This window comes from Aureibacillus halotolerans (assembly GCF_004363045.1).
In the GTDB taxonomy this organism is placed as follows: domain Bacteria; phylum Bacillota; class Bacilli; order Bacillales; family DSM-28697; genus Aureibacillus; species Aureibacillus halotolerans.
The window spans coordinates 28,099-85,769 of sequence record NZ_SNYJ01000013.1 but is presented as its reverse complement, the minus strand read 5'-3'; the positions used below and the strand labels follow the sequence as shown (position 1 = coordinate 85,769).

At 45.1% G+C, this 57,671-nt stretch carries 57 protein-coding genes and 2 riboswitches (1 of these 59 running past the window's edge); of the genes, 46 read left to right on the top strand and 11 right to left on the bottom strand.

Going from position 1 to position 57,671, the window contains the following annotated elements; genetic code table 11:
• Nucleotides 1-393, bottom strand: the 5' portion of a protein-coding gene (locus tag EV213_RS14620; RefSeq protein WP_133581296.1) for an IclR family transcriptional regulator. The gene continues 372 nt to the left of window position 1, outside the view; the window shows 393 of its 765 coding nt (coding positions 1-393); its start codon is at nucleotides 391-393; the stop codon falls past the left edge of the window.
• A 278-nt stretch (nucleotides 394-671) separates the two neighbouring features.
• Here EV213_RS14620 and EV213_RS14615 point away from each other — a divergent pair, with 278 nt between their 5' ends.
• From EV213_RS14615 to EV213_RS21225, 21 genes are all read left to right on the top strand, one after another.
• On the top strand, nucleotides 672-1,154 hold the full coding sequence (locus EV213_RS14615) for a PTS sugar transporter subunit IIA (RefSeq protein WP_133581295.1): 483 nt from the start codon (nucleotides 672-674) through the stop codon (nucleotides 1,152-1,154).
• A 48-nt stretch (nucleotides 1,155-1,202) separates the two neighbouring features.
• On the top strand, nucleotides 1,203-2,627 hold the full coding sequence (treP, locus tag EV213_RS14610) for a PTS system trehalose-specific EIIBC component (RefSeq protein ID WP_133581294.1): 1,425 nt from the start codon (nucleotides 1,203-1,205) through the stop codon (nucleotides 2,625-2,627).
• 89 nt (nucleotides 2,628-2,716) lie between these two features.
• Nucleotides 2,717-4,372 carry an alpha,alpha-phosphotrehalase gene (gene treC, locus EV213_RS14605; RefSeq protein ID WP_133581293.1) on the top strand — a complete coding sequence of 552 codons (1,656 nt, stop codon included), beginning with the start codon at nucleotides 2,717-2,719 and terminating at the stop codon, nucleotides 4,370-4,372.
• 8 nt (nucleotides 4,373-4,380) lie between these two features.
• Complete coding sequence (gene treR, locus EV213_RS14600; protein WP_133581292.1) at nucleotides 4,381-5,106, top strand: trehalose operon repressor; 726 nt, start codon at nucleotides 4,381-4,383, stop codon at nucleotides 5,104-5,106.
• 17 nt (nucleotides 5,107-5,123) lie between these two features.
• Complete coding sequence (locus tag EV213_RS14595) at nucleotides 5,124-5,630, top strand: acyl-CoA thioesterase (RefSeq protein WP_133581291.1); 507 nt, start codon at nucleotides 5,124-5,126, stop codon at nucleotides 5,628-5,630.
• A 425-nt stretch (nucleotides 5,631-6,055) separates the two neighbouring features.
• Nucleotides 6,056-6,286 (top strand): hypothetical protein, encoded by a 231-nt coding sequence (locus EV213_RS14590; RefSeq protein ID WP_133581290.1) that lies wholly within the window; start codon nucleotides 6,056-6,058, stop codon nucleotides 6,284-6,286.
• 100 nt (nucleotides 6,287-6,386) lie between these two features.
• Complete coding sequence (locus EV213_RS14585) at nucleotides 6,387-7,925, top strand: FAD-dependent oxidoreductase (protein ID WP_133581289.1); 1,539 nt, start codon at nucleotides 6,387-6,389, stop codon at nucleotides 7,923-7,925.
• 74 nt (nucleotides 7,926-7,999) lie between these two features.
• A riboswitch (ZMP/ZTP riboswitch) is annotated at nucleotides 8,000-8,100 on the top strand.
• Between the two features lie 32 nt (nucleotides 8,101-8,132).
• Nucleotides 8,133-8,984, top strand: a complete 852-nt coding sequence (locus tag EV213_RS14580) for a bifunctional 5,10-methylenetetrahydrofolate dehydrogenase/5,10-methenyltetrahydrofolate cyclohydrolase (RefSeq protein WP_133581288.1) — start codon at nucleotides 8,133-8,135, stop codon at nucleotides 8,982-8,984.
• Nucleotides 8,985-9,273: 289 nt separating this feature from the next.
• The gene (gene motA, locus EV213_RS14575; RefSeq protein ID WP_133581287.1) at nucleotides 9,274-10,077 is read left to right on the top strand and encodes a flagellar motor stator protein MotA; all 804 of its coding nucleotides are present in this window, start codon (nucleotides 9,274-9,276) and stop codon (nucleotides 10,075-10,077) included.
• Entirely contained in the window at nucleotides 10,064-10,849 is a 786-nt protein-coding gene (gene motB, locus EV213_RS14570; protein WP_133581286.1) for a flagellar motor protein MotB, read from the top strand. The genes motA and motB overlap by 14 nt, the downstream gene beginning before the upstream one ends.
• Nucleotides 10,850-11,135: 286 nt before the next feature.
• The gene (locus EV213_RS14565; protein ID WP_133581285.1) at nucleotides 11,136-11,345 is read left to right on the top strand and encodes a helix-turn-helix transcriptional regulator; all 210 of its coding nucleotides are present in this window, start codon (nucleotides 11,136-11,138) and stop codon (nucleotides 11,343-11,345) included.
• The gene (locus tag EV213_RS14560; protein ID WP_133581284.1) at nucleotides 11,338-11,763 is read left to right on the top strand and encodes a hypothetical protein; all 426 of its coding nucleotides are present in this window, start codon (nucleotides 11,338-11,340) and stop codon (nucleotides 11,761-11,763) included. Before EV213_RS14565 ends, EV213_RS14560 begins: the two co-directional genes overlap by 8 nt.
• A 22-nt stretch (nucleotides 11,764-11,785) precedes the next feature.
• Entirely contained in the window at nucleotides 11,786-12,292 is a 507-nt protein-coding gene (locus EV213_RS14555; protein WP_166639335.1) for a small multi-drug export protein, read from the top strand.
• A gap of 1 nt (nucleotide 12,293) precedes the next feature.
• A complete protein-coding gene (locus EV213_RS14550) occupies nucleotides 12,294-13,475 on the top strand; it encodes a DUF418 domain-containing protein (protein WP_133581282.1) in 1,182 nt (393 codons plus the stop codon).
• 109 nt (nucleotides 13,476-13,584) lie between these two features.
• Nucleotides 13,585-14,937 (top strand): 3-phosphoshikimate 1-carboxyvinyltransferase, encoded by a 1,353-nt coding sequence (aroA, locus tag EV213_RS14545; RefSeq protein WP_208112765.1) that lies wholly within the window; start codon nucleotides 13,585-13,587, stop codon nucleotides 14,935-14,937.
• A gap of 390 nt (nucleotides 14,938-15,327) precedes the next feature.
• Nucleotides 15,328-16,314 carry a LacI family DNA-binding transcriptional regulator gene (locus EV213_RS14540; RefSeq protein ID WP_166639334.1) on the top strand — a complete coding sequence of 329 codons (987 nt, stop codon included), beginning with the start codon at nucleotides 15,328-15,330 and terminating at the stop codon, nucleotides 16,312-16,314.
• Between the two features lie 102 nt (nucleotides 16,315-16,416).
• A complete protein-coding gene (gene arfA, locus EV213_RS14535) occupies nucleotides 16,417-17,928 on the top strand; it encodes an arabinosylfuranosidase ArfA (RefSeq protein WP_133581279.1) in 1,512 nt (503 codons plus the stop codon).
• A 140-nt stretch (nucleotides 17,929-18,068) separates the two neighbouring features.
• Entirely contained in the window at nucleotides 18,069-18,491 is a 423-nt protein-coding gene (locus EV213_RS14530) for a MarR family winged helix-turn-helix transcriptional regulator (RefSeq protein WP_133581278.1), read from the top strand.
• An 18-nt stretch (nucleotides 18,492-18,509) separates the two neighbouring features.
• A complete protein-coding gene (locus EV213_RS14525; protein WP_133581277.1) occupies nucleotides 18,510-19,487 on the top strand; it encodes a ring-cleaving dioxygenase in 978 nt (325 codons plus the stop codon).
• Nucleotides 19,484-20,092 carry an alpha/beta hydrolase gene (locus EV213_RS14520; RefSeq protein WP_133581276.1) on the top strand — a complete coding sequence of 203 codons (609 nt, stop codon included), beginning with the start codon at nucleotides 19,484-19,486 and terminating at the stop codon, nucleotides 20,090-20,092. Before EV213_RS14525 ends, EV213_RS14520 begins: the two co-directional genes overlap by 4 nt.
• A gap of 65 nt (nucleotides 20,093-20,157) precedes the next feature.
• Nucleotides 20,158-20,283, top strand: coding sequence for a hypothetical protein (locus tag EV213_RS21225; RefSeq protein WP_279512767.1), 126 nt, complete (start codon nucleotides 20,158-20,160; stop codon nucleotides 20,281-20,283).
• Nucleotides 20,284-20,311: 28 nt separating this feature from the next.
• Here EV213_RS21225 and EV213_RS14515 read toward each other — a convergent pair whose 3' ends face one another.
• A complete protein-coding gene (locus EV213_RS14515; RefSeq protein WP_133581275.1) occupies nucleotides 20,312-20,854 on the bottom strand; it encodes a LemA family protein in 543 nt (180 codons plus the stop codon).
• A 381-nt stretch (nucleotides 20,855-21,235) separates the two neighbouring features.
• On the opposite strand from EV213_RS14515, the gene EV213_RS14510 reads away from it, so the two are divergent.
• The 7 genes from EV213_RS14510 (at nucleotide 21,236) to EV213_RS14480 (ending at nucleotide 27,888) form a co-directional block, all read left to right on the top strand.
• The gene (locus tag EV213_RS14510; RefSeq protein WP_133581274.1) at nucleotides 21,236-21,547 is read left to right on the top strand and encodes an ArsR/SmtB family transcription factor; all 312 of its coding nucleotides are present in this window, start codon (nucleotides 21,236-21,238) and stop codon (nucleotides 21,545-21,547) included.
• A gap of 293 nt (nucleotides 21,548-21,840) precedes the next feature.
• Nucleotides 21,841-22,533 (top strand): response regulator transcription factor, encoded by a 693-nt coding sequence (locus tag EV213_RS14505; protein WP_133581273.1) that lies wholly within the window; start codon nucleotides 21,841-21,843, stop codon nucleotides 22,531-22,533.
• Nucleotides 22,530-23,876 (top strand): sensor histidine kinase, encoded by a 1,347-nt coding sequence (locus EV213_RS14500; RefSeq protein ID WP_133581272.1) that lies wholly within the window; start codon nucleotides 22,530-22,532, stop codon nucleotides 23,874-23,876. The genes EV213_RS14505 and EV213_RS14500 overlap by 4 nt, the downstream gene beginning before the upstream one ends.
• A 68-nt stretch (nucleotides 23,877-23,944) precedes the next feature.
• Nucleotides 23,945-24,757, top strand: a complete 813-nt coding sequence (locus tag EV213_RS14495) for a PepSY domain-containing protein (protein WP_166639333.1) — start codon at nucleotides 23,945-23,947, stop codon at nucleotides 24,755-24,757.
• A gap of 370 nt (nucleotides 24,758-25,127) precedes the next feature.
• Complete coding sequence (locus tag EV213_RS14490) at nucleotides 25,128-25,904, top strand: PepSY domain-containing protein (protein WP_133581270.1); 777 nt, start codon at nucleotides 25,128-25,130, stop codon at nucleotides 25,902-25,904.
• A gap of 174 nt (nucleotides 25,905-26,078) precedes the next feature.
• Nucleotides 26,079-26,777 (top strand): response regulator transcription factor, encoded by a 699-nt coding sequence (locus EV213_RS14485; RefSeq protein WP_133581269.1) that lies wholly within the window; start codon nucleotides 26,079-26,081, stop codon nucleotides 26,775-26,777.
• A complete protein-coding gene (locus EV213_RS14480) occupies nucleotides 26,767-27,888 on the top strand; it encodes a sensor histidine kinase (RefSeq protein ID WP_133581268.1) in 1,122 nt (373 codons plus the stop codon). Before EV213_RS14485 ends, EV213_RS14480 begins: the two co-directional genes overlap by 11 nt.
• Nucleotides 27,889-27,903: 15 nt before the next feature.
• On the opposite strand, the gene EV213_RS14475 is transcribed toward EV213_RS14480, so the two are convergent.
• Together EV213_RS14475 and thiD are read right to left on the bottom strand one after the other, a co-directional pair.
• Nucleotides 27,904-28,449 carry a GNAT family N-acetyltransferase gene (locus tag EV213_RS14475; protein WP_166639332.1) on the bottom strand — a complete coding sequence of 182 codons (546 nt, stop codon included), beginning with the start codon at nucleotides 28,447-28,449 and terminating at the stop codon, nucleotides 27,904-27,906.
• A 389-nt stretch (nucleotides 28,450-28,838) separates the two neighbouring features.
• Nucleotides 28,839-29,651, bottom strand: a complete 813-nt coding sequence (gene thiD / locus EV213_RS14470) for a bifunctional hydroxymethylpyrimidine kinase/phosphomethylpyrimidine kinase (protein WP_133581266.1) — start codon at nucleotides 29,649-29,651, stop codon at nucleotides 28,839-28,841.
• A gap of 83 nt (nucleotides 29,652-29,734) precedes the next feature.
• Nucleotides 29,735-29,837, bottom strand: a riboswitch (TPP riboswitch).
• A 130-nt stretch (nucleotides 29,838-29,967) separates the two neighbouring features.
• Between thiD and EV213_RS14465 the strand changes: the two genes are divergently transcribed.
• From EV213_RS14465 to EV213_RS14440, 7 genes are all read left to right on the top strand, one after another.
• The gene (locus EV213_RS14465) at nucleotides 29,968-30,519 is read left to right on the top strand and encodes a GNAT family N-acetyltransferase (protein ID WP_166639331.1); all 552 of its coding nucleotides are present in this window, start codon (nucleotides 29,968-29,970) and stop codon (nucleotides 30,517-30,519) included.
• Between the two features lie 126 nt (nucleotides 30,520-30,645).
• On the top strand, nucleotides 30,646-31,545 hold the full coding sequence (locus tag EV213_RS14460) for an ABC transporter ATP-binding protein (protein WP_133581264.1): 900 nt from the start codon (nucleotides 30,646-30,648) through the stop codon (nucleotides 31,543-31,545).
• Nucleotides 31,538-32,797, top strand: coding sequence for an ABC transporter permease (locus tag EV213_RS14455; protein ID WP_133581263.1), 1,260 nt, complete (start codon nucleotides 31,538-31,540; stop codon nucleotides 32,795-32,797). Before EV213_RS14460 ends, EV213_RS14455 begins: the two co-directional genes overlap by 8 nt.
• A gap of 32 nt (nucleotides 32,798-32,829) precedes the next feature.
• Nucleotides 32,830-32,961 carry a hypothetical protein gene (locus EV213_RS21220; protein ID WP_279512766.1) on the top strand — a complete coding sequence of 44 codons (132 nt, stop codon included), beginning with the start codon at nucleotides 32,830-32,832 and terminating at the stop codon, nucleotides 32,959-32,961.
• Between the two features lie 256 nt (nucleotides 32,962-33,217).
• Nucleotides 33,218-34,036: a D-alanyl-D-alanine carboxypeptidase family protein gene (locus EV213_RS14450; protein WP_133581262.1), complete on the top strand. Its 819-nt coding sequence runs from the start codon at nucleotides 33,218-33,220 to the stop codon at nucleotides 34,034-34,036.
• 1,024 nt (nucleotides 34,037-35,060) lie between these two features.
• Complete coding sequence (locus EV213_RS14445; protein WP_133581261.1) at nucleotides 35,061-36,806, top strand: ABC transporter ATP-binding protein; 1,746 nt, start codon at nucleotides 35,061-35,063, stop codon at nucleotides 36,804-36,806.
• Between the two features lie 338 nt (nucleotides 36,807-37,144).
• Nucleotides 37,145-38,665, top strand: a complete 1,521-nt coding sequence (locus EV213_RS14440; RefSeq protein ID WP_243740180.1) for a UDP-N-acetylmuramoyl-L-alanyl-D-glutamate--2,6-diaminopimelate ligase — start codon at nucleotides 37,145-37,147, stop codon at nucleotides 38,663-38,665.
• A 52-nt stretch (nucleotides 38,666-38,717) separates the two neighbouring features.
• Here EV213_RS14440 and ddlA read toward each other — a convergent pair whose 3' ends face one another.
• The 4 genes from ddlA to EV213_RS14425 all read right to left on the bottom strand — a co-directional run bounded on the left by ddlA (nucleotide 38,718) and on the right by EV213_RS14425 (nucleotide 41,160).
• Complete coding sequence (gene ddlA, locus EV213_RS14435; RefSeq protein WP_133581260.1) at nucleotides 38,718-39,815, bottom strand: D-alanine--D-alanine ligase; 1,098 nt, start codon at nucleotides 39,813-39,815, stop codon at nucleotides 38,718-38,720.
• A gap of 79 nt (nucleotides 39,816-39,894) precedes the next feature.
• Nucleotides 39,895-40,068: a hypothetical protein gene (locus EV213_RS20810; RefSeq protein WP_166639330.1), complete on the bottom strand. Its 174-nt coding sequence runs from the start codon at nucleotides 40,066-40,068 to the stop codon at nucleotides 39,895-39,897.
• A gap of 84 nt (nucleotides 40,069-40,152) precedes the next feature.
• Nucleotides 40,153-40,344 (bottom strand): hypothetical protein, encoded by a 192-nt coding sequence (locus EV213_RS14430; protein WP_133581259.1) that lies wholly within the window; start codon nucleotides 40,342-40,344, stop codon nucleotides 40,153-40,155.
• A 33-nt stretch (nucleotides 40,345-40,377) separates the two neighbouring features.
• On the bottom strand, nucleotides 40,378-41,160 hold the full coding sequence (locus tag EV213_RS14425) for a GAF domain-containing protein (RefSeq protein WP_166639329.1): 783 nt from the start codon (nucleotides 41,158-41,160) through the stop codon (nucleotides 40,378-40,380).
• 173 nt (nucleotides 41,161-41,333) lie between these two features.
• On the opposite strand from EV213_RS14425, the gene ilvA reads away from it, so the two are divergent.
• From ilvA to EV213_RS14385, 8 genes are all read left to right on the top strand, one after another.
• Nucleotides 41,334-42,563, top strand: a complete 1,230-nt coding sequence (gene ilvA, locus EV213_RS14420) for a threonine ammonia-lyase (protein WP_243740179.1) — start codon at nucleotides 41,334-41,336, stop codon at nucleotides 42,561-42,563.
• Nucleotides 42,564-42,942: 379 nt separating this feature from the next.
• Complete coding sequence (locus EV213_RS14415; RefSeq protein WP_133581256.1) at nucleotides 42,943-43,536, top strand: histidine phosphatase family protein; 594 nt, start codon at nucleotides 42,943-42,945, stop codon at nucleotides 43,534-43,536.
• Between the two features lie 5 nt (nucleotides 43,537-43,541).
• Nucleotides 43,542-44,591, top strand: coding sequence for a M42 family metallopeptidase (locus tag EV213_RS14410; RefSeq protein WP_133581255.1), 1,050 nt, complete (start codon nucleotides 43,542-43,544; stop codon nucleotides 44,589-44,591).
• A 228-nt stretch (nucleotides 44,592-44,819) separates the two neighbouring features.
• Nucleotides 44,820-46,115, top strand: coding sequence for an ABC transporter substrate-binding protein (locus tag EV213_RS14405; RefSeq protein ID WP_133581254.1), 1,296 nt, complete (start codon nucleotides 44,820-44,822; stop codon nucleotides 46,113-46,115).
• A complete protein-coding gene (locus EV213_RS14400) occupies nucleotides 46,112-47,044 on the top strand; it encodes a carbohydrate ABC transporter permease (protein WP_133581253.1) in 933 nt (310 codons plus the stop codon). The genes EV213_RS14405 and EV213_RS14400 overlap by 4 nt, the downstream gene beginning before the upstream one ends.
• A 13-nt stretch (nucleotides 47,045-47,057) precedes the next feature.
• On the top strand, nucleotides 47,058-47,879 hold the full coding sequence (locus EV213_RS14395; RefSeq protein WP_133581252.1) for a carbohydrate ABC transporter permease: 822 nt from the start codon (nucleotides 47,058-47,060) through the stop codon (nucleotides 47,877-47,879).
• 224 nt (nucleotides 47,880-48,103) lie between these two features.
• Nucleotides 48,104-50,701 (top strand): exo-rhamnogalacturonan lyase family protein, encoded by a 2,598-nt coding sequence (locus EV213_RS14390; RefSeq protein WP_133581251.1) that lies wholly within the window; start codon nucleotides 48,104-48,106, stop codon nucleotides 50,699-50,701.
• A complete protein-coding gene (locus tag EV213_RS14385; RefSeq protein WP_208112764.1) occupies nucleotides 50,698-51,372 on the top strand; it encodes a DUF1961 family protein in 675 nt (224 codons plus the stop codon). Before EV213_RS14390 ends, EV213_RS14385 begins: the two co-directional genes overlap by 4 nt.
• Nucleotides 51,373-51,473: 101 nt before the next feature.
• On the opposite strand, the gene EV213_RS14380 is transcribed toward EV213_RS14385, so the two are convergent.
• Nucleotides 51,474-53,066, bottom strand: coding sequence for an ABC-F family ATP-binding cassette domain-containing protein (locus EV213_RS14380; protein WP_133581250.1), 1,593 nt, complete (start codon nucleotides 53,064-53,066; stop codon nucleotides 51,474-51,476).
• A 188-nt stretch (nucleotides 53,067-53,254) separates the two neighbouring features.
• A complete protein-coding gene (locus tag EV213_RS14375; protein WP_133581249.1) occupies nucleotides 53,255-54,043 on the bottom strand; it encodes an STAS domain-containing protein in 789 nt (262 codons plus the stop codon).
• 332 nt (nucleotides 54,044-54,375) lie between these two features.
• Between EV213_RS14375 and EV213_RS14370 the strand changes: the two genes are divergently transcribed.
• The gene (locus EV213_RS14370; RefSeq protein WP_133581248.1) at nucleotides 54,376-54,702 is read left to right on the top strand and encodes a winged helix-turn-helix transcriptional regulator; all 327 of its coding nucleotides are present in this window, start codon (nucleotides 54,376-54,378) and stop codon (nucleotides 54,700-54,702) included.
• Nucleotides 54,703-54,782: 80 nt separating this feature from the next.
• Here EV213_RS14370 and EV213_RS14365 read toward each other — a convergent pair whose 3' ends face one another.
• Complete coding sequence (locus EV213_RS14365; RefSeq protein WP_166639328.1) at nucleotides 54,783-55,361, bottom strand: DUF4309 domain-containing protein; 579 nt, start codon at nucleotides 55,359-55,361, stop codon at nucleotides 54,783-54,785.
• Nucleotides 55,362-55,825: 464 nt separating this feature from the next.
• Between EV213_RS14365 and EV213_RS14360 the strand changes: the two genes are divergently transcribed.
• Nucleotides 55,826-56,380 (top strand): phosphoribosyltransferase family protein, encoded by a 555-nt coding sequence (locus EV213_RS14360; protein ID WP_243740177.1) that lies wholly within the window; start codon nucleotides 55,826-55,828, stop codon nucleotides 56,378-56,380.
• Nucleotides 56,381-56,478: 98 nt separating this feature from the next.
• Nucleotides 56,479-57,369 (top strand): DUF1002 domain-containing protein, encoded by an 891-nt coding sequence (locus EV213_RS14355; protein WP_133581325.1) that lies wholly within the window; start codon nucleotides 56,479-56,481, stop codon nucleotides 57,367-57,369.
• The last annotated feature ends 302 nt before the right edge of the window (nucleotides 57,370-57,671 follow it).

Below are 57,671 nucleotides of genomic sequence, written 5' to 3'. Positions count from 1 at the left end.
GACTTTTACCCACAAGCGGATCTCGTTTTGTCCTTCAAAGCGTTCAAGGCACATGCGCTCCACTCCGTCCAATACGTACAAATGAATGGTTTCTTTAGTGAGGTTGCGTAGCTCTTCCATCCATGGTTTAGCGGCTTCTCTCAACGTCAAAGATTCACCAGCTGCGACCCCCATGACATACATTTCCTTACTTAAGCAGTACATGCTGTGACTTTCTTGATAATAAAGCAATTGCTTTTTTAGAAGCATTGCTACGGTATGTTGAACGTCTTTTTCGTTTAATCCAGTTTTTTGTGCAATGCTCTGCACCGTATGTTCAAAGTCATTTGGCTCAAATGCTCGCAAAACGGTAATTACAGCGTCAATTGAGGCCTCATGCAAAAAATTGTTCATGTCATGCCAAATCCTTTCTTGTTTCTCGCTTCAAGGAGGTTGTCCTCTGAAGGTATGTTCTTGAGGGAAACGATATACTTTTCCTTTTTTTCGGTATTCTAAAACCTTCTCCTAAAACATTCATTCGTAGCTTTGAGGATTGTAAGTATCTAATCAGGGGAATATATAACTAGAAAATTTTATCGGTTGACGAATTTGTATATACAAATTATCATATCTATAGAAAACGTATACACAAATTTTATAAATCGATCACATATCCTTAGGAGGTTGTGTTCATGTTTAAAAAGTTATTTGGTCAAAAATCTACATCTGATAAGGTCGTTTCACCAATGTCAGGACAGGTTGTCGGGCTAGAGGAAGTGCCAGATCCTACATTCTCTGAAAAGATGATGGGGGATGGGGTCGCCATCAAGCCAGACAGCGGAGAAGTTGTATCGCCAGTGGATGGTGAAATTTTGCAATTGTTCCCAACAAAGCACGCCATTGGTATTCAATCTGTTTCAGGTATTGAATACTTGATACACATTGGGCTAGAAACCGTTGCTCTTGAAGGCGAAGGGTTTGAGGCGCACGTGAAGCAAGGCGATAAAGTATCCGCTGGGGATTTGCTGATTACCGTCGATCTTGACATTGTTGCACAAAAAGCCAATTCAACCATTACGCCAATTGTGATTACAAATGAAGTGTCTTCGCTTGATAAGAAGCTTGGCCAAACGGCAAGCAAAGGCGAAACAGAAATTATGTACGTAGAAAAATAGGCATACGAACGCTAGGTAAGCGTTTTTAAAAAAGAGGGGGTCAAGGACATGGCAAAGATTAACGAGTCGAACGTCATGGATATTGTTGAAGGTGTCGGGGGAAAAGACAATATCTCAGCGGCGACACATTGTGTAACACGCTTACGTTTTGCCTTAAAGGATGAAAGCAAAGTAGATAAGGAGAAGCTCGAGGCGAATCCGCTCGTAAAAGGGGCTTTTTCTGCCAATGGACAGTACCAGGTCGTCATCGGCGCAGGCACTGTTGATAAAGTGTACCAAAAGATGACAGAAGTTGCGGGGATTGGTGAGTCGTCAAAGCAAGATGTGAAGGACGCTGCCGCAGACCAGCAAAATTGGCTAAAACGCTTAATTAAAACGCTTGCGGATATTTTTATCCCAATCGTGCCCGTCATCGTTATGGCCGGTTTGCTGCTTGGGATTAACAATATGTTAACAGGGAACGATATTTTCTTTGACGGCTCGAATATCGTCACAGAATACCCTCAATGGGCCGGTATTGCCGATATGATTAATGTTATCGCCAACACGGCGTTTACATTTTTGCCCGCATTGATTGGTTGGTCGGCTATGACTCGCTTTGGTGGAAGCCCACTGCTAGGGGTCGTGCTTGGTCTAATTCTTGTCCATCCAAGCCTATTAAGCGCTTGGGCGTATGCCAGTACGCCTGCTGATGAGATTCCTGTTTGGGACATTTTTGGTATGGATGTTCAAAAGTTAGGCTATCAGGGGCAAGTTTTGCCGATGCTTTTTGCCTCTTACATTTTGGCAAAGTTAGAAGCGCTGTTAAAGCGGGTCATTCCAGACTCCATACAGCTGCTCGTCGTCGTACCGGTTTCTCTCCTCGTTGTAGGCTTCCTGTCCTTTGTGTTTATCGGACCGGTCGCATTCACGCTTGGCGGTTATATTACGGACGGGTTTACATGGTTGTTTGACAACTATGCCGTTGTTGCTGGTTTGTTGTACGGCGCATTATATGCACCACTTGTGATGACAGGAATGCACCATACGTTCCTCGCTGTTGATTTACAGTTGTCTGCAGCAGGAGGCACACCGTTGTGGCCAATTCTAGCACTTTCTAACGTCGCGCAAGGGGCAGCAGCCATTGCCATTATTTTCGTGACAACAAATAAAAATTTAAAGTCTTTGTCTGGAACATCGGCGCTTTCGGCTTTCCTTGGTGTCACTGAACCAGCAATGTTCGGGATTAATCTCCGCTTTATGTATCCGTTTATTATGGCGCTTGTCGGCTCTTCCATTGCAGGCATGTTTATAGCCGTGAACGGTGTTGTTGCATCAAGTGTCGGAGTTGGTGGTATCCCGGCCTTCTTCTCGATTCCGCAAAATTTCTGGGCGATCTATGCGATTGCGATGGCGATCTGTCTCATCGTTCCATTTATACTGACCTTCTTATACGGTCGGATTGCAACAAGATTTACAAAGTCAAAAGCATAATATCTTCTGTGTGGGTGTAATGGACAATATGTCCGAACCCACACTTTTTTCTATAAACCACTAAGAGATTGGGCAAAGGATGTGGCAGCATGATTGAACCATGGTGGAAACGGGCAACCGTCTATCAAATTTATCCGAAGAGCTTTAAAGACACGACCGGGAATGGCCTTGGGGATTTGCAAGGCATTATTCAGAAGCTGGACTACCTAAAGGAACTGGGCATTGATATGATTTGGCTGACGCCAATTTATGCCTCTCCACAAAATGATAACGGCTATGATATTTCTAATTACGAGGAAATTTTTTCGGACTACGGCACGATGGCTGATTTTGAGCAGCTATTGGAGGAGACCCATGGCCGTGGCATGAAGCTGATGATGGATATCGTTATTAATCATACGTCAACTGCACACGATTGGTTTCGGCAGTCTCGGTCGTCTGTAGACAACCCGTATCGCTCCTATTACATTTGGAAGGACACGCCAGAGGACGAGCTGCCGAACAATTGGCAGTCCAAATTTGGTGGATCAGCTTGGGCCTATGATTCTGAAACGAAGGCGCATTATCTGCACCTCTTTGATGTTTCGCAAGCAGATTTGAATTGGGAAAACAGCGTGATGCGTGCTGAGGTCTATGAAATGATGAGACGTTGGCTGGACAAAGGCGTGGACGGCTTTCGCTTGGATGTCATTAACTTGATATCCAAAAACCAAACTTTCCCGTCGGATGACAAGGGAGATGGCAGGCGTTTTTACACCGATGGACCACGTATCCACGAATATCTGCATGAAATGAATCAAGCTGTGTTTAAGCCATACAACGCGATAACCGTTGGTGAGATGTCGTCAACAAATGTCGAGGATTGCGTTCAATATACACATCCTTCCTCTGAAGAATTGGATATGGTGTTTAATTTTCATCATTTAAAGGTTGATTATAAGGATGGGGAAAAGTGGACCAATTATCCGTTCGACTTGGTTGAGTTGAAGCGTATTCTCTCGCACTGGCAAACGCATATGCATGAAGGCGGTGGCTGGAATGCGTTATTTTGGTGCAACCATGACCAGCCAAGAGTCGTCTCACGGTACGGGGATGATGGAGAGTATCGTGACACTGCTGCAAAGATGCTCGCCACGACCATTCATCTTTTGAAAGGGACCCCTTATGTGTATCAGGGTGAGGAATTTGGCATGACCAACCCGGGCTTCACGTCCATCACGCAGTACCGAGATGTAGAAACGAAAAACGCCTATAACTCCCTGAAGGAGAAAGGTGTGTCAGAAGAAGACATCATGGCCATCCTCGCGCAAAAATCGCGGGATAATGCACGAACACCGATGCAGTGGAATGAGGATGCAAATGCTGGCTTTACTGAGGGAGAACCTTGGATTCCGATGGCGAAAAACGCCGACAGCATTCATGCCAAGGCAGCACTTGAGAAACCAACGTCAGTGTTTTATCATTATCAAAAGCTGATAAAGTTGCGAAAGACCGATGATCTTATTACAGAGGGACGTTTTCATTTGGTCGACGCCGCCCATCCCGATGTGTTTGCGTATGTACGCGAGCATGGTCAGCGACGTTGGCTTATTGTCAGCAATTTTCGTGCCAAACCACTCACTTTCCAAACATCGTTCACGGACGTCGATGCACGGATTGTCGTATCTACACATGAGGATTCGGCGACTGCGATTGAAAGCATTGCGTTACGTCCATATGAATCCATCGTCTATGAGCTTTCATAATTGAGGAGATGCGAATGAACATTAGCCAGACGATTTATCAGGACATCGCTAGTCAAATTAAAGAAGGGCAATGGTCTCCAGGGGAGCGCCTTGCGACAGAACATGATCTTTCTGCGACCTACGCGACCTCAAGAAGCACCGTCCACAAAGCGTTGGATCGCCTGTCACAAGACGGCTATATTCAAAAAGTCCAAGGCAAAGGATCCATCGTACTGGATGTTCATCGCTTAGACGTACCGATGTCCGGACTCGTCAGTTTTAAAGAGCTCGTGTCCAGCCTGCCCCCGTCACAACGACCCGTTACCCGAGTCCATGAGTTAACGTTGATTGAACCGCCAGCTTGGCTGATGGAAAAGTTAGCGTGCGGAGCTGAGGAGCTTGTGTGGAAACTTGTGAGAACAAGAACATTTGACAATGAAGCCGTCATTCTGGACACTGACTTTATTCGGCAATCGTTTGTACCTACACTCACAAAATCCATTGCAGAAGACTCCGTGTTTGCTTATTTTGAGCAGCAGCTGGGGCTTTCGATTGCCTTCTCACAAAGAGAAATGGTTGCTGAAGAAACGACAGCTGAGGACGAATCCTTCCTTGATATGCATGGAGCGTCCCATCTTGTGGTTGTCCGTTCGACGGTCTATGTAAAGGATGCAGTCCCGCTCCAGTACACAGAATCCCGACATCGCCTCGATCGCTTTCGCTTTGTTGATTTCGCACGCCGAACGAATGGGTAAGAAAAAGGAGACCGTTCATGAAAAAACCTTGCGCCGCTTCAAGAACAGTGAAAACGAATCGCATTTTTCCCATAGATACGAATAGCCACGGCACAATGTTTGGCGGAAAATTGTTGAGTTATATGGATGAGATTGCCTCCATTTCGGCGTCTCGACATAGCCGTGCCAACGTCGTCACCGCTTCGATGGATTCTGTGGATTTTTTGACACCAATTCGCTTGGATGAAGCCGTCACGCTCGAATCGTATGTGACCTGGGTAGGCACCTCCTCTATGGAAGTGTTTGTGAAGGTCATCGCTGAAGATTTGAGCACAGGCAAAAGGCGACTGGCGAACACAGCGTTTTTGACCTTCGTGGCTTTTGATAATGATGGCCAAAAGCAAGCGGTGCCAGGCGTTTTGCCAGAAAGCGAAGAAGAACGAATGCTGCATAAAACAGCTGAAGAGAGAGCATCAAGACGTGTCGAACGGAGAAAACAAAGCAAGTTGCTTGCCGACGCCGTGTCGATGGAAACCCCGTCATGATGAATTCACAGTAAAGCGCGGAGTTGCTTTGCCGGCAATGAGCACCTGAGAAGGCAAAGCAACAAAGAAAGCGATCGTTACTAAAAGTCCCCGCAATCAGGCGCATTGAAAACGCTTGTCTTTCGAGGCGCAAAGTCTTGGGAGGAGCGGAGTTGCCATACGGGCAATGAGCACCGGAGAAGGCAAAGCAACGAAGAAAACGATCGTTACTAAAAGTCCCCGCAATCAGGCGCATTGAAAACGCTTGTCTTTCGAGGCGCGAAGGCTTGGGAGGCGCGGAGTTGCCATAAGGGCAATGAGCACCGGACAAGGCAAAGCAACGAAGAAAGCGAGCGTTTCTCAAAAGCCTGAAGCATAAAACGTTCATCTCCTGCATAATAGTAAAAAACAGGACGAGACAAGCATGCACTAAAGGAGATGGGCTTTTGAACCAACCAATTAATACATTTGCTTTCGGAAGTGCGTGTTGCCTCATAGTGAGCTTTTTATTAGCCATGAGAGCAATTCTTTATTTGGAAACCGATACCTTATTAAGCGTTTGTTTGTTTACCCTCGCGGCTGTCCAATTTTGGCTAGGACGAGCACTTTTTCTATACGATCGAAACAATGAATCGAAACGAAACAACATGAATAAGAAGGATTTATCCACAAGCTGAGGTTTGTGGATTTTTTCTATGCTTTTTTACAAAAAAGGCTGTGATTAAACGAATGAGCGAGCAGTTGCCAGGTCATGCTATGAAAAAGGAGTTGGATGACATGACCAATGATGGTAAAGAGCTGCTTCCGCAAAATATACAATCATTATGGCAAGAGCATGCTGTGGAAAAGTCGTTTCCAGTTTTGGAGGACCGAGTGTCCGCGGATGTCGTTGTCGTGGGGGGCGGTCTGACGGGGTTAACAACAGCTTATTTGCTGGCAAAGGAAGGCAAGGAGGTTGTCCTCCTTGAGGCAGGTAATCTCATGACCGGAACGAGTGGGCATACTACTGCTAAGGTTTCCGTGCAGCATGATGTGATATACGATGAATTTCTCCAACGTTTTGGTCTTGAAAAAACGAAGGCTTATTATAAAGCAAACGATGAAGCGTTTCGTTGGATGAAGGGAATGGTAGAGCAGCACCAGATTGACTGTGATTGGGAGGAGCAACCGTCCTACTTGTACACAACACAGGATCTTTCGGTAGATAAGCTTGAACGCGAAGCCCGGGCGTATGAGCAGTTACACATTCCTGGCGGGGTGTATGAAGGGCAGCTTCCTGAATACTTAAACGCACAAAAGGCGATTGTCGTCCCTAGTCAAGCGCAGTTCCATCCTGTAAGGTACGCGCGTTTTTTATTGTCAGAGTGTGAACGTTTGGGCGTACGTTTATTCGAGCATTCCCCTGCCATAAAGGTGAATTTCGGGACGCTTCCAGTGGTGCATTGCCGCAATGGCGCTGAAGCACAGGGGGATCATGTGTTGATTTGTACACATTTCCCGTTTGTTGATACGCATGGCTTTTATTTTGCCCGCATGCATGTAAGTCGATCGTACGTTCTTGCTGTGGAAAGTGATGTGGATAAACCGGATGGCATGTTTTTAGAAATCGATCCTCCGCAGCATTCCCTTCGTACGGCTAAAGCAGAGGATGGCACACCATTGCTTCTTGTTGGGGGAGAGGGACACAAAACCGGACAAGGCATCAATACGCATAAGCCATATGAGCATTTGCTTTCGTATGCGTCACGCGCCTTTGGTGTTAAAAGCGTCCACTATCGCTGGTCAGCACAAGATTTAGTGACAAACGACAAGCTGCCTTTCATCGGTCCAATGACGGAGCAACATAGAAATGTACTCGTCGCTACAGGCTTTCGAAAATGGGGGATGACGACAAGTGCAGCGGCAGCTCACATCCTCGCTCGCTATGTTGAAGGCAAAGAAGAAGAATCTATGTTTTCGCCAGCGCGCTTTGGATCGATGAAGCAGCTCATTCGAGACAATATGGATGTGGCCAAGCACCTTGTGCGTGGGAAGTTTGGACTCTTGCAGAAGCATGTTGACGATATCAAACCTGGCGAAGGCGATGTTGTTTTGCATCAAGGCGAACGTGTTGGGATATATCGTGAGCCAGAAGGAAAAGTGCATGCTGTTGACACAACCTGCACGCATGTGGGGTGTGAAGTCAATTGGAATGCCAGCGACTTAGCATGGGAATGCCCTTGCCACGGTTCACGATTTGACATTGATGGTCTTGTCCTTAATGGACCTGCAGAAAAGCCGCTCCGAGTGATTGATGTCGACGAACGTATCGAATAATCTGAGGTTGTGATTGGGATCTTGCACAATGGGACTTTTCGAAGCATCAAATGTGATTTATACTTAAGGTGACGAACATTTTCGGTAACTGGCGATGAACGTGGAGGCCACCACGAGGGAGCCGGAAAACAAACGCTTTGCATAAAATCGCATGCCGTTCGCCTGGGCATCCGCGACCTGCTTTTGATCCCATAAGGAGGTTTTACGATGAGTGACCCATTGTTGCTTGACGGTCGAATTGTTTCTCAGGCTATGAGAGACGAGGTAAAAGAACGTACGGATGAACTGAAACGTCAAGGACACGACACGTGCTTGGCAACGATTTTGGTAGGAGACGACCCTTCCTCTGCAACGTATGTGAAAATGAAGGGGAAAGCATGCGAAAAGGTTGGCATTGAGTCCAAAGCCGTTGTACTGCCAGCGGATACAACGCAAGACACATTGATGCAAACGATTAAAGAGTTGAATGAAGATCCAAAAGTGAATGGCATCCTGCTTCAGCACCCGATTCCTTCCCATTTGGATGAGCGGGCGGCGTTTGAAGCCATTCACCCAGATAAAGATGTTGATGGTGTCACAAGTGCGTCATTTGGTCGGACGGGCCTTGATTTTGGACGCTTTCCATCCTGTACTCCAGGCGCCATTATTTCCATTCTTGATTATTTTAATATCGAGCTTGAAGGCAAAGATGTGGTCGTTGTTGGACGAAGCCCTATTCTCGGAAAACCCGTATCATTGCTACTGCTGAACCGCAATGCGACTGTGACGATTTGTCACTCTAAGACCCAGGCGCTGGCAGAGAAAGTGTCGCGCGCTGACATTGTCGTTGCAGCTGTTGGGAAACCCGAATTTGTTAAAGGCGATTGGATTAAAGAGGGGGCCATCATTGTTGACGCAGGATACAACCCTGGAAATGTCGGTGATGTCGAATACGACGCCTGTTATAAAAAAGCGAGTGCTATCACCCCAGTCCCTGGTGGCGTTGGTCCCGTCACGATAGCCACCTTATTAAAGCAAACCGTCGAGTCTGCAGAGAAGTCAGCAGGTCTCCTCGTCTAAGAAATAAGCAAAAACACGGAAGAGCCTCTACTAAAAGGTCTTTCGTGTTTTTTTGTCTATCTCGCTAGCATGATCAAAGCGAGAATGCATGAAATTCAAATCTTTTAAATTTGTTTGAACGATAATGAAAAACGGTCTATTAGGTGTTCAGTACATACTAGCCCAAAATAAGCGGGGGTGAACAAAAAGTTAACTGGTACAAATGGACGATTTCTTCGCGAGCTCTTAAAATCTATTGTTCATCTGCCGATATAAGAAAGAGAGAAGACTGACATAAAGGTGATGAAAAATGGATAAAGCGTCACTCGTTGGAATTGTGCTTGGCTTGGTGGCTGTTCTAGTGGGCATGTTTATGAAAGGTGTAAGCTTGGATGTGCTGATTAATCCTGCGGCGGTTTTAATCATTATAGTAGGAACAGCAGCCGCTGTTTGCATCGCATTCCCGACGAATGAAATAAAAAAGGTGCCGAAATTATTTGGTATCTTGTTTAAGGAACAGCAAATCATGTCTCCTGCCGAGGTGATTGCCCTGTTTTCTTCATGGACGGAAACCGCACGGAAGGAAGGGTTGCTGCTCCTTGAAGGGAGAATGCAAGAATTAAATGATACATTCCTTAAAAACGGCATGCAAATGGCGATTGATGGGAAAAACTCTGATTACATTCGTGATGTTCTGTCAGAAGAAGTTGACGCGATGGAAGAAAGACATTTAGGGAATGCTCAAATCTTCAGTCAGGCTGGTATGTATGCCCCGACCTTAGGTGTCTTAGGTGCAGTTATCGGATTGATTTCAGCGCTTGGCAATATGAGCGACATCGATAAGCTCGGTGCAGCGATTTCGGCAGCTTTTGTGGCAACACTTATGGGGATTTTTAGCGGTTATGTCCTTTGGCATCCCTTTGCCAACAAGCTTAAACAGAAGTCAAAACAAGAAATTCGCGTGAAGCAAATGATGATTGAAGGCATTCTGTCTCTGCTTGAAGGAGAATCGCCGAAAGCGTTAGAGCAAAAGCTGTCCTCTTACCTTTCCGAGAAGGAACGCACAACGGTAGAAAAAGCTGGAAAAGGAGCGCTGCAAAATGACGCAGCGTAGGAAAAAAAAGCATAAAGAGGAACATATCGACGAGTCCTGGCTCATTCCTTATGCCGATTTGATGACCTTACTGCTCGCTCTGTTTATTGTCTTGTTTTCCACAAGTAGTGTCGATGCTGAAAAATTCAGAGCGATGTCCGGCGTTTTTAGTGAACTTTTCACTGGGGGAACAGGAGTGATGGATTTTCCGTCTGACGCGCCGACGCGCGGCACTACAATGGATGTGAAAAACCTAGGCACTACTGCTGAAGGAGAAGACGAGGATGACAGTGCGCTTACAGAGCGTGAGCTTAAAGAGCTAGAGGAAATTCAAGAAAAAATTGATAGCTATATTGCTTCGAATCAGCTGGAAGAAACCTTTGAAACGTCACTAAGTGATGAAGGGCTATTGATTCTTATTCGAGACAGTATCTTATTCCGTTCTGGTCGTGCAGATGTTCGTTCAGAGTACGAGCCCATCGCCAATGAGCTTTCAGATCTGCTTGTAATGGATCCGCCGCGTCAAATTATCATCAGCGGACATACGGATAACGTTCCAATACGTACCGCAAGATTTGATTCAAACTGGGAGCTCAGTGTGATGAGATCTGTGAACTTTATGAAACTGCTTATGAAAAACGATGCTCTGTTGCCGCAGTGGTTTAGTGCAAAAGGGTTTGGAGAATATCGTCCCGTTGCCTCTAATGAAACGCCAGAAGGACGAGAAAAAAACAGACGTGTCGAAATTTTAATTTTGCCGCGTACGGCCGATACGACGTCTTCAACTCCATAAAGAATAAAAGCCTCTTCACCCACACATATGGGTCAAGAGGCTATTTTTATTTCAATGACAATAATGATTTACATAATGACAATTATAATGTACATTATGTATATGATGATTAACATGATGTGTACACATACGCCGTAGCGATTCAGTTGTATTGAATACTCCTCGGTCGCTCATCCTGCTATCGATCTTCGTGAGGTTGAAGTGCTCATTAAACAGGATGGAAATTGTCATAGTAGTGTAGGATTGGTGCCATTATGCGCAGAAAGTTACGAAAGGATGTGAAGGTATGCTGAAAAATAGAGTGCGTGAAATGCGTGCCCGGTATTCGTTCACTCAATCCGATTTAGCGAAAGCGATTGGGGCCACACGTCAAACGGTAGGAATGATCGAAAAGGGAGATTATGCTCCATCTGTAGCTCTCGCTCTAAAAATATCGCAAGTGTTTAATGAAAAACTAGAGGATGTTTTTTGGCTGGAGGAGGAAAAAGATGCTTGAAAAAATAATACGTTCACCGTTCACAGCTGCTTTGTTTTTATTCATCGTAACGTCTATGATCTATGGGGCACTTGAACATGAAGATGAATCTCGAAAATATGTATGGCTCGGGCTAGGAGCTCTTGTCATTTTCTTTATCCTTATCCTAATCCACAACAAGCGTCATCCCAAGCGTCGAATACGCTTTGTATCCTTCACTCCATATGAGCTTCATGATGAAGATGAAGGGCAGCGTTGGGTGATTAATAAAGCTTGTCGGAAAGTGTATATGTTTTACTATTTTGCAGTTCCCTTTTCGATGATTGCCCTGACCTTCTTCCCTTTGTTTCCACTTGTCCCACTCGCACTCTTTTTTATTCTTGGTGTTACACAGTATACGATTTTTTGGTGGGACACTAGGCATTATTACAAACAATAAATGAATGAATGGAGATGTACTTATGGCTTTTTTTATTGCTTATTTGCTCGTCTTTGTTTTTGCAGCAACACCTTTCTTTGAAGTTATTGCAGTTATTCCGATTGGTGCACTTGCAGGATTAAATGTCATTGTTGTTGCTGTCGTTGCTTTGCTTGGAAACTTACTAACAGTGCTCCTCGTGATTTTTTTGGCAGAACGGCTAAAAAAGTGGAACGAAGACCGTCGACGTCGTAAAGGCATTGATGTTGACGCCCCTTCTAAAAAGCGTGAGCGTGCGGAACGTCTGTGGACGAAATATGGGATTGTAGGGGTTAGCCTACTTGGACCACTAATTATCGGTAGTCACCTTGCGGCTTTGACGGCAATGACATTTAGCAATAACAAAACAAAAGTGACGGCATGGATGACGGGAAGCCTGGTGCTATGGTGTGTTGCGATGGGTGTACTGTCCTTTTACGGAGTGGATTTAATCCAAGAAAATACTGGCAACAACGGTTTCCTCTATGAAATGCTTCGGGTAGACGAATAAGATGACGCACTCAAAGCCAATACAACAAGCTGATCGAATTCAATCTCTCGATGTCATTCGAGGTTTTGCCTTAATAGGCATCCTTTTATCCAATATGTCAGGATTTAAGTCCTTAGTGTTCCATGATCTATCTCTTCCAACTTGGTCGCCACATCCTTTGGATGCCTTTGGTCAGCTTGTGCTTGAATTGTTTGTGACGGCAAAGTTTTATCCGCTGTTTTCGATATTGTTTGGGATTGGTTTTTACCTCTTCTATTCTAGGCTTTCAGAGCGAAATCTCAATGGCAAGGCGCTATTCAAAAGAAGAATGGCAACCTTGCTTTGCATTGGGCTTGTCCACCTCATCTTCATTTGGTCGGGGGACATTTTACATACTTACGCGATTGCAGGGTTTATCCTGCTCCTCTTTCGAAGGAAATCTTCTGAACAGCTTCTGCGCTGGGGGATTTTGCTAATTATATTCACTGGGGTCGGGACAGCATTACTAGGTGTTGCTGCTGCCTATGCAAATACTGACGTAGGCAGTGGAAGTCTTTTGCCTATTATGCAACTGTTTCAAACGGGGAGCTACGGAGAAATTCTTTCCTTTCGTTGGCAATCAGAGGCCGTATTACTCCTATTTAGTCTTCCTTTTACTTTGCCAAACGTTTTGGGATTATTTCTAATCGGTATGGCTTTTGGGAAAATGAATGCATTCAAAAACGTAGAGAAGTACAAGACGATGTGGCGTCGCCTGGCAATTCATGGCGGCTGGATTGGTCTGTTCTTTTCGCTTCTTTTTGTAAGTTTGCGTCATGACTGGTTGCCGATCCCTGCTCATTTAGGTTATGCACTTAGTGACGCTGTAAACTTAATTGGTGGGCCGATCTTAACTGTGTCATATATCGCAGTATTCGTCCTACTTTTGCAAAAAGAGGGTTGGCAGCGCAGAGTGACGGCGTTATCTGCATTAGGACGAATGGCGTTGACGAACTACCTTGCTCAATCGCTCATTTGTGTGTTCATGTTCTATGGGTTTGGCTTCGGGCTTTTCGGACAGGTAAGTGTTGTTCAAGGAATGCTCATCGCCGTTGTTATTATCCTTGTACAAATGCTGCTCAGTAGTTTGTGGCTCAGACATGCAGAGCAAGGGCCAGTCGAATGGATATGGAGAAAACTCATTTACGGCAAAAAATCACTTTAATGCTTTTAAGCTTTTGTCTGTTAAAGAAATAGAGCGAAATCGGTTGATGTATACAAAGAAATATGTGATAGTTAAAGAAAACTTGCAATGTCTGGGAGGAAAATGATTGATGGCACACGTTCCTGATTTAGAAGCGCGCTCACCGTGGTCGGAAATTAGTCAATACAAAGCAGTCACCATTCATCAGCATAAAGAACCAATGAACGGTAGCATTACAATTCCAGGAAGCAAGAGCTTTACAAATCGGGCGCTCATTCTCGCTGCGTTTGCTGAAGGAACCAGCCGTTTAGACGGGGTACTTCGTAGTGACGATTCGTATTTTTGCCTCGAGGCGTTGAAATCGATTGGTGTTGCGATTGAAATCGATGGGGAGTCTGTTGTCGTTCACGGCATTGGTGGACAACGTCTTAACCAAAGTGCGGAGCTGTATATTGGAGCTGCAGGTACAACCGCACGCTTTCTACCAGGGCTCCTTAGCGCGCATACAGATGTGCCACAAACCGTCCGTGCAAGTCGTCGGATGAGCGAACGGCCAGTGAAGCCATTGTTTGATGTACTCGAACAATGGGGACAAGCAGTGACCTACGAGCAAACCCCTGGAGTGTATCCTGTGAAACTTGAGGCGGCAGAATTTCTCGGTGGAGAAGGAACCATTTCTGGAAAACAGTCAAGCCAGTTTATTAGCGGTCTGTTAATGGCTGCTCCAGCAGCAAAGAACGGTGTCGTCCTCAACGTCACAGACGGTATCGTGCAGCACGCTTACGTGAAAATCACTATCGATATTATGAAAGAACACGGTGTAAACGTAACATACAACGACGATTTTAATCGCTTTGAAGTGGCGCCACAAGTGTACCAGCCGAAAGACTACTCACTGGAGGCAGACGCTTCCACAGCCTGCTACTTTTTCGCCCTCGCCGCCCTTCATGGTGGCACAGTTGAAGTGACCAACATGAATTTAGACACGAACCAGCCAGACATTGGCGTTCTAGAAATCCTGGAAACCTTCGGATGTACCGTTGAAACGTCCGGGTCAACCGTCAAAGTAACAGGTCCAGAACAGCTAAAGGGCGGACGTACCATTTCTATGAAAGAAATGTCCGATCAGGCGCTGACGATCGCTGCCCTCGTTCCTTTTTGCGACGGCCCCATCACCATTACCGATGTAGAGCACATCCGTCACCATGAAAGTGACCGAATTCAAGCCATGACCGAGTCTTTAACACAACTTGGCATCGACATCACCGAGCATCAAGACGGCTGGACAATTCATCCCGGACAACCAAAAGCAGGTGAAAGCCTTTCCTCCTACGATGACCACAGAATCGCCATGTCCCTCGCCCTCATCGGCACGAAAATCGAACAACTCACAATAGAAGACCCAGGCAGCGTATCCAAAACCTGCCCAACCTTCTTCGACATGCTAGAACAATTTAATGTAAGGGTAAGTAGAAAAGCGTAGCGCCGTACGTTCAGAAGCGGAGGTCAGAACATCATCGGGCTGTGAAATGGTTCTTCACATTTCACAAGCTCGAGGATTTCTGCGCCGCAGCTTCTACGGCGCGAAGCTGGCCAAGAAAAGCGTAGGCGAGCGCGTTTTGAAGCGCAGAGTAGAACATCACGGGTCGAAGAAATGGTTCTCCACATTTCTCTCGAACCGGAATTTCTACCTCGCAGCTTCAGGAAGCGGGTAGTACATAAAGTGAAAAGCGTATTCCTATCGCAGTTTCAAGAAGAAATAAACGCTTTGTAGCGCACTAGAGGAATAAATAGGTACTCGTATTTAGCAGTATCAATACACTGTATGTCGCCTTTTTTCAAAGGCGGTCTATATGGAAAGGATTACATGTGCATGGGGATCACGATAAAAGAGCTAGCAAAGCTTTGCAATGTCTCTCCGGGGACTGTGGACCGAGCGTTAAACAACCGCTATGGTATTAGTGGCAAGACGAAGGAACGCATCCTAAAAGTGGCTAAGGAGCATCATTATCGTCCAGACGCTAGGGCACAAAGCCTTGTGCGTGGGAAAACGATGACATTGGGCATTGTGCTTTTTGATTTGTATAATCGCTCGTTTGCCCAAATGATGAATGCGATTGAGAAAGAGGCTCGAAAAGACGGCTATCATGTTAACCTCGTTCTGACGGACAAGTCGCCTGAAGATGAGAAAAAGTGTATTGAACAATTGATAAGTCAAAAGGTCGATGGGATTGTTTTGTTTTCCGTAAATAAAGGCGAGGGATTCGCTGATTACTTAGCTTCGTTGTCAACACCCATTGTGACGCTAAGCAATTACATTGCCGATTCGCTTGATTTTGTAGGTATACGTGACCGCGTGGCGATGAAAGAGGCGGTGGACAGCGCCGTTCAGCTTGGTTATGAGAAGATTATCTATATTTGCCCGCCCTTGCGGTTTTATAAGCACTCAAACATCTACACACAAACAGAGCGCTATGAGGGTTGTCTGGAAAGCTTGCGAGCAGCCAATTTGCTTGAAGCTCATCAGTTAATTACGGATCCAGATTATCTTACTGCCCTAGATCCACTTTCCTTTGAAGAGAAACGAACTGCCATCGTTTGTTCTTGTGACTATTACGCGCTTGAAATCTTAAAAAGGTTCAAGGAAACAAATCTTATTGTTGGGCAGGATGTGGGCCTTGTAGGGTTTGATAATATTGATACGTTGCAGTATGTAGAGCCTGCTTTAAACACTGTGTCTTTTGACCTTGAAGGGATGGGTTCTGAAGCGATTCGTCTGCTTTTAAACCGTATTGAAACGGATCGTGCGCCAATCAAGAAACTGTTGTCCCACCAGCTCATACGTGGAGCCTCTCTTTAAGACAAATTATGAAAAAATTAAAACTGCATTGACTTTTTAGTAGCTTCACCTTACACTATTCGTGTACGTACACGGAAAAAACATATTTTCAGGAGGGAACTTATGGCGGATCGTTTGAAGGCGACAATTATTGCAGATCAGAGGTATACGATTGGCGAAGTTGATAAGCGTTTATACGGATCTTTTGTTGAACATCTTGGTCGCGCAGTGTATGAAGGGATCTATGAACCAGATCACCCAGAAGCAGATGAGGATGGCTTCCGTAAAGATGTCCTCGCGTTAGTCAAAGAGTTAGATGTCCCGCTTGTGCGTTATCCTGGAGGAAATTTTGTATCCGGTTACAATTGGGAGGATGGCGTCGGTCCAGTGGAAGATCGTCCGAAGCGACTTGATCTTGCCTGGCACACCCTCGAACCAAACCTAATCGGCACAAATGAATTTGCGCATTGGGCCAAAAAAGCTGGCACTGAAGTGAACATGGCTGTAAACCTTGGTACAAGAGGATCGGATGCAGCAAGAAATTTAGTTGAATATTGTAACCATCCTGGTGGCACATACTATAGCGATCTACGTAAATCGCACGGATATGCAGAACCACACAAGTTCAAAACATGGTGTCTCGGCAACGAAATGGATGGACCGTGGCAGATGGAGGCCAAAACGGCAGAAGAATATGGTCGTAAGGCAACGGAAGCAGCGAAGTTAATGAAACTCGTAGATCCATCGATCGAGCTTGTGGCTTGTGGAAGCTCAAACCGAAATATGCCAACATTTGCTCAATGGGAAGCAACCGTCCTTGAGCATACGTACGATCATGTCGAATATATCTCACTCCATACATACTATGGGAATAGGAACAACGACCTTGGAAACTACTTGGCTCGCAGCCTTGATATGGACGATTTTATTGAGTCGGTCGTCGCAACGGCAGATTATGTGAAAGCAAAAAAACGCAGCAAAAAGAAAATGATGCTTTCTTTTGATGAATGGAATGTCTGGTATCATTCCAACGCCTCTGACCTCGAAATTCCACATTGGGGCGTCGCACCACCCCGCTTAGAGGATCGCTACACGTTTGAAGATGCTTTGCTTGTCGGCAGCATGCTTATTAGTCTAATGAAGCATGCAGATCGTGTGAAAATCGCCTGCCTTGCTCAGCTCGTAAACGTGATTGCCCCTATTATGACTGAAAAAGGTGGCAAGGCGTGGAAGCAGACAATTTTCTATCCTTATCAGCATGCTTCCGTTTATGGTCGCGGGCAAGCGCTACATTTGCTAGTCGATTCACCGAAATATGATAGCAAAGATTTCACGGATATTCCTTATCTTGATACAACGGCGGTCTGGAATGAAGAAAATGAAGAAATTACAATTTTCGCTGTCAATCGTCATCAAGAGCAGACGTTAGAGTTAAGCGGTGACATACGTAGCTTCGAAGGCTACAAGGTGCAAGAACACATCGTGCTCGAGAACAATGACCTGAAGGCAGTGAACACAGTCAATAAAACACCAGTCGTTCCCAAAAACAATGGCAAGGCATCCGCTGAAAATGGCACATTGTCAGCGCCATTGTCGCCGTTATCTTGGAATGTCATTCGCCTAAAAAAAGCGTAATCATATAAAAGACCTTGAAGAGACTAGACCGACCAGAAAAATAGGTCGGTTTTTTTGTGCGGACTCGAAAGTAGACAGAATTCCTCAGCCGTAGTATATTTAGTTTAGTACTAAACTTAAAAGATGAAAGAGGTAGTGAAGTGAGTGATTCTAGGTCACCTAATAGACTTAGCTTGTTGTGTTGGTTCCGACTCTCAAGAGTTTACAATCAAAATATCCGTGAAACGAATCAGCATTTGCTTCGTTGGAAGATGACGGCGACACAATTTGACATGCTTGCCCAAATAGGCGCTCATGAACCTATTTCTCAGCAGAAGCTTGCTGAAAAGCTATTCGTCACGAAAGGAAATGTGGCACAACAAATTCGAAAGCTTGAAGACCTTGGCTGGATTGTTCGGACGAGCATTGGAAAAACGAAATCAATAACACTCACCGCCCAAGGCAAATCACTTTTTCAGGATGTTGTGCCGAAACAGGAAACATTCCAGGAAGAGCAGTTTGCAAATCTAACACGAGATGAGCAAAAACAGCTCGTCCGACTTTTGAAAAAAATACAATCCTAACTCAATGGAGGCATACACATGCAAATTAAAGGGATTCATCATGTATCAGCAATGACAGCGAATGCACGTTTGAATGTCGATTTTTATACAAAGGTATTAGGCATGCGCTTAATTAAAAAGACCGTCAACCAGGACGATACGAGCATGTATCATCTGTTTTATGGGGATCGCGTCGGCAACCCAGGAACCGAACTTACCTTTTTTGAAATCCCAAATGCGGCCGCCAACCACAACGGCAACCGTAGTATTTCGGAAATTCAACTTCGTGTCCCTGACGATGCGTCGATTGATTTTTGGATAGAACGTTTAAACGCTCATGACGTTGTTCATAGCGATGTTGTCGACATTGTAGGTCGAAAAACGCTGCCATTTCAAGATCCTGAAGGGCAACGCCTTGCCTTTGTTTCAGATGAAACGAACAAAGGCATCAAAGGGGGAGAGCCATGGGAGAAGAGCCCGATTTCAGCGTCGCAATTCATTCGTGGTCTCGGACCGGTCAAACTGACGGTTCCGAAAGCAGAAGTCACTGGCATGGTGCTTGCGGACATACTCGGTTTTACGAAGGTAGGCACGCGTCCCGCTGAACAGGAGGGTCAGCCTGAAATAGAGATTTATTCCGTAGGTGAAGGAGGCACTGGGGCAGAGGTTCATCTAGAGGAGCGGACTGATTTGCCGCCAGAGCGCCTTGGTCGAGGTGGAGTGCATCACGTCGCATTCCGAGTGGAGGATAAAGAGGAGCTCATGGAGTGGGTTGAAAAGATGAAGGCACTTCGAATTCCTACATCAGGTTTTGTAGAACGTTATTACTTCAAATCCTTGTATTTCCGTGAACCCAATGGCATTTTGTTTGAATTGGCGACAGACGGTCCAGGGTTTGCGACAGATGAAGACGAAGCCCATCTTGGCGAAAGCCTTGCCTTGCCACCATTTTTAGAGCCGAAACGACAAACAATTGAGGCCACCATCAAACCACTTGATACAGGAGGAGAGAGATGAAGCATCTCTTTGTAACTGCCGAACAAGACGGTCAGCCGACGTTGCTTCTATTGCATGGAACAGGTGGAAATGAACAGGACTTACTTTCACTTGGCAAGCATCTCCTTCCAGGTGCCGGACTGCTCAGTGTTCGTGGCCAGGAGGAGGAAAATGGGATGCCCCGTTTTTTCAGACGGTCTGCTCCCGGTGTGTTTGACTTGGACAATTTAACTCAGCGAACCGATGAATTGCTGACCTTTTTAGATGAAGCGAGCAAAACGTACAGCTTTGATCGCTCAAGGGTCGTAGCAGTTGGCTATTCTAACGGAGCCAACATTGCAGGAAGCATGTTTTATCAGCAAAGTGAAGCACTTGCCGGCGCTGTCCTCTTTCATCCCATGGTTCCACGACGTGACAAGAGGCCTAATAAACTTCCTGACGTACCAGTTTGGATCGGTGCGGGGGAGAATGATCCAATGTGTCCTCCAGAGGAAACGAAGGATTTGCAGCAGATCCTCTTAGATGCAGGAGCGAAAACGGAAGTGTTTTGGTCGACACAAGGACATCAATTAAGTGCTGGAGAGGCAGAGGCTGCTAAAAGCTGGCTAGCAGATCAAAGCATATAGACGTTTGCACGACCCGGAAAAAGGGGTATACCATAAATAAATGAGGTTTGAAAAAGGAGCATTTTATGTCACTATTTCAAAAGCTACTCCGTGTTCTTAAAAAACCAAGCGTTCAACGAGCGATACGACGCAAGGTCATTCCAATGGCGAAACGAGAGTATCAGAAACGTAAAGGCCGGAGCGCAAGATAGAACTCACCAAAAGACCCAACAACGAAGGTCAATCAGCCGAGTTGTTGGGTTTTTTTTTACGTTTTTTCATACGCCCTTGCCGATGAATGCTTGTCAGCGACGTACGTTTTTTATACTGAAAAAGGCGAGCAAAGAGTTGCGCCGGAGAATCAGTTATTTTCCTGTTGTAGCGCTCGGCACTTTCATTGTAAATAGACGCTGAATGATCTACGCGTTCTTCTAGAGAGCGAAATTTCTCAACGATTGACTCTGTTTCATCTGTTTCAAGCAGTGATAGCTGGTGGAGTATTTTTTGCACTTGGGCATCGGCATTGATACGTTCCTGTGTGTTCCCAGAGACAAGCTGATCTTGAAAGGTGGACAATTCATTGTACAAAGGCTCTTCCTCAGGACGTATATAACGTCTAAGTCCAGGTAGTGCATCGTGACGTTGACGAAGTAAGGTTTCTACATCACTTTTGCTCCGTTGCATCGCTTGGCGCAAACGAAGCAATGTATTGTAGTGCGCAATATAAAACAAGGCAAAGAGCATAAGGATAAGCCCAATAATAGAACTAATCGTTGAAATCATTTTGTAGGTTCCTCCTATAAGGAAAGCTGACTATGTTAACCTTAACAAATCCATAGGCATTATGCATTGTTTGGCTTATGAAATGTCACAAAGTGTTTTTGTAATAAGTGCAGGGAATGGAAAAAGAAGGTTGACGTTTCAAATGAAAGGGGTTACAATTTTGTTTATCAAGCAAGATTGATGCATAAATTCTAGCAAACGGTAGAAACAATAGATGCAAAAAAACAAGATTTTAAAACTACTCTTCGAAACGAGGTGAACCTGCTGCAACAGATGTTAGATGCTTGATGGCACAAGAGTTGCAAAAGACATGCGTCACATAGGAACGCATTGCTTTTCAGTGTGCCCATCGTCTTAATCTTCGGAAGCAGCAGAAGCGTAATGTCCGCTCCCACACTGCAAAGAAATGCCAAACTAACCGATTTTGAAAGCCCATTCAAAGCTCTGGCTGATCAAAAACGCCTTGAAGTATTGAAGCTCCTGACGAAGCATGGTGCCTCCTGTGTATGTGATTTAATGGAGTATATGGATATGCCGCAATCAAAGCTTTCCTACCATCTGAAAATATTATTGCGTGCAGGGTTTATCCAAAAGGAAAGCCGTGGAACATGGAGTTATTATACTGTACGTGAGGAACGTCTGCGTGAGCTTCTCTCAGAGGAAGTCGCCGAAAGCTTTCGCATCGCACAATGATAAAGTAGCTGTGTAGATAGTATATGCAGTTTGCTCTCAATTCAAGCATTTCTTTTCACCTTCCGTTTTGTTCAGGCAACACAAAGCGGCAAGTGAAAAGGAATGTTTTTCTTTGCTGTTCTTTGCACGTTAGCATCAAGAGAGCTATTCGATGAATTCGTAACGTCCTCGTCATCAAACAACTGTGCCTTGAGTAAAATGCGATCCACCGGAGGAATTGAAATGACTACAAAAGCTTGCTACTGTCTGAAATGGTGGGTATGCTATGGTCAAACAATCACAGGGGTGTCGTCATGAGTCAGAAACGTGTGTTAATAATAGAGGACGAAGAAAATATTGCCCGCGTATTAAAGCTGGAGCTTGACTATGAGGGGTACGAGGCAGACACCGCGCATACGGGATCTGAAGGCTTGGCCAAATACCGTGAACAGAGCTGGGATCTCGTCCTGTTAGATGTGATGCTACCGGAAATGAGCGGTACAGATATTTTACAGCGCATCCGTACAAAAGGGGATGAAACGCCAGTCATTATGCTTACCGCCCGAGATGCTGTATCAGATAAGGTAGCTGGGCTTGATCTTGGGGCAAACGATTATGTCACAAAGCCATTTCAAATAGAAGAGCTGCTCGCTCGCATTCGTGCTGTTTTGCGGTTAAATGGAAGCAGTAAGGATCCAGTGCAAAATGAAAACGAATGGAAGGTACAGGACCTTCAAGTCAACGCCAACACGAGAGAAGTGATAAGAGCAGGCAAATCCATTGAGCTGACACCGAGAGAGTTTGATCTGCTTGTGTACCTCATGGATCATCAGGGACAGGTGCTCACAAGAGAGCAGATTCTCGATCGGGTGTGGGGGTACGATTATTTCGGCGACACCAATGTCGTTGATGTGTATGTACGGTATGTTCGCAAAAAAGTCGACTATCCGTTTGAAAAGGCATTAATTCAAACTGTTCGGGGCGTAGGGTATGTGATTCGGCCATGAAAATGCGTTGGAAAATCTACCTGTTTTCAACGGTATGGTTAGTTGTTGTGATGCTCGTGGTGTGTTTATCAATTTACACCCTATTTGAAAATGAACTTACAGAGCGGGAAGAAGATCGTGTAGCACAGCAAACCGAGCAGGTTGCCGAAGCGCTACAAACGTCTAGCGGGACAGTCCCGCCACGTCAGCTTTTACCAGCTTATTTGCCTGCTGATGGGATGATTCGCGTGATTGAAGGAGAACAGGACGGCGGACCACTTGTTGTGACAAAGGATCGCACCATTGCCGATCTCCCCCTTTTGTATGCAACAGAACAACGAACGGTTATTCGTCGTTTAGAAGGTGAGACGTATTTGACGTCGACCTTCCCTATTCTTACGGACAGTGGTGCGATTGCAACGCTTGAAGTCACAGAAAATGTGAGCGACACATTTGCGCTGCTTGATATTTTGCGCCTCGTGCTCTGGATTGCCGGCTTTGCCGTGCTTGTGCCAAGTGTGATTGCTGGGAAGTTGCTCGGTGATTTAATTTTAAAACCGATTCATTCCTTTACGCGAACGATGGAAAACATTCAACACGAAGGGCAGTTCCAGCGGCTGCATCTAGAAGGCAAATCAAAGGATGAACTTTATCAGCTGGGGATCACCTTTAACCATATGATGACGATGTTGGAAGAAAATTATTACAAGCAGGAACAATTTGTATCGGATGCATCTCATGAGTTGAAAACCCCTTTAACCGCCATAGAGAGCTACGCAACATTGCTGAAACGATGGGGGATGAAGAAACCTGAAGTGCTTGAAGAAAGTGTTGATGCCATTTATGCAGAAGCATTGCGTATGCGCGAAATGACGCAGCAAATGCTGGAGTTGGCCAGCGACGGCAATCAGCGTTTGGATAAAGCGTCGTTTCAAGCAGCTGACCTTATTGAAGAGTCGATGAAAACGATGCGGAGGGCGTACGAACGCTCCATCGAGTGGCAGGCAACACCGCCTGAGGTGACTGTTCTAGCTGACGCAAGCAAACTAAAACAAGTGCTGTTTATCCTTTTGGATAACGCCATCAAATTTAGCGATACAAAGATAGAGGTTGCTTTGAGTGAAACGAACTCCCATTTAGGAATTGCCATTAATGATCACGGGGTTGGCATCCCCGACGAGGATATTGCCCACGTGTTTGAACGGTTTTATCGTGTGGACAAAGCGAGGAGCCGTAAAACAGGCGGCACAGGTCTGGGGCTTTCCATTGCCCAAAGAATTATTGCTGCACATGGTGGCCATATTGATGTGCAATCTACTCAAGGAGAAGGGACGACATTTACAATTTGGCTACCAACAGAGTAAGGCTCTCTCAGCAAATTCTCATCTTCCTGAGGTAAGCTATGGATAAGAAAGCAAGATGGAGTGATCAAATGAATAAAAAGTGGATCTGGCTCACGTTAGGCGTTATTGTGCTTGTTGGTGGGATTGGCATTCAGCAACTCATGGCCAGCAGGCAGCAGACATCCTTATCAGAGGCTGAGATTGTCGCAAGTGTGCAATCCTTTTACACAGGTGATATCATCGAGACCGAACGGATTGACGATACCTATGTCATTGTTCTTACAAATGATAAAGGCACCTACCAAATTCAAGTCAACGAAAATGATGGCAAGATCAAACGTATAAAGCAACTGGCAACAACCAAAGGAACGGAAACTGAAATGACCCAAGAAGAAGCAGAAGCAAAGGCTCTTACTGAAGCTGGTAGCGGGAATGTGGCACAAGCCAAATCGTTGTCTGTGGAAGGACAAGAGGCCTATGAAGTCACTGTAAAGCAGGAAAATAAAGAATTGGTGTACGTGATTTCACGGGCAAACGGCGATGTGATCGATCGGAAGCAGACTCAGCAGCAAGAGAACGATGCGGCACAGCCAACTTCGGAGGAAGCGCCGGCAACAGATAACGAACCAGCACCGGAAAAAGAACCAGTATCGGAAAAAGAGCCAACTCCAGAGAAAGAGCAAGCACCAAATTCTGGAGTGACGACGGCTATCTCAAAGGAGGAAGCAGAAGCACTAGCACTTAATGCTGCTGGGGGCGGTAAAATCGAAAGCGTCGAGCTTGACAATGATGAAGAAGATGGCATGGAATATGAAATTGAAATAGAAAATGGCGATCAAGAGATTGAAGTAATTATTCAAGCTCAATCTGGAGAAGTGCTTTCCGTTACATGGGACGATTAATTTTATGAGAGATCGAGACAAGGAAAAGTGTCTCGGTCTTTTTCAATTGTTCGCTTTTCGCCCAGGAGTCTCGCTAGTGACCGCTGGTTTTTAGAATGTTCCTTTTTGCACCTTCTGAATCGCTTGTACCACAACAGGTTTGCTTTGTGACAACACTTAATTGCTAGGAAAGGCAGATATAAAGGTTTAACACAGGCTTTAATTGTTGCGAAATGTACGAATGTTGCCCAAGTCAACCCCGACTTTTGGGTAAGGTCCGGATGTTTCTCATGAAATTCTCATTTTACTCTCCCTTCATTCTCATTTTCATTGGCTATAGTAACTGTAGAAGTTGAAACAATAAATAATCTAAAATTGGAGATGAATAAAAATGAACAAGAAAATCAGTATTGCACTTGCAGGAACATTAGCACTTGGTGGACTTGGATTTGGAAGCCATGCCTTGGCCAATGAAGCCAATCGGACGGTACAGCTTGAATTGGAAGACGATGTGACGAAACAAGAGGCAACAGATGCAAAGGTGTCTGTCGAGCAAGCAAAAGCGATCGCATTAAAAGAGGTAGATGGCACAGTTACTGAAATTGAACTGAATAAAACCAACGGAGAACTTGTTTATGAGGTTGAGGTTTCAGTCAATAACAACGATGACGAAGATGTGTATGTTCATGCGCAAAGCGGAGCAGTCGTCATTGATGGAGCGCCAGGTGTAACAAAGGGGTCTTTGGCTATCACTGCGGCTCAAGCTAAAGAAGCAGCTGTGAATGAGGCTGGTGGAAACGTAACAGATGTAGACGTAGAAGTAGAGAACGACCACGTGTATTACGAGGTTGAGGTGCAAACAAATAATGGTGAGCGCACGGTGTATGTGGATGGCACAAATGGCTCCATTATTGCCAATCATGCAGATGACGATGATGACGACGATCGTGAGAATCTAAATCCAGCGAACGCTAATGTAAAAATAAGCATGGAGCAAGCGGAAAAAATTGCTCTTCAACAAGCGTCGGGCACAATCGTAGAAGCGTCATTGGACGAAGATGATGGACGTTATGAGTATGAATTTGAAATTCAGACAAATTCAGGCGAAGCTGAAGTTACAATTGATGCCAACAGTGGGTCTGTGCTTGAAGTTGAGTTAGACGACTAAAATAAGCGTATATATCGAGTGGGAGAATCATCTTCGGATGGTCTCCTGCTTTTTTTTTGTAAAGAACACGAGTATTGGATCGTCCATTGTTCGAAGAGTGGTAAAAGGGCGACTTACTGTGGTAATGTAAAGCCAGCTAAAGCGCTGCATTTCTGAAGGAAAGAAGGGGTTCCGATGAGGCATTTGCTCATTGTTGATGATGATCCTGATATTGTTAATTTAATCGCAATCTATTTACAAAATGAAGGATATGAAGTGAGCAAGGCATACAACGGAGAGGAAGCACTCGCCCTTCTTAATGAGGTGAACATTGATCTGATTGTACTTGATGTAATGATGCCAAAGCTTGATGGAATAGAAGTGACCCGCCGTGTTCGCGAAAAACAAGACTTACCGATTCTAATGGTGAGCGCGAAAGCAGAGGATATGGACAAAATTATGGGCTTGATGACGGGCGCAGATGATTATATGATCAAGCCTTTTAATCCTTTGGAGCTCGTGGCACGTGTGAAATCGTTGCTTCGTCGATCATACACATTCAAGACATCGGCAGCACCGATAGAGGAAAAGAAAGAGGATGAAATCCAATGTGGGTCAATCCTTATTCATAAGGCTCGCCATCAAGTGACTGTGGAAGGAGAAGTGATCCCGTTGACCGCAAAAGAATTTGATATTTTGCATTTAATGGCGACGAATGCTGGGCGCGTGTACTCGGCAGAGGATCTTTTCGAGTATGTATGGAAAGAAACCTATTTTTCCTCCAATAACACCGTAATGGTGCACATTAGTAATTTGAGAGACAAACTGGAACGAAAGCTTGGGTATAAAATCATTCATACCATTTGGGGAGTGGGGTATAAGTTTGAAGCTTAGCATTGGACATCCGTTGCAATATCAACTTCTAATTATTATCGGCATTTCGGCCGTTATGTCTGTGATGACGACAATTGGTTTATATTTCTTTGCTGTAATCACTTATTCTGTGGGCATCCTGCCATCCTTTATTGAAGGGCTGATAATGTCAATTACCGAGCTTATGCTCATCATTGGGGCAGGAATATTGACGTTGCTGCTGTTTTCAATTTACATCCTTCTCCTTACGAGACGGTGGTTTCGAGGTCTTGAAAGGGCGATTTCTGGGGTTGAGCAAATTGCGAGAGGTGATTTTTCTGTTCAGCTGAAAACTTCAAAAAATGAAGAGCTGAGCAGAATGCAGTCCTCGATCAACGCCATTTCGGGGCGGTTGGAAAAAGCCATCGAAGAGGAAAGGACGGCTGTGCAGTCTAAAAATGAGCTTGTTTCAAATGTTTCCCATGACCTTAGGACACCACTAACGTCTATCATCGGATATCTTCGTGTTATTGATGAAAACCGCTATAAGGATGAGGTTGAGCTTCGCTACTATACGGACATCGCTTATCAAAAAGCCCATCGATTAAATCGAATGGTCAATGATTTGTTTGAATTTACACGTGTCAGTTTTGGTGGTCTCCGTGTTCATAAACGTCCGCTAGATCTTGGTGCGTTACTCGGGCAAATTGGCTCCGAATATGAAGCTTCATTAAAGGAACGAGGAGTGTCTGTCAATTTACAGCTTCCAGAAAAGCCGATCTATATTTCTGCAGATGGGGATACGCTCGTACGCGTGTTCGAAAACCTTCTTAGCAATGCTTCAAAGTACGGTTCAGATGGGAAACGTATTGATTTAGTGCTTTCAGAAGAGTCTAAAATGGCAGAAGTCGCTGTCGTCAATTATGGTGAACCTATTCCTGAAAATGATCTTCCACATTTGTTTGACCGTTTTTATCGTGTAGATAAATCACGTACAACGTCCAATGAAGGCTCTGGTCTTGGTTTGGCGATTTCAAAAAGCATATTGGATTTGCACAATGGGCACATCCATGTGACGAGCACGAAGGAGCGAACCGCATTCATTGTGCGCTTGCCACAGCTCCCTCGTAGTGGTCCGATTAAATCGTCATAATGGGCATTCCCTAGTTCATACACCCCGCCAATCCTTTTTTAGTAGACTGTGCATAATGACATCACGTAACACGCCGTCTTGTAAGATGTATTCTCGTAGAGTGCCCTCTTGTTGAAAGCTTAGCTTGTTAAGCAACCGTAGCGAGGCCTTGTTTTCCGGCATCACTGTTGCTCCGATACGAAGCAATGAGCCATGCTCAAATCCCCAGGAGATCATGGCCGATAATGCTTCTTTAGCGTAGCCGGCTCCCCAAAAAGCTGGGCTAAGTTCATACCCCATTTCAACGCGGCTGTTTCTGGACGACCATTCATGAAATCCCCCGGTGCCGATAAAAACAGCGTTGGCCTTTTTGACGATGGCCCACCGTATTCCCCAACCATAATAAAAGCTGTCCTCTAATGAGCGTATAAGATGGACAGCTTCTTCGAATGTCGTTACACGTTCCATTCCATACATCTTTGTGACGTCATAGTTGCTTAGAATTTGGTACATTGCGTTTGCGTCGCTTTCTTTTAAGGGACGGATCAGCAATCTCTCTGTCTCAAACGTCGGTATTTCCATAAGGCTCCCCACTTTATGATGATGTTTTAGCAATTGTATCATGTTCATGAACGTGATCGCTTTCTTCGTTCCCCTGAGTGCATAAAAAATCCCGTAAACCTGTTCAGGTTACGGGCCATTAAAAAGGGGGTGGTTCTCAGGTGATTGCAAGCATCATGCTGTTAATTTATGTTAGCATAGCAGTGTTCAAAACAAAATGTTTAGATTGTGATTTTACTGAAAATGAATCATTGGTCTGGTCGTAAACACCATTATTTCCATTAGAGTGGTAAGAAAGAACCAAACTTAGAAAGCTGATTCGTCTTGAAAACAGAGACGAAAGTCGTACACCGATCATAGACTAAGGAAATTCTTCCGATTGTAATTTGTTCTATAATAAGAGACGATACCTATGCACGGTTCGATAGACGATCATTGAACGCCCAGTGATTGGTTGGACCATTTCCATGACCAATCTGAAGGCTATCCTCAATGGCAGCTGAGATATAGGCTTTGGCAGTCTCCACAGAGGACTGCACCGATTTTCCTTTCGCTAATTCTGCTGTGATTGCTGCCGATAGCGTACAACCTGTTCCGTGCGTGTGCTTTGTCGCAATACGTGGGCTTGAAAACGTTTCAAACCCACCTTCGCTGTAGAGTACATCAACTGCATTTTCATCAGACATATGCCCCCCTTTTAACAGGCAAGCAAAGGCTCCACAATCATCAACAAGGTAACGGGCAGCTTTTTTCATATCATCTAAAGAAGAAATACGCATATTTGACATAATCTCTGCCTCAGGGATATTTGGTGTTGTCACATAGGTTAGTGGCAAGAGCATCGTAATTAAGCTTTGAACAGCTTCCTTTGAGAGAAGAGAATGCCCACTTTTGGCGACCATTACGGGATCCATGACATAACGGGAAACGCCATGTTGTTTTAGTATTTTTGCAGTGATTTCAATGGCAGGTACAATGGACAACATGCCTGTTTTGACAGCGTTTGGCGGTACATCTTCAAAGACGGCTTGAAGCTGATCCTCTATAAGTGCTGGATCAATATCGACAAAGGATCTTACGCCACAAGTGTTTTGGCTGACAACTGCCGTAATCGCACTTGTACCAAACACACGCAGCTCATGGAATGTTTTTAAATCTGCTTGAATGCCAGCACCTCCTGATGGGTCCGTGCCAGCAATCGTCAATGCAATAGGTATCGTCATGTTTATCCTCCAGAAAGCGAACTGCTGAGGAGTCACAAAAAACCATCCCGGAATAGAAACGACGGCATGGGTGCATTTGTATGCGTATCGGCCGATAGCTTCCCTCCGCTGGTGTTAACCAGATCAGGTTCAAAGGGTCAAAGCAGTGCTTTTCTCAGCTCACAACGAGCTCCCCTAGCAGTCCAACATTGTATTTTTCTCATCGTATCGTATTTAACTGGGGTTGTGAAGTTAAAAAACTGTCTTCATTCATACAACGTCTGTGTATGCGGCATTCTATTATTCTATATTGACAGAAAAAGAAAGGATGAAACCTGTGGATGATATAGCAGTTCGACCTCTTCAAACAGTGGATATCCCATTGATGTCAAAGTGGCTTCAGAACGAAGAATTATTGGAATTTTATGAAGGTCGTGACCGTCCTCATGATGAGTCAATGGTGAAACACCGGTTTTTTAGAAACGAAGCCCACGTCGAACGATTGATTATTGTGTATCGATATCGGCCGATCGGCTACTGTCAGGTATACGAAATTGATCAAGAAACGCAAGCGTGTTATGGCTATAATGATGAAGTGGCGACGTTCGGCATGGATCAATTTATTGGCGATCCATCCTATTGGAATCGAGGAATCGGACAAGAATTTAATGCCTTTATGATTGAACGCATGGCTCAACATGTCGCACGAAGTCGCTTTGTCGTTGATCCGCGAGAAAAAAATGAACGTGCGATCGCCTGTTACACGAAATGTGGATTTGAAAAAACACGACACCTCCCTCAGCATGAGCTGCACGAGGGAATTTGGGAGAATTGTTGGCTTATGGTGAGAGAAATTATGCCAGTACCTAAAGAAGCAGCCTGTGAGTGAATCATGGGCTGTTTTTTTGTTAACAAGAATGATACAACTTGGCAATTCAAACCTCTTTTTTGTACCTCCAATGAGTGGCATAATAAAAGAGGAATGTAAGTGGAGGGGACTGAAGGAGGATTTTCAATGACGTTAGAGATTGCTGATGTGACAAAGTCATTTGGGTCACATACAGCTGTAGACCACCTTAGCCTCACTATACCTAAAGGTCAAATATACGGCGTTCTAGGCGCGAATGGTGCAGGAAAGACAACAACATTTCGAATGATCATAGGGCTTATGAAGCCGACGTCGGGAAAGATTACGTATGACGGAATTCAATTAAATGAACGTTCGAGCGAACGAGTAGGGTATTTGCCAGAAGAGCGTGGGCTTTACCCAAAGCTTACTGTTGAGCAGCAACTTGTCTATCTCGGGCGTTTACGTGGCATGCGTAAGGCAGCTGTTCTAGAGGAAATGAATCAATGGCTAGACCGCTTTGGTATAGGCCATTATGCGAAGAAAAAGGTCGAGGAACTATCCAAGGGAAACCAGCAGAAAATCCAGTTCATCGCTTCTGTTTTGCATCGACTAGAGCTCGTCATTCTTGATGAACCGTTTAGTGGTCTAGACCCTGTGAACGTCGAGATGCTTAAAAAAGCAGTGCTTGATGTGAAAAACCAAGGGACAACGCTTTTGTTTTCGAGTCATCGGATGGAGCATGTTGAAGAGCTTTGTGAACATATTTGCATTATGCACCAGGGGCGAGCGGTTGCGTCTGGGGGCATTAAAGAGATTAAATCACAGCATCCAAAAAAATATGTCAGAATTGATGCCCCATACGCTCTCGATTTCCTTGAGCAAATGGAAGGCGTTGAAGAAGTAGATATTCATCCAAACGGGACAAGGGTTCGCATAGCTCAGGAAAATGTCGCCCATGACATTTTTCAGTGTTTGTCCGATCGTGGGTTCGTTCGAAAATTTGAGTTGGAAGAACCAACTCTTAACGACATATTTATTGAGAAGGTAGGTGCTGTGAATGAGTAAGTTTTGGACCATTGTTGGTCATACATTCACTAAGCACGCTATGACAAAGTCGTATATTATCACAACACTTATTACGATTTTATTGGTTCTGGCTGTGATGAACATTGACTCTTTCATTTCTTTGTTTGACGATGAGGCCGACTCTGAAGAAGTGACTATTGCAGTGGCCACCGACTCAGACCGCCTTTTTGGGGATGTGCAAAATGCTCTGAAGGACGTGGAGAACTCCATTATCCTTGAACACGTGAACACGTCCGATGATACGCTTCAAGCGGCAATTAAGGATGGGACATATGCAGGCGCACTCCGTCTATATTATGAAGGTGACGAGCCAGCCGCAACGTATTATCAGGAGCAGAACACATCAAATGAGACAACAACAAGCATTAAAGACGCTGTCCAACAGGTAAAAGAGGCTGGAGCTCTGGAGCAAGTGGGCTTAACTGCTGAAGATCTGATGGCGATTGAGCAACCAGTGATGTTTGATGTTATTGCTTTAAATGAAAGCAGCCAAACAGACCAAGAACGTACACAAGCCACATCGCTCGTCTACATTTTGCTATTTATTATCTATTTTACGGTGATTATGTACGGCAATATGATAGCGATGGAAGTTGCGACAGAGAAGTCGTCTCGAGTGATGGAAATCCTGATTTCGAGTGTGTCGCCAGTGACGCAAATGTTTGCAAAAATTGTGGGCGTCGCATTGCTTGGGTTGTTTCAGTTTGCATTGATCGGGCTTGTCTCAGGTGGGAGCATGCTGTTTAGAAACGATTCCGGCGAGTCCCAAGGAATGCTTGCGGATCTCGGACTTGCTCATCCACCGGTGGACACGCTGTTGTATTTGTTGCTGTTCTTTCTACTCGGGTATTTGTTTTACGCAACACTTGCAGCGATGCTAGGCTGCCTTGTTGCGCGGTTGGAAGAGGTTTCCCAAGCCGTTGGCCCAATCAATTATCTGTTGATCATTGCCTTTATCATTGCGGTGTTTGGCCTGCAAAACCCTGAATCCTCGCTTGTTGTTTGGGGGTCGTTCATTCCGCCGCTTGCACCGATTTTAATGTTTTTACGTACAGGCCTTGTGGAGGTGCCTTTGTGGGAAATTAGCCTCTCGGTTGGACTTCTCGTGGCTTCAATCATTGTGCTGGCATTGTTTGGGGCAAAGGTGTATCGTGGTGGCGTTATGATGTACGGTAGCCGAAACGGAGCTTTAAAAGATATTCGCAGGGCATTACGAATGGGTAAACAATAGGCGGACAGACAAGAAGGAAGGAGTCGGTAGCAATGACACACAGCGGAAAAAGAGGCTGGTTACTCGTCGTAAAGGTGCTTGCGTTTGGGATGGGAATTGTAAGTGCGGTAAGTATCTTAGGGATTCTCGGCTTTCTCATTTACGTACTGACAACGCAGCCTTAAGACGATTGGAAGATATAACTAAAGGATTTCTTCAAAACTCTTAAGGTTTTCTTAAGGGTTTTTTTGTAGGGCTTTTAGGTCTCTTGGCTATAGTGATTATAGAAGGTCTTAATGACATCTGCTAAATCCCCACGCAGGGCAGAGGGTTTGTGCAGAAAAAAACATTCAATGGGTCGCTTGGAATTACACCTAACCCATCATGACAAATGAACACGATACATTCTAAAATCATTATAGAGACGAAGGAGACCATCAAATGAAACGATCGACTTTTCCACACCAGACCAATGACACGACCATTGTCGCAAAGAGTGCTCTCGTAATAGACGAAAAAAGCGGACAAGTGCTCTACGAAAAAAAGAGTCAGATGCGTGTATTCCCGGCCAGCGCGACAAAGGTACTAACAGGACTTGCTGCCACGTCCCTTTGTAAATTAAACGAAAAAATCACCGTCGGGGAAGAGGTGCTTGCGGAAACGAAAGGAGAAAGTCTTGCAGGGCTCACCCCTGGAGATACCTATTTGTTTGCTGAGCTGCTCGCTGCGTTGATGATCCCTTCTGGAAACGATGCTGCTAGAGCGTTAGCAATGCATGTCGCACGTCGAGATCTACGCAAAGACATATCGTATGATGCAGGGATTCGTTATTTTACATGGGCAATGAACGAAGCTGCTTCAAGAGCGGGCGCGGTGTCCTCCCAATTCGTCAACCCACATGGACTGCACGATACCAGGCACTTTACGACCGCGCAGGACATGATGCAAATTACAAAGGAAGCACGAAAAAACCTTGTGCTATGCAATGTGGTACGTCGACCAGTGTGGACGTCTCCTCGTCTCCATTTCGTCAATCGAAATGAACTGATTCATCCGGAAAGCCCCTTTTTCTATCAAGGGGCAGAAGGATTTAAAACGGGCTATACAAAAAAAGCGGGTCGCTGCTTGATAAGTGCAGCGAGTCGAAACAATGAACAAATTCTGGCCGCGGCTTTCGGATCAAAGGACCATCACATTTGGTCAGATGCACATACACTTTTAAATATGGGATTTAAACGGACGAGCGCAAAAGCCGTTTAGCACGCAACAAAAAATCACAATGGGGCTGATCGTCTATTGTGATTTTTTTTTGTTGAAAGCTCAACTTTTGCAGCGCAAGGTCTTATTGAATCGATGGTGCACTACTGCCCTTCAGGGTGTAATGAAAACACGACCGCTTCGTCAAAACACTTCGCTGTCCGCGGGCACGGCTTCAGCTTCCTCGGAAAGCAAGCTTTCCAAGGGGATCTTCAGCTCGCGCTGTTCCCGCAGGAGTCTACGTATTTTGACTACGCTGACGTTTGTTGCTGCGTAATTTTTTTATAACGGAGAAAAAGGCGTTTTAAGGGGTTTTGCTTTTGCGAAGAAGACAAAAAAGCGTATTGATTCATGCGAAACTGTATCACCTGGTGCAGTATTGATGAAGCGGGAGACTTAAGTTTAGACAACTTTCAATGAGCAAAAATCACCTTCAATACTGGTTGTGCTTGAGTGGAGCAAGGTGAGATAGATTAATTGATCTCCTCAAAACAATGCCTCCTGTATTCAGTAAATATAAAGGTACCCATGCTCACAATCCTGTATTTTCAAAAAGAGCGCATTCAGGTAACTAAGCGGATCTCTATGCTTTAAATAGCTAAATGATTCCCTTTTTAATTCATGTCACATCATAAAATGAGTCCATTATTAAAAGCGGCCACTAGCGAGACTCCAGCGAGACCCCACAGTGCGCAACGCGCCGAGGAGGCTCGCAGTTCGCCCGTGGAAAGCGAGTGTATGGCAGCTTGTATAAAAAGCAACCACAACAATAAATTGATGGTTTACCCAGCTATACCATATCTCCCATTCAAGGAGCGAAAGTTGAGTTGGAGGCATTGCCAAGTTTAAAAAGCAGGTTGTAAAGGAGAAGAGACAATCGTATAATGAGAAAGATTGAGAAGAGTTATCAATTGTTTTCGAATAATGGATGAGGTGCTAAAACGATTGTTGCCTGCTCTATTGTATTGAAATAAAAAGACAACAGTGCCTGCACTGTCAAGCAGGATACAAAGTGTGGGGGAACATTATGCTAAGACGATTTTTTTCCTATTATCAACCTTATAAAGGACTATTTGCGCTCGATTTTTCATGTGCGGTGCTCGCTGGTTTGTTAGAGCTCATTTTTCCACTTGCCGTCAATTATTTTGTGGATACGCTGCTTCCGGGGCAGAATTGGTCATTGATTGCCGGTGCAAGCATCGCCTTGCTCGCTATTTACATGATCAATGCCGGTCTGCAATATATCGTCACCTATTGGGGACATCGGTTGGGCATTAACATTGAAACGGACATGCGTAAAAGTGTATTTGCTCATGTTCAAAAGCAGTCCTTCCGTTTTTTCGACAATACGAAAACGGGACAGCTGCTCGCGCGCATGACGAATGATTTGATGGACGTTGGAGAACTTGCCCATCATGGACCAGAAGATTTATTTATTGCTATTATGACATTGCTCGGCGCGTTTAGCGTAATGCTCTTTATCAACTGGAAGATGGCTTTAATTATTTTTGCGATCATTCCATTTCTCATTTTTATGGGGTTGTTTTTCCACAGAAGAATGACAACGGCCATGCATCAGCTCTTTAGCAATATCGCTGATTTTAATACACGAATTGAAGACAATGTTGGTGGGATGCGTGTCGTTCAGGCATTTGCTAATGAAGCAACAGAGCAAGCACAATTTGATGTGAACAACCGCAACTTTAGAAAAACCAAGTTGGTTTCTTATAAGATTATGGGCATGAACCTGTCCATTAGTTACTTGCTTATGCGAGTCGTTACGTTAATTTCATTGGTTTGTGGCGCATATTTCGTCATAATTGAAGAATTATCAAGTGGAGAATTTATTGCCTTTGTCCTGTTGACGAATGTCCTTTTCCGACCAATTGAAAAAATCAATGCGATTGTTGAAAGCTATCCAAAAGGCATTGCTGGTTTCAAACGCTTCTGTGAATTGTTGGACACAGAGCCGGACATTAAAGATGAACCGAATGCTGTGGACGTAGGCGCGCTTCATGGCGATATTCGTTATGAAAACGTCACGTTCGGGTATGAAGACTCAGCTACCATTTTGAATGGGATCGATCTCTCAATCCGCGCAGGAGAAACGGTGGCTTTTGTTGGCCCATCGGGGGCAGGGAAAACGACGTTGTGTAGCCTGCTGCCTCGATTTTATGAAGCGAATGAAGGGGCCATCCACATTGATGGAACGCCGATTAAACATATGACTTTAGCTTCGCTACGCAAAAATATTGGTGTCGTCGCACAGGACGTGTTCCTCTTTTCAGGAAGCATTCGAGAGAATATAGCTTATGGCAAGCTTGATGCTTCGGAGGAAGAAATCTGGGAGGCGGCTCGACATGCCCGATTGGAAGAGCTCATTCAGGCACAGCCCGATGGTCTAGACACCATTATCGGAGAGCGTGGCGTCAAGCTATCTGGAGGTCAAAAACAGCGTCTTTCCATTGCACGGATGTTTTTGAAAAACCCGCCCATCCTTATTTTGGATGAAGCGACCTCAGCACTCGATACAGAGACAGAATGGGCCATCCAACAGTCGTTGGCAGAGCTTTCAAAAGGACGAACGACTCTCGTCATCGCTCATAGGCTTGCAACGATTAAAAATGCCGACCGCATTGTCGTTCTAACAAAAGATGGGGTCGCCGAACAAGGCTCACATGAAGAGTTGATCGAACAAAAAGGGTTGTACAGCCGATTGCATTCTGCCCAGTTTGGGGTTATTCAGCACGAAGCGCTTGCTGGCAAGGTATAATATCTAAAAAAGCCACTGTTTTGATAAATCTAGTCTGGTGGATTTATCAAAAGGCTGCCTCCTACGTCATATCAATGACATTGGGGGCAGCCTTTTCTATTAATAGAAAAAGGAGCACAGCCCCTTCGAAAACTTGACTCACGTTGAAGCTCGTTTCCTTATAAACCGAACTGTGCGCCGAAATTTGATCATTCCATCAGCACTTATCCAATTTTTCGTTTTGATTTTGATTTGCTATGCCCCAATTACGCGTGATAAACTAAATGTTTATGAACTTCACAAACTGGGTATTTGAACAAGATATCTGTGTTTAAATAAGTTGACGGGGGACTGTTTTTTTGAAAACGATTTATTTTTCTGACATTGAATGGAATGAGGAAATGACACTGTCTGGGCCGCAAAGCCAACAGATTATCGCCATTGCCTACGATTCAAGACGAGTTGAGAACCATTCAATCTTTTTTTGCATGGTTGGGGAACATGCAGATGGACATCGTTTTATAGAGGATGCAATTCAAAAAGGAGCTTGTGCTGTGGTGGGTTCAGACGCCTCAGCTTTGAAGGAAGCGAGTGACCGCCACCCTACAATTAGCTTTATTTTCGCTAGTGAGACGAGGAGGGCACTCGCATGCTTCTCAGCTCATTACTATAACAGGGCAGACCAAAAACTAAAAACGGCAGCTGTAACAGGGACCAATGGAAAAACGACAGTGACGTCGTACATACGGTCGTTGCTGAATCACTTAGGTATGCCTACAGGTCAAATCGGCACTGCGGGCATTTGGGATGATCAAAGCCCTTTGCCGTTTAAACAAACGACGCCAACGACGCCAGAAGCACCTGATTTGCAGGCGATTTTCCAGCACTTACAGCATTCACATGTTAAAGCGGTGGCGATGGAAGCAACGTCGATAGCAATTGAACAAAATCGTTTAGCGGAAATGATTTTTGATGTAGGCATTTACACCAATTTATCACCTGAGCATCTTGAGTTTCATCCGACGATGGATCATTATCGCGAGGCAAAGCTCAAATTATTTAACCAGGTCAGACAAGCTGTCGTTAATATCGATGATGATGAACTATCACAAACGATTTTAACGCGTTTTAATGGTCCTGTGTTAACGTATGGCATGGACCGACCAGCGGACATCTCGGCGAAAGCCATTCAAGCGGATGATCAAGGCACTCGGTTTATCCTTACCGTTAGCCAAGAATCACATCCCGTACGCGCACCGATATTTGGTCGATACAATATGGCCAATCTGCTTGCGGCAATTGGGACATGCTTGTTGTTTGGACACAGCCTCCATGACATTATTTCTGTTCTCCCAAAGGTAGAAGGACCAGAAGGCCGCTTTCAAAAGGTTGAGACCTACCCGTCTCATCAAATTGTGCTCGATTACGCACATACGCCAGAAGCCTTGATCAATGTTTTAGAGGCAGCACGGCAGCTGACGTACAAGCGTTTAATTTTGTTAATAACTGGCATAGGTCTACGTGATCCGCAGAAGCGACCGAAAATGGCAAAAGCAGCTGAAGGGCACGCAGATGAAATAGTTGTGAGCGTTGACCACCCAGGCTATTTTGATCGAGACGTGATCGCTGATGATGTGCGTAGAGGCTTTACCAATCCATTCTCCCAGCATATTCATAAAACGATTTACCGCGAGGACGGCATTCACCATGCTCTTTCGTTAGCTGAAGAAGGGGATCTCGTATTAATTACAGGTCTTGGATTCGGAGGCTATCAAGTCATATGTGGTGAAAATGTGCCATACGACGAACTTGCTGTGATTCATTCATATTTTCAGAAGAAAGCTAGAGAACGCGTCTATGTGCGAGAACAAACGTCATAATAAAAACCGCCCATGCTCTTCGACAAGGTCGAGAAGTGCATGGGCGGATTTTTTAGTTTATAGAGCTTTTCAATCCCTGTGTTCGTTGATGTCTTTCAATGGCCAATTGGATGAGACGCTCAATAAGGTCAGGGTAAGAAACCCCGCTCACTTCCCACAGCTTCGGGTACATGCTAATGGCAGTAAACCCTGGAAGTGTATTGATTTCATTCACAAGCAGAGTGTCATCAGGCTGTAAGAAAAAGTCAACCCGTGAAAGCCCTTCGCACTGTAGTGCCTGAAACGCAGCAATGGCAGATTCCTGCACAGCTTTCGTTTGCTCTGGCGTCAAATCGGCAGGTGCGGCAAGTCCAGCGCCGTCCTCGTCGATGTATTTGGAGGCATACGAATAAAACTCACTTTGAGGCAAAATTTCGCCCGGCAAAGACGCTTCTGGTTCTTCGTTACCAAGAACAGCCACCTCAATTTCACGCCCAACAATCGCTTCTTCAATGATAATTTTGTGATCATACAGAAATGCTTCTTCAACGGCTTGAACAAATTCTTCCTCATTTTGCGCCTTGTTCACCCCAACCGACGACCCCATATTGGCAGGCTTAATAAAGACGGGAGTTCCCAAAGCAGCTTCAATGCTTGCAAAGGTAATTTGCTCTTTTTGATTGCTCGTAAAGCTAACCCCTTTCGCCGTTTGAATGCCGGCAGACGAGAGTAGCTTTTTGGCGATATCCTTATCCATGCAAATCGCAGAACTTAGCACATTTGGTCCAACATAAGGGACGTTGGCCAGTCTCAGCATCCCTTGAAGGCTGCCATCCTCACCAAGTGTTCCGTGAACAATCGGAAAGACAACATCAAGCTGATCCATTGGTGTTGATCCTGAGGTGGCGATAAACTGTCCAGAATCCTTCCCCGGGGAGATCGCAACACCTCGTTCGGAAGCGTTCAGCCGAATTAAGGCGGGGTTTTCCTCGTTGAGCAAAAAGGTGGATGCGTCATTCAATTGCCACTGTCCTTTTTTATCAATACCGATAAGAACAACCTCATACTTTGAGGGATCAATGGCCTCGACAATATTTTTAGCCGATTGAAGGGACACTTCATGCTCGGCAGATTTTCCTCCAAAGATAATACCTACTTTCAGTTTTGACAAAATTATCACTCCTTCCCTTCTATACTATTACTCTATTCGTACAAAAGGCAATCTTGTGTGGAGAAAAAATCTCCACTTTCTATTTTAAATAGCGCTGAACGGATGACGGTGTTGTTTGGTGTTGGCCGCGAAGGAGGTCCACAATTCCACCTGCAATGACACCATCCCAAAGATCGCATGAAACGAGCTCTGGAAACCCAACAGACAGCACGACGCCAAGCAACCCGAGTCCAACTGTAAAATAAAAGCGCACAAAAAAGCCTCCCTCATTCATGATAATCGCTAAAGGTAGCGTACCATGAGAGGGAAGGCGGCGAAAATAAAAAGACTGTTAGCGCTAGGCCTTTAACAGTCTTTTTGTCGCCATATGCACTTTTTTTAATGTGTTTGATTGCTGCTCTTGTCTCAGTTTTTCCTGTCGCTCAATGGCTGTTAAGACATCTTCGTATTGCTTTTGCGTGATGCGCTTTTCTGCATAGGCACGTTGTGCGGCAGTTCTTTGAGCAAACAAGGAAGAACGGTTACTCATTGGAAGCACTCCTTTATCCGTCATCGGTTCGCATTACATAGACTCGTACTCGTCATCAGAAGTATGGAGAGCTAGCATATACTCGCTTAAAATGACGTCCATCACACTGGCGTAAACTTCGCCAATTCGAATCGTATCCTCTGTCATATCGTGGCGACCGTCAATGGTCAATACTCCCCAATGTGTCATCGGAATAGAAACCATCGTCTTATATTTGCTTGAGGAGTGTGGATTGACCGCCCAGTCACTATGGTGTTTAACATTGTTGTCAAGCAGGGGTTCTCCTCGTCGAAAGCTTAATCCAGCGACAGATTTATCAATGTCTAACGTACGTGACTGGATTGAGGCGGTAGGGAAACCATGGCTGCCTTTAAACAAGACCAATCTTCTTGCATCAATGTCGGAAAGCCACAAGCCACAGCGGTGAGCGTCGCCTGCCTTGAATTTAATATCGGCGGCTAGTGATTCAACGATTCGTTGCAATAAAGCGTGGGCGGTCGTTTCAACATCCTCTATTGAATCATATTCACTTAAGCGCAATTGTTGCAGGTTTTTTAAATGGGACGACATATGATCAACGGTCGTGCGGAGTTGTTGGGTCGTCGCTTCGGCCTGCGTCGCTTGCTTTTGCATGTCGAGTAACTCCTCTTGAATACTAATGAGACGGTTTTCTCTGCCGAGCGCATCGGCAAATCGTTTTGCTCCAATGCCTGCCCACCACACGAGCAGTGCAACAAGAGCTACCATAAAAATTGAGGTAATATGAAACACCCAATCAGGGGAACGATTTAGCACTTCAATTAGGAATTTTTCCATTCGCAAAGTCGATCCACCTCCCATAGTAAAGTGTATAAGGTGAGCGAACAAAATATGGCAAGCAATCCAAAATAGGTCGAAAGAAGCAGAGGTGCTTCAAGGTGGCATTGGAACGGGACGGAAGTATGATATGATGAAAGCAGATTTCAATGTTATTGGTGGAGGTGTTGAGGGTGGTTCAAATCAAAGCGATTCATGAGGCTTATGAAGCTCTTCGGGGGGTTGTCCATGAAACGCCGCTGGACTTTTCCGACACGTTTAGTGAGCTTTCAGGAAGCAAAGTCTATTTAAAGCTTGAAAACTTGCAGAAGACAGGATCGTTTAAAATTCGCGGCTCCTACATAAAAATGAGTCGTCTTAGTGAAAAAGAGCGTAAAGCGGGTGTTGTGGCAGCGTCCGCAGGCAATCACGCGCAAGGCGTTGCATATGCTGGTCAATTGTTGGGCATTCCTTGTACGATTGTCATGCCGATCAACGCACCACTGAGCAAAATTGAAGCGACGAAGCGTTATGGTGCAACTGTCGTGCTTCAAGGAAATGGCTTTGATGAGGCCCTTGCTTACGCACAAAAGCTCCAGTTAGAAACAGGAGCTACATTTATTCACGCGTTTGATGATGAAGCCATTGTCACAGGACAAGGGACCCTCGGGCTAGAGGTTATCAAACAATTGCCTGAAGTGGATGCGGTCATTCTTCCGATTGGAGGGGGAGGCTTAATTGCAGGGGTTGGTATTGCGATTAAGGCATTAAAGCCGTCCGTCCAAATTATTGGGGTCGAGGCAAGTGCCTGCCCAAGCATGACCGAGTCCATTCGTCGTAAAGAACTGTATCAAGTCCCAACAATGGCGACGATGGCAGACGGAATTGCAGTAAAGCGCCCGGGAGAGCTGACATTTCGGTTAATACAAGATGTTGTTGACAACATTGTTTGTGTTGATGAAAAAGAGTTAGCAAGCACGATGCTACTTCTACTTGAACGAAACAAGCAACTTGTTGAAGGCTCTGGGGCAAGCTCAGTCGCTGCCTTGCTCGGGGATAAGCTTCCTTCGTTAAAAGGCAAAAACGTTGTCGCTGTGTTGAGTGGCGGCAATGTGGACGTCAACTTTATCTCGCGCATCATTGAGTATGGCATGGCGGAAGCTGGACGTTACTTCTCGTTTGCCACGATCGTTCCAGACAAGCCGGGTCAGCTCCAACAACTTCTTCGACGCGTGGCGGAGCTGGAAGCCAATGTGCTAAACGTCCATCACCAACGAGCAGGAACCAATGTATTTCCAGGGCAGACGAGCATTCATCTGTCGTTGGAAACGAGGGATAGAGCACATATCCAATCCATTGAAGAATCATTGCAAAACGAAGGCTACGTGTTACGGGAGAAAAGTGAAAGCATTTTTGATGATTAAATACATCTAATGACAAATAAGGGATGAAATGTACTTATGGAGCTTCGCCAAAATACTTCGCTTTCCGCGGGCACGGCTTCAGCTTCCTCGGAAAGCAAGCTTTCCTGCGGGATCTTCAGCTCGCGCTGTTCCCGCAGGAGTCTTCGTATTTTGACTACGCTTTTGCACAATGTTTATTTCATTATTCTTTTCCTTGTTCGGTTTCTCTGGTGAGTTTTTTATTTTGTCCCGATCTCAATCTTCGCTGAGATTGAAGAGCACGAAGCAATTTTCTTTTTTCATTTTCATATCCTGACAACAATTAAATCATAGTGTGCTGTGATGCGTGGAAATGGGCAAAACTCCTGAATTGCAAAAACCTATCAAATGGGGGAGTCGTATGACAACCATTACACTTGTTCGACATGGGCTATCAACTTGGAATGCAGAAGGTCGAGCACAAGGGCATTGTGATGCGCCATTACATTCCACTGGTAGGAAACAAGCGCGTTGCGTTGCGAAACGTTTGGTCGAAACGCCTTGGAATGCGTTCTATTCCAGCGACCTGCCAAGAGCAAAAGAAACGGCTGAAATTATTGTTAAAGAATTCGGGCAGCATACGATTTCCGAAGACGCTCGTCTTCGAGAAGTAGACTGTGGGGAATTAATCGGTTTGACCTTAGAGGAAAGAATCGAACGATGGGGAGACAATTGGCGTTCATTGGCTTTAGGTAGAGAGTCTTCTGAGGATGCAGGAAATCGTGGCGTGGAGGCAATTGAAATGATCCGAGCCAGGCATCCAGGAGAACAAATTCTGGTTGTCTCACACGGAGCCGTTCTCAGGCATACCCTTCAACGCCTAGTTGAGGGTCTTTTTCTCGCTACGCCTTTAGGCAATACATCGCTAACGACCATCCACCATGATGGTCACAAGTGGTCCTGTACGTTAATGGATTGTACGGTCCACCTAAATGAACCAAATGAAATGAGGTAAACCTATTGACACAAGTAAAAGAAACCATTCAATTAATTAAAGAGCTCGTGCAGATTCCTAGTCCATCCGGAAACACTTTCAAAGTGATTGAATTCGTTGAGGCAATGCTCCAAGAGTGGGAGGTAGAGACGAAACGCAACCGTAAAGGTGGACTAATTGCAACGTTGCCAGGAGAAAATCAGGAAGCCCATCGTATGCTAACAGCCCACGTGGATACGCTTGGTGCGATGGTCAAGGACATTAAACCAAGTGGCAGGCTTGTCCTTGATAAAATTGGTGGGTTTACATTTAACTCTATTGAAGGCGAATACTGTGAGATTGAGACGTCTTCAGGCAGCACATACTCTGGAACGATTCTCATGCACCAAACGTCTGTGCATGTATACAAGGATGCTGGTGAGGCGAAACGAAACCAGGATAACATGGAAGTACGTATTGACGAAAAAGTCAGCAGTGAAGCGGATGTTCGTGCGTTAGGCATTGAAGTCGGTGATTTTGTTAGCTTTGATCCTCGTGTCCAAGTAACGTCAAGTGGGTATATTAAATCGCGCCATCTGGATGACAAAGCCAGTGTTGCTCTTCTGCTTCAATTGATTAAACAAGTGGTTGATGAGAAAATCACCTTGCCGTTCACGACCCACTTTCTGATTTCGAACAATGAGGAAATTGGATATGGCGGCAATTCAAATATTCCATCTGAAACCGTAGAATACCTTGCTGTCGATATGGGTGCGATGGGTGATGGACAAAGCACGGATGAGTACACGGTGTCGATTTGTGTCAAGGATGCGAGTGGTCCTTACCACTATCAGCTTCGACAGCATCTTGTTGCGCTTGCGAAAGCTAATAAGATCGCGTATAAGCTAGATATCTATCCATTTTACGGATCTGATGCATCAGCAGCCATCCGAGCAGGTCATGACATTGTTCACGGCCTCATTGGACCTGGCATTGATTCGTCTCATGCGTATGAACGTACACATGAAGAATCCTTGCAACATACAGCAGACTTGCTATATCATTATGTGTTGTCGAATACTATCACAAAACCATAGAAAATATAAAAATTTGACCAGGGCTGACATCAAGCTCTGGTCTTTTTTTATTTTTTGAAATCGCCGTCGTAACAGCATATAATAACGGTTGTGAATAGAAGATATTTAATTCTGAACAAATGTAAAAATCCGAAAATATAGACTTACAGAATTGACATAATAATATAACAGAAAGTATACTATGTAGTAATTTATGAAAGCGCTTTAATTCATTTGGAGGTGACATGGATGCGATTGGCACGAATACTCATTGTCTTCACCATTTGCTTAGGGTTAAGCGGTTGTAATGTGTTGGCACAAGTTGACTACCCTGATGATGTGATCACATTCTGGCACGCAAACACGGGCGTAGGTCTTGAGGCGACAAATGCCGTTGTCGATGCGTTTAACGAGAGCCAGGATGAATACACAGTCAAGCCAATGTACTCAGCAAGTTCAACAGGGCATGATGAAAAGTTACTCGCCGCTGTTGCTGGAGGCAATCCCCCAGACATTATGCGTTTTGACCGTTTCATGATTGGGGCTTGGGCAGCTGAGGGAGCGTTGACGGATCTTACGGAGCTGGCTGAGCGGGATGGCGTATTAGAGAGACCGTATTACCCGTTTGCAATTGAAGAAGCGACGTATCAAGACAAACTATATGGTTTACCAATTAGTGTTGATTCAAGGCTTGTCTTCTACAACAAGGATCATTTTAAAGCAGCAGGTTTGGACCTCAACGACCTGCCAAAAACGCTTGATGAGCTAGAAGAGGCAGCAGATGTGTTAACAAAAAAGACGGGCAATCGCTTTGATCAAATTGGTTTTATCCCTTGGTATGATCAAGGATCGCTATATACTTGGGGATGGAGCTTCGGCGGACAATTTGTTGACCCTGAGACTGGGAAAGTGACCGCCAATGACGAAGAGATTGTCGCTGCCCTGCAGTGGCTTGTTGATTATGGAGACAAATACGGCGTTGAAGAGATGACGGGGTTTGTTGACTCACAAGGGTCAAATGCGATGGACCCGTTTTTGTCAGGTCAACTTAGCATGACGGTTAGTGGTCCTTGGAAAGTGCCACAAATTAGAAAGTTTGCGCCTGACTTGAATTATGGCGTTTTCCCAATTCCAACCCCGGACGGAAGCGACCCGATTACATGGTCTGGCGGCTTCTCAATGGTCGTGCCAAAAGGAGCACAAAACGTAGATGGAGCTTGGGAGTTTGCGAAATATTTCTCTAGTCAGGAGGGCCAGGAAATTTTCAGTGGCATCATCGGTGATTTTGCCGTTATGGATTCCGCGAACGAAGCCCTCGGGTATACAGATGACCCAATTCTAGGTGAGTTTATCGATATTTTACCGGATGCCAAATATCGTCCTGTGTTACCTGAAGGGGCCTTGTTATGGAACGAGCTGGTCAGCGCGATTGATCACGCCACAAGACATAATGGGACGCCACAGGAAATTTTAGATGATGTCACCAATTACGTGAATCAGAAAATGGAACGGAAAAATCTTCTTCAAGGGGAGGGAGAGTCATGAGCACAAAGGTAAACGTTGAAACAAAGCGAGGTAGGGCCATTCCAGGGAGAGCAATCAAGCGAAAGCAATTGACCGGCTGGCTGTTTGTTTCGCCTTGGATATTGGGGCTGCTGTTGTTTTACGCGTATCCATTGTTCAGCTCCATCTATTACAGCTTCACCTCTTACTCCATTTTGCGAGAAGGTCGCTGGGTCGGTTTTCAAAATTACACCGATTTGTTCAAGGATGATTTGTTTTGGACATCGATAGGAAACACCGTCTATTTTGCGGTTTTGTATGTACCGGTCAGTATTTTTCTTGGGATAGCCTTGGCCATGTTATTGAACATGAACGTTAAGGGTATGTCCGTCTATCGAACCATTTTCTTCCTGCCGACGCTCGTGCCGCAGGTGGCCATGGCCGTATTGTGGATGTGGCTATTAAACCCTTCCTTCGGTCTCATTAACGCCATGCTTGCATTTGTAGGCATCGATGGTCCACCTTGGCTCGGTAGTGAGGCGTGGAGTAAGCCGTCTATTATCTTTATGTCTCTTTGGGGCATGGGGCAAGCGGTCGTCATTTATTTAGCCGGATTAGGGGATATTCCTAAAGATTACTATGATGCGGCAGAGGTTGACGGTGCTGGATGGTGGAAAAAAACGCTGAATGTGACAATGCCTTTGCTGACGCCGGTCATATTCTTTAACCTCGTTATGGGACTTATCGGAGCGTTCCAGCAGTTTACGCTCCCATACACATTAACCCAAGGAACAGGGAGTCCTGCAAACTCATTGACCTTTTATGTGATGTATTTGTATGACAATGCTTTTAAATATTTTAATATGGGTTATGCTTCTGCCATGGCGTGGATTTTGTTCGTAGGCATTATGAGTCTAACCGCCATTGTCTTTTTAACATCAAAACACTGGGTTCACTACCAGGGAAAATAGGAGGCTGTATGTGATGAGATTAACGAAACGGTTTTTTGCCCATTTTGTGCTCCTGCTGGCCTCAGCCTTCTTTCTTATCCCGTTTTTGTGGCTGCTTTCAACGTCATTAAAACCGCTTGAGCAAATCTTCTCGTTTCCACCTGAATGGATACCAGACCCGGTTCAATGGTCAAATTATGCCGATGCGGTAAATTACATTCCCTTTTTTCAGTATTTGTCCAACACGCTCGTCATTACACTTCTGAGTGTCTTGGGTGTGCTCATTTCTTGCCCGCTCGTTGCCTACAGCTTTGCAAAGCTGGAATGGAAAGGGCGGAATGTACTTTTTGCCATCACGATCGCGGTCATGATGATCCCGGCACAGGTCACGATGGTGCCACTGTTTATGCTTTTTAAATCCTGGGGTTGGGTGGGCACAGGGTTGCCTCTCATCGTTCCACAATTGTTCGGGGTCCCTTTTTACATCTTTTTGCTGCGACAATTCTTCATGGGCTTGCCTGATGCTCTCCGTGATGCGGCTAGAATAGACGGAGCAAACGAATTTCGTATTTACTGGCAGGTCATGCTGCCGCTCGCAAAACCCGCCTTGCTCGCCGTCGGATTGTTTCAGTTTATCGGCAGCTGGACCGATTTTCTTGGCCCGCTCCTCTATCTGACAGATCCAAACAGCTACACCTTATCGCTTGGTCTGCAGCAATTCCAAAACCAGCGTGGATCTGAGTGGGGCTTGCTCATGGCGGTATCAACGCTGATGACACTTCCCATTATCGTCATGTTCTTCTTCCTGCAACGTACGTTCATACAAGGCATTACCTTTACAGGGGTCAAACAGTAGGAAGCAACTGCAAAATCAAAGCGCGCCGATCGTAGAAAAGCGATCTGGTGCGTCTTTTTATGAAGACTGCTTTTACAAATTGATTGTGATGATGACGAAGTAATATAAGGACCATTTGCAAAGCGAAGCAGAAATAAAACAAACAAAACTTTTAACATTCAAACAAAAACGGTATGATAAATGTGTTGATTTAGTTTGAATTTTAAGTGAATGGGGAGAGGTCATTGGAAACGAACGTACAGTTGAAATGGTTACAGTCGTCGTCCAAAGTGACAACAGGGGTAACGTGGGGCGTCCCGTGGAAAGAGGGAGTCGTTCCGAAGGGGACTTCATTTTCGTTGGAGGGGGCAGCAGGAGACGAGCAGCACGTCCAAACGTGGCCACTCGCCTATTGGCCAGATGGTAGCATAAAATGGAGTGCGCATGCAGCAACGCTGTCGGATCAAAGTGAATCGTTTACGCTTCGCAAGACAACGGCATCGACAGTACATACGGAGCTGAAGATAGAGGACAACGATGCTGAAATTATTGTCCACACTGGGGTCATCGTCTGTCGATTTGCAAAATCCGGTTCATCTGTACTTTCTACGATTGAACGTGACGGAGTAATTAGGGCAACAGATGCGCAGCTCATCTGTCTGCTCGAAAAAGAGAGCAGAACAAGCGGGGAACTAGTGACCACGGAAAAGCGCTGTGAGAGTGAGATTGACAGTGCTGTGGTTGAACAAGCTGGTCCAATTCGAGCAACCATTTGCGTGAAGGGACGGCACCGATTTGCAAATAGCAAAACGGCGTGGCTGCCATTTACGTTGCGCTTTTATTTGTATGCAGGAGACGCGCAGCTCAAGCTTGTCCATTCCTTTGAATTTGATGGTCAAGCGGAAGGTGATTTTATTAAGGGACTTGGTCTACGCTTCCGTATGCCTTTCTCTGGTCCTTTATACAATCGTCATATTCGATTCACTGGCGATACGGGCTGCTTCAGTGAGGCATCTAAAAATCTGCGAGTGGCAAGGATGAACGAAGCGCATCATAAGTTGCATCTGGAGCAAATAGAAGGGAAATGTCTTCAGCTGAACGATGAGAAGGAGTCATCATTTCTAGAACTTTTGGATGATGCAGCTACGTGGGACAGCTTTAAACTTGTGCAAGATTCTGCTGATCATTACACCATCTCCAAACGAACAAAACCAGTGTGCTCATGGCTGAAAGCAACTGAAGGGCACCGTTCTAAAGGACTCATGTTTATTGGCAGTGAGGGCGGTGGGATTGCGATTTGCGAGCGCAACTTCTGGCAGAAACACCCGACGGCGGTAGAAGTGGAGGGAATGGCATCAGACACCGCACAGGCCACCTTGTGGTTTTGGTCTCCGGATGCACCGCGTATGGATTTGCGTCATTATGATACAGAAACACATCTTCATGCCGCCTATGAAGGGTTTGAAGAAATGCGCGCCACACCGTATGGCATCGCAAATACAAATGAATGTACTTTGTTTATTGAAAATCATACGCCATCCCAACAACAGCTGTTGGCTTATGCAGACACCATTCAGCAACCACCGATTCTCGTATGTGAACCAGCTTACTATCATGAGGTTCAGGCGTTTGGGTACTGGAGCCTGCCGGATCGTTCGACCGAGGTAGGTCATTATCTTGAACAGCAATTGGATGAAATGGTGGCTTTTTATATGAAGGAGATAGAGCAAAGGCGTTGGTATGGCTTCTGGGATTACGGCGATGTGATGCATACGTATGATGGGGACAGGCATGTGTGGCAATATGACGTAGGCGGTTACGCTTGGCAAAACACCGAACTCGTGCCGAATTTGTGGCTCTGGTATTCCTATTTGCGTTCGGGACGAGCAGATCTTTTCCGTTTGGCTGAAGCGATGACACGTCACACGAGCGAGGTCGACATGTACCATCGAGGCGAATACAGTGGCCTTGGCTCAAGGCATAACGTAAGTCATTGGGGGTGTGGCTGCAAAGAAGCTCGCATCAGCATGGCAGGCTTGCACCGCTTCTACTACTATCTCACAGCGGATGAGCGAATTGGCGACATTATGGATGAGGTGAAGGCTGCCGATTATACGACGGAAGCTCTTGATCCGATGAGAGCCTACCATCCAAAGGGTGAATTTCCAACGCACGCTAGAGTTGGACCGGATTGGTCGGCGTTTGTTTCAAATTGGATGACACGCTGGGAGCGGTATGAGGAGGATATCTATTTAGATAAAATAATGGTAGGTATTAAGGATTTAGTTACTATGCCTTACCAAATGAAAACGCTATCGACGTATGGGTATGATCCAAAAAGCGGTCATCTCTATGACATGGGAGACTTTGCAGGGTCGCATTTAGCAATCTGTATGGGGGCGCCCCAGGTGTGGACCGAGCTGTCATTGCTTTTAAAGGATCACACGTGGGAGCAAATGCTAATTGACATCGGAGCTTTTTATCACCTGACACCTGAGGACAAAAAAGCGTTCACGTCGCCGGAGCTGCCGACGAGTGGTTATCATTGGCCTGTCTTTGGGACGGGAATGGCTGCATTTGCTGCGTGGAAAAAGGCAGATGTACGATTAGCAGAAAAAGTATGGACTATTTTATTAGAGACGACACCAGGAGAAGTAAAATTTCAGGATCAGCTCCAACGTGTACCTGAGAATGAGACCATCCGTCCTATAGAGGAGGTGCCTTGGATTTCGACGAATAGCATCTCTCAATGGTCGTTGAACGTTATTTTTTCACTCACCTTTATCCGTGAGCATTTGCCAGAGAAACTAAGCCACAAACATGAAAGGGGCACCGTCTCGTGAGCTATGAAAAAGGATCACTGCTGTATTCAAATGCACTCTCCAGTGAAGAGGATGTCAAGGGCTTTGTCATGGAGGGGGACGGTGTTGTGACGTTTCCCCACCAACGCATGCGTATTGAAAATCTACGACCGCCAGAGGATGGGCAAAAGGCCAACACTGTTTTTTGGTGCCCAGAGACGTTTCCAGCCAACATATCGATCTCCTGGCAATTCTGGCCGATCCGCGAGCCCGGTTTGTGTATCTTATTTTTCGCAGCAAAGGGACAAGGAGGAGAGCACGTGCTAAACGCTGATTTGCAAAAGCGGACAGGCGAGTATTCGCTTTATCACCATGGCGATATCAATGCGTACCACGTGTCCTACTTCCGTCGGAAATATGAAGAAGAACGCGCATTCCAAACAGTAAATCTGCGAAAAAGCTATGGTTTTCACATGGTCACACAAGGTCCCGACCCTCTGCCTGCTGTTCTTGATGCTAGACCACCGTATACGATGGAGCTGTATGTGTTTAACGGCGAAGTTTCATTTCATATCAATACCCTTGAAATCTTCCGCTGGCAGGATGATGGTGTTGCCTATGGATCACTCCTTGAAGGAGGCAGCATCGGTTTCCGACAGATGGCACCGCTCATTGCTGAATATGCGAATTTACAGGTGCATGAGTTGAGGTGAGCATTATGTCAGCTTTCTCAAATCTCATTTGAAAAAACACAAAAAAGAGCGAAACAGCAACGATGCCGTTTCGCTCTTTTTCCTATCACGTGAGTTCAGCCTTATTTCGCTTCAGCTAAGTACTCATCATACGTAATCGACTTATCAAACAGCGTGCCATCTTCTTTAATGTTCATCATTCGGTTTGCAACAGTTTGAATGAGTTGATGGTCATGGGTTGAGAGAATCATTGAGCCTTTAAAATTCGTCAATCCATTGTTCAACGCTGTAATGGACTCGAGATCCAAGTGGTTGGTTGGTTCATCGAGCAACAATACGTTGGCTTTGGACAGCATCATACGCGACAGCATGCAGCGTACTTTTTCGCCCCCGGAAAGGACATTAACTTTTTTCAACGCCTCATCCTTGGCAAACAGCATCCGACCGAGGAAGCCGCGGATAAAGCTTTCGTCCTGCTCGTTTGGTGAGTATTGACGAAGCCAATCAACGAGATTAATGTCATCGCGCTGAAAATAGGCGGCATTGTCTTTAGGGAAATACGACTGAGCTGTCGTCACACCCCAGCGATAGGAGCCGCTATCTGGCTCAAGCTCCCCTGCAAGGATTTGGAATAACGTCGTCTTGGCGACTTCGTTCGCACCAATCAATGCAATTTTGTCATCCTTGTTCATTGTAAACGAAATATTGTCGAGGATTTTTTTGCCTTCAATGGATTTCGAAATACCTTCGACGCGAAGAAGGTCATTGCCGACTTCGCGCTCCTGTTCAAAATGAACATATGGGTAACGACGTGAAGAAGGCTGGATATCATCCAATGAAATTTTATCAAGCAGCTTTTTCCTTGATGTCGCCTGCTTGGATTTAGAAGCATTGGCGCTAAAGCGTTCAATGAACGTTTGTAACTCCTTGATTTTTTCTTCTTTTTTCTTGTTCGCTTCTGATGTCAGCTTCATTGCAAGCTGGCTGGACTCATACCAGAAATCATAATTCCCAACATAAAGCTTGATTTTGCTGAAGTCTAAATCAGCAATATGTGTGCACACATGATTTAAAAAGTAACGATCATGGGACACGACGATGACGGTGTTCTCAAAATTGATAAGGAACTCTTCAAGCCATTGAATGGCCGCAATGTCCAAATGGTTAGTCGGCTCATCAAGAAGAAGGACGTCTGGTTCGCCAAAAAGCGCCTGTGCAAGAAGCACTTTCACTTTTTCGCCACCAGTGAGCTCAGACATTTTCAGTTGATGCAGCGCATCTTTAATGCCTAGACCTTCAAGAAGACGGGCAGCCTCAGATTCAGCCTCCCAACCGTTCAATTCAGCAAACTCTCCTTCAAGCTCAGCAATTTTCATGCCGTCCTCATCGGAAAATTCACCTTTCATGTAAATGGCATTTTTCTCTTCAATAATTTGGTAGAGACGCTGATGCCCCATAATGACGACATTGAGCACAATCTCTTCCTCGTAAGCAAAGTGATCCTGCTTTAGGACAGCAAGTCGTTCTCCAGGTCCCATTGACACATGACCGCTTTGTGAATCGAGTTCACCGGAAAGGATATTTAAGAAGGTTGATTTTCCAGCGCCGTTCGCACCAATCAACCCATAGCAGTTCCCGGGTATAAATTTAATATTTACATCTTCAAAAAGCTTTTTATCGCCGAAGCGTAAGCTGACATTATCCACTGTGAGCATTCCTGCACACCTCCGTACAAAATTATCAAGTATAGCGGGCAACTTCTTCATTATGCCCATCTTATCAATTATAACAGATGTGTAAACAAGTTTCGATAGATCAAAGAGACGGAGCGTGGAAATTTACAAAGATGTAAAAATGATCACTTGCTTGTTTGTTAAAAGGCGGACATGGGTAAACATCTATATTACTTTTGCCCTAATTTTTCTATGGCCACAGCGAGCGTACGCTCAAAATGTAAAAACTGAAGCTCAGTGGGATTGACGGCAAGCTCTATTGACATAGTCGACGACATGCCAGTTAGAACAGCGTAGACCCCAATTGTATCTAGAGCATTTGCCATGTCAACAAGGTATCGAGGTTGAATCGAATGCACACCAGATACATCAATGACGAGGTGCTTTACACGCATTTGACGACATTTTTCCACGGTTTGTTCCAATAGACGGCGAGCATACGCTTTGTCAATATGCCCTACAAGTGGACATATTGCGGTAGCGTCATTCAAAGGAATCAACGCGACCGGTGCTCGTGCCAATAGGGCAGTTGATTCTTCGAATTGCGTATGTAAATTTTTTGATAAGTCGGTGACGTGTTGAATGTATGTGGCATCAATGGCGTCGTTCATAAGCTGCCGGACATCATTCGCGTTTGTTTCATCGGTGTCGATCGATTGAGCTGTGTCTTCCCACCAAGCATTCATTTGTCGACGTAAATACGTCAAACTGTACAAAGGTTGCTTGAAGTCTTTGCTGTCTTCCGCAGTAGTAGGAATCATATGTTCACTTTTATCATCGTCTTCATTTGATACTAATAGGCTAGCAATGTAATCAATGAGGTCACCTAGCATATGTAGGGTAGCGCCATCCATTCCGTTCTGAAAATCGAGGGAAAAGGACGCAACGACTTTGTCGAGTATTGGTTTTTTGTGAGATTGGAGTTCTTGAGCTACATTGATTTTATATGAATTTTTCATAGGCAATCCTTTCCGTCTGGATAAGCAAACAGTCCTATGACCAATGTACAAAACATCTGTGACGTTGATAAGAAGTATATTTTTATATACCTAAGATGAATTCATAATGGCACCATAGCAATTAAACCATTTGATTGTTGGGGAGAACGCGTAATCAAGTGGTCTGTAGTGGCGACCTGCGAGCCTTCTTGACGTGTTCCGCAACTTGCGAAGTCTGACTGGGGTCGGTCGTTCCACAAATCATAGACAAGCTTTAACTTTTTGAAAGTAAACTAAGGTGATTGCACGCGCAACTCGCCTGCTTATGCAGAAATACAATAGGAGAAAGGTTGATGGTTATGAATCCAACGGTAGATCATGTTCAAACCGCTCTAGAGGTCGTTTGTGGAAAATGGAAGGGCCTTATTCTCATCAATTTGTTGGACGGGCCAATGCGATTTAGCGAGTTAAAAAAAGAGATTCATGGCATAAAGCATCAATCGCTTATAAAGCAGTTAAAAGAGCTTGAAAGGGATGGAATTATAAAAAGGACAGAGTATCCTGAAAGACCCCCGAAAGTAGATTACCGTTTAACACCATATGGGGAAAGTGTTCGGATGGTTTTGCAAACCTTGTCCTCTTGGGGAGCTGGACATTTGACGAAGCAGCAAGCCAACTAGTCCTACCATTTGCTGTTGTCGTGTTTCAAAAGAAAAAACCCACGGCAATTTTCCGTGGGTCTGATCAAGACGCTTGTTTTTTACGCTTTTGAATGTTTGGATAGCTCGACGGCACGAATGATGCCGTCTTCTGCGTTATAGACAAACGAAAGTGTGTAATCATCTAACGTGTAAATTTGCCTGAATACATAGGTGTCTCCAGGTACCGGAAGCTTGTCCGAGGATGGGCCGAGCGTCTCGACGACAGCCTCGATTGACAAGTCCTTAAGTTCGGGCTGCATGGAGCTAATCATGGTCGCCTTTTCGGATGACTTATCAAAATAATACGTGATGTGTTTGTCAGTAAAGGAAAGAATGGTATAGTCTGACGTCTCGTCAAGAGTTCCATTCCCTAGCTGTTGTTCTACTGTACTCATAGACGTATCAGAGGCTAGAGACTGGCCGTTAAGTTGACCATTTCCAGCATCATCGTACATTTGCTTCAGCAAGTCTTCATTTTTATCTTCGAGCTCTTCGGTTGTTTCGGGAGATGAATTTTCCTCCTCGGCGGCATTCTGACTAGCATCAGTCTCGGCAACGGGTGGCAGAGAAGCCGCTTGTTGACATCCCGTAAGAACCACACAAAAAAGAAGAGTGCATAATAGTATAGTGGCTTTCAATAACATTCGTCCTTTCAACAGAACAGGGTCCCTGCTCTAAGTTTCGCATTCCATCGAGAGTATGGTCATTATAAAAGAGCTTGCTTACTTACAACAAGTAACATCATACCACAAATTCACTCTCTGTCAGCGACTCCACCCTTTCAATAATCGCTATTGTCGTACATATGGCAGTGTGCTACATTGTCCATATTCAAGCGATGTCATATTTGCTTGTGCATACCATGACACATTTTTGGCATAGAATACATTCTCTAGACGAATTCAGAGTGTAGTTAAAGCCAAAAATGCAAGACAGAATTTGAATATACTAGGCAGAATGAAAACGCTTGTCTTATCTAAGCGCAAAGTCTTGGCAGGCAGCGGAGTTGCCATAAGGGCAATGAGCACCGGACAAGGCAAAGCAACGAAGCAAGCGAGCGTTTCTCATCTGCCTGAAAAGTGAATATGAAGGGGTGGGCCCATTGAGTGAAACGTACAAGATGAACATTGCTGGATTAACAAGGGAATTGCCTCTCGTTCAAGTTGCACTTGATCTTAAAATCGCTAGCTTTGTCATTTTAGGGGATGCGGAGATCGTAGAAGCAACAGCCCCACTTCTCATCAAAAAGCTACCGAAAGTAGAGCTTCTCGTTACAGCTGAAGCAAAAGGGATCCCACTTGTGTGTGAGATGGCGCGACTTTTACACATGCCGCGGTATATAGTTGTTCGCAAAAGCCATAAGCCTTATATGCATCGACCGTTAGAGAGTGACGTCGTATCGATCACAACGCAAAAACGCCAGACGCTTTATTTGGATCATCAGGACGCTTTGTTGTTGTCAGGAAAAAGGGTGGCACTCATCGATGACGTCATTTCAACTGGCTCCTCATTAAAGGCGTTGGAAACCATTGTGAATAAAGCTGGCGGAGAGGTGGTAGCTAAGGCTGCCGTACTAGCAGAAGGTGATGCAGCTGAAAGAGAAGACATTCATTTTATTGAAAAACTTCCATTGTTCCCACATCATTTGGAAAACTAAACTGCTTTTTTCAGCAGGGGATAGGACAAACCTTTAGGACCTGGTGCGAAGTATATAAATGTAAGTAATGGTAGTCAATGAAGGAGGAGACACGTATGATCAGAAAAAAAATCGTAGCCGCTGCGCTATTTTTTTCCGTTCTTCTCATGATGACCCCTGCCTATGCAGATGTTGCAGTAGGTGATGTCATCGTCACATTGGGAGAGGATCTTACACAAGAACAAAGACAAACCGTCTTAGAAGACATGGAAGTAAACGAAAATGAAGTGACCATCATTACCGTTTCCAACGAGGAAGAACATCAATATTTAGGTCAATACATTCCAAAGGCTCAGATTGGTTCAAGAGCCCTTTCATCATCGAAAATCACATATACAAGTCCCGGAAGTGGATTAAACGTTACGACAAACCATATCACCTATGTCAAGGACAATATGTACACGAACGCATTGATTACCGCCGGTGTTAAGGATGCAGATATTTATGTAACCGCACCGTTTGATGTATCAGGGACAGCAGGTTTAACTGGGATTCTGAAAGCGTACGAAGTATCTACGAATCAACAGATTCCAGAAGAACAAAAGCAGGTCGCCAATGAAGAAATGGTAAAAACGGCAGAATTGGGCGAGGCTATTGGTAGTGATGAAGCCAATGCCTTAATGGCGGAAATTAAACAGCAAATTGCCGAACAACAGCCTGCCACCGAAGCGGAAGTGCAGCAAATTGTCCAACAGACCGTAGAAAACAGTGGACTTACCATTGATCCACAATGGATTGAGCAGCTCACTGCGTTGTTTAATCGCATGAAGGACCTTAACATCAATTGGGACGAGCTCGGGCAACAGATTGATCAGGCAAAGGACAAATGGACAGATTTTATCAATTCAGAGGAAGGGCAGAATTTTTGGGAACAAGTCAAAGCGTTTTTTGTTTCCATATTTAATTTCTTAGCTAACCTTTTTAGGTCCATTGCGTCATGGTTCCAATAACAGGCTGGTGACAAACGCTCGCTTTCTTTGTTACGTTGCCTTGTCCGGTGCTCATTGCCCCAAAGGCAACTCCGCGCCACCCAAGGCTTCGTGCCTTGAAAGACAAGCGTTTTCACTCAGCCTGCTTTCACTTGGTGACAAACGCTCGCTTTCTTTGTTACGTTGCCTTGTCCGGTGCTCATTGCCCCAAAGGCAACTCCGCGCCGCCCAAGGCTTCGTGCCTTGAAAGACAAGCGTTTTCACTCAGCCTGCTTTCACTTGGTGACAAACGCTCGCTTTCTTTGTTACGTTGCCTTGTCCGG

Coding starts and splice junctions, on each gene's coding strand:
- EV213_RS14500 (WP_133581272.1), top strand. CDS start 22,530: ATGAAAATGCGTTGGAAAATCTACCTGTTTTCAACGGTATGGTTAGTT.
- EV213_RS14460 (WP_133581264.1), top strand. CDS start 30,646: ATGACGTTAGAGATTGCTGATGTGACAAAGTCATTTGGGTCACATACA.
- EV213_RS14450 (WP_133581262.1), top strand. CDS start 33,218: ATGAAACGATCGACTTTTCCACACCAGACCAATGACACGACCATTGTC.
- EV213_RS14585 (WP_133581289.1), top strand. CDS start 6,387: ATGACCAATGATGGTAAAGAGCTGCTTCCGCAAAATATACAATCATTA.
- EV213_RS14505 (WP_133581273.1), top strand. CDS start 21,841: ATGAGTCAGAAACGTGTGTTAATAATAGAGGACGAAGAAAATATTGCC.
- EV213_RS14400 (WP_133581253.1), top strand. CDS start 46,112: ATGAGCACAAAGGTAAACGTTGAAACAAAGCGAGGTAGGGCCATTCCA.
- EV213_RS14380 (WP_133581250.1), bottom strand. CDS start 53,066: ATGCTCACAGTGGATAATGTCAGCTTACGCTTCGGCGATAAAAAGCTT.
- motB (WP_133581286.1), top strand. CDS start 10,064: ATGACGCAGCGTAGGAAAAAAAAGCATAAAGAGGAACATATCGACGAG.
- motA (WP_133581287.1), top strand. CDS start 9,274: ATGGATAAAGCGTCACTCGTTGGAATTGTGCTTGGCTTGGTGGCTGTT.
- EV213_RS14510 (WP_133581274.1), top strand. CDS start 21,236: ATGTCCGCTCCCACACTGCAAAGAAATGCCAAACTAACCGATTTTGAA.
- treP (WP_133581294.1), top strand. CDS start 1,203: ATGGCAAAGATTAACGAGTCGAACGTCATGGATATTGTTGAAGGTGTC.
- EV213_RS14425 (WP_166639329.1), bottom strand. CDS start 41,160: ATGGAAAAATTCCTAATTGAAGTGCTAAATCGTTCCCCTGATTGGGTG.
- EV213_RS14565 (WP_133581285.1), top strand. CDS start 11,136: ATGCTGAAAAATAGAGTGCGTGAAATGCGTGCCCGGTATTCGTTCACT.
- arfA (WP_133581279.1), top strand. CDS start 16,417: ATGGCGGATCGTTTGAAGGCGACAATTATTGCAGATCAGAGGTATACG.
- treC (WP_133581293.1), top strand. CDS start 2,717: ATGATTGAACCATGGTGGAAACGGGCAACCGTCTATCAAATTTATCCG.
- EV213_RS14415 (WP_133581256.1), top strand. CDS start 42,943: ATGACAACCATTACACTTGTTCGACATGGGCTATCAACTTGGAATGCA.
- aroA (WP_208112765.1), top strand. CDS start 13,585: ATGGCACACGTTCCTGATTTAGAAGCGCGCTCACCGTGGTCGGAAATT.
- EV213_RS21225 (WP_279512767.1), top strand. CDS start 20,158: ATGTCACTATTTCAAAAGCTACTCCGTGTTCTTAAAAAACCAAGCGTT.
- EV213_RS14375 (WP_133581249.1), bottom strand. CDS start 54,043: ATGAAAAATTCATATAAAATCAATGTAGCTCAAGAACTCCAATCTCAC.
- EV213_RS14520 (WP_133581276.1), top strand. CDS start 19,484: ATGAAGCATCTCTTTGTAACTGCCGAACAAGACGGTCAGCCGACGTTG.
- EV213_RS14430 (WP_133581259.1), bottom strand. CDS start 40,344: ATGAGTAACCGTTCTTCCTTGTTTGCTCAAAGAACTGCCGCACAACGT.
- EV213_RS14515 (WP_133581275.1), bottom strand. CDS start 20,854: ATGATTTCAACGATTAGTTCTATTATTGGGCTTATCCTTATGCTCTTT.
- EV213_RS14540 (WP_166639334.1), top strand. CDS start 15,328: ATGGGGATCACGATAAAAGAGCTAGCAAAGCTTTGCAATGTCTCTCCG.
- EV213_RS14615 (WP_133581295.1), top strand. CDS start 672: ATGTTTAAAAAGTTATTTGGTCAAAAATCTACATCTGATAAGGTCGTT.
- EV213_RS14595 (WP_133581291.1), top strand. CDS start 5,124: ATGAAAAAACCTTGCGCCGCTTCAAGAACAGTGAAAACGAATCGCATT.
- EV213_RS14370 (WP_133581248.1), top strand. CDS start 54,376: ATGGTTATGAATCCAACGGTAGATCATGTTCAAACCGCTCTAGAGGTC.
- EV213_RS14475 (WP_166639332.1), bottom strand. CDS start 28,449: ATGGAAATACCGACGTTTGAGACAGAGAGATTGCTGATCCGTCCCTTA.
- EV213_RS14445 (WP_133581261.1), top strand. CDS start 35,061: ATGCTAAGACGATTTTTTTCCTATTATCAACCTTATAAAGGACTATTT.
- EV213_RS14395 (WP_133581252.1), top strand. CDS start 47,058: ATGAGATTAACGAAACGGTTTTTTGCCCATTTTGTGCTCCTGCTGGCC.
- EV213_RS14555 (WP_166639335.1), top strand. CDS start 11,786: ATGGCTTTTTTTATTGCTTATTTGCTCGTCTTTGTTTTTGCAGCAACA.
- EV213_RS14490 (WP_133581270.1), top strand. CDS start 25,128: ATGAACAAGAAAATCAGTATTGCACTTGCAGGAACATTAGCACTTGGT.
- EV213_RS14455 (WP_133581263.1), top strand. CDS start 31,538: ATGAGTAAGTTTTGGACCATTGTTGGTCATACATTCACTAAGCACGCT.
- EV213_RS21220 (WP_279512766.1), top strand. CDS start 32,830: ATGACACACAGCGGAAAAAGAGGCTGGTTACTCGTCGTAAAGGTGCTT.
- EV213_RS14550 (WP_133581282.1), top strand. CDS start 12,294: ATGACGCACTCAAAGCCAATACAACAAGCTGATCGAATTCAATCTCTC.
- EV213_RS14405 (WP_133581254.1), top strand. CDS start 44,820: ATGCGATTGGCACGAATACTCATTGTCTTCACCATTTGCTTAGGGTTA.
- EV213_RS14560 (WP_133581284.1), top strand. CDS start 11,338: ATGCTTGAAAAAATAATACGTTCACCGTTCACAGCTGCTTTGTTTTTA.
- EV213_RS14485 (WP_133581269.1), top strand. CDS start 26,079: ATGAGGCATTTGCTCATTGTTGATGATGATCCTGATATTGTTAATTTA.
- EV213_RS14495 (WP_166639333.1), top strand. CDS start 23,945: ATGAATAAAAAGTGGATCTGGCTCACGTTAGGCGTTATTGTGCTTGTT.
- treR (WP_133581292.1), top strand. CDS start 4,381: ATGCGAATGAACATTAGCCAGACGATTTATCAGGACATCGCTAGTCAA.
- thiD (WP_133581266.1), bottom strand. CDS start 29,651: ATGACGATACCTATTGCATTGACGATTGCTGGCACGGACCCATCAGGA.
- EV213_RS14525 (WP_133581277.1), top strand. CDS start 18,510: ATGCAAATTAAAGGGATTCATCATGTATCAGCAATGACAGCGAATGCA.
- EV213_RS14580 (WP_133581288.1), top strand. CDS start 8,133: ATGAGTGACCCATTGTTGCTTGACGGTCGAATTGTTTCTCAGGCTATG.